Here is a 56,733-nt window from a genome sequence, read left to right as displayed (position 1 = left end):
CAGTGCAACCGTGTAGCCGTCGGGACGCGTCCGCGCGAGTTGGCCGGCCACGATGGTGCCGCCGGCGCCGGGCTTGTTTTCCACCACCACGGTCGTCTTCCAGCGTGCGCGCAGGAACTCGGCCATCCACCGGGCCCAGGTGTCGCCACCGCCGCCCGGCGCGAAGCCGACCAGGATCGTGACCGTCTTCAAGCTGGACGGAAAAGCCTCGGCAGCCCAGCTGCCGGTGTGCGGCAGCCCGGCGAGTCCGGCAGCGGAGAGCGCCATCATCTGGCGGCGAGACATCATCATCGGGATCCTCCGGTTCAAATGCGAAGCAGGCCAGCGGCCTGCACGGTTTCGGAGAGCCAGGTCGGCGAGACCGCGAGGTGGGCGGCATCGGGGGCGGTGGCGGCACGCGGGCCGATGGTGATCATCGCGTCAGCCTCGCATGGCCTTGAGCTGCTGCGCATAGCCGGCCGCTTCGACCTCGACATCGATCAACGCAGGCCCCTGGCCAGCCAGTGCGGCCTGCAATGCGGTGCGCAGCCCGTCCTCGTCGCGCACGCGCCAGCCGGCGCCGCCTGCCCCTTCCATGACTCGCGCGAAATCGTGTCGACCCCAGCGCACGCCGCGTGTGGGGAGTTGCCGGCTCTGCTGCTTCACGTCGATCAGCGACAGCGCGCCGTCGTTGAAGACAACGACCAGGATGCGCGCGCCCGCCTCGACCGCGGTGCACAGCTCGCCCATGCACATCATCAGCCCGCCGTCGCCCGTGAAGCAGACCACCGGGCGCGTCGGGTCCTCGATGGCCGCAGCGATGGCGGCCGGCACGCCGAAGGCCATGGAGGCCAGGCCATTGGAGATCAGGCAATCGCCCGGTTCCTCGCAGGGGAAAAAGGTAGTCGCCGAGAACATGTGGGCGCCAGCATCCACCGACATGCGCGGGCGCAAGCCGGCTTCGGCGCAGGCCTCGGCGGTGAGCTGGACGAGACGATCCGGCGCCACGCCCTGCGACACCGGCCCGTAGGCCAGGGCGCGCTGCACGTTGCTGCGCAGGCGCGCAATCTCGCCGGGCTCCCAGGTGCTTGCCGCGAGGCCATGACCGCCCAGCGCCTCGAGATTGGCCGCGAGGCTGCCGTAGACGCCAAGCGCCGGCTTCACGTAGTGCACGGAATAGCCGTGCACGCCGATGTCGAGCACCGGGATGTCGTAGGGCCAGGGCTGCAGGATCAGCTCCACCGGGTCCATCCCCACCAGCACGATCAGGTCGGCCTGGTGCACGCATTCCTGCTCCTGTGCGCCGCCGGTGAACACGCCCGTTACCAGTTCATGCCGATCGGACAGTACGCCCTTGGCCTTGTAGGTGGAGAGCACGGGGCAGCACAGCCCCTCGGCCAGCGCGCGCAACTGCGGGGCCGCGCGCCGCGCCTCGAGCCCGGCAACGATCACCGGGCGCCGGGCTTTCGCGATCATTGCCGCGGCCTGTTTCAGCAGCATCGCGTCGGCGACGGCCGGCGGGGTCCGCGCTGCCTCGGGCAACGTCCGGCCCAGAGGCTTGCGCGCGACCGCGCTGGTGAGCTCCAGGTGCACCGGACCGCAAGGCGCGGTGCAGGCAAGCGTCACCAGGCGGCGAATTTCCGCGCCCGCGTCGTCGCCGTCGAGCCGTCCGTGGCCCTTGACCACCGGCGCGAGCATGGCACGCTGGTCGAACACCTGGTGCGTGATGTAGCCGAGCTGCGCGGGCGTGAAGCCGTCGGTGATCACCATCACCGGCGCGCGGTCGAGGCTTGCGTAAGCCACGCCGTTGGCTGCGTTGGCTACACCGGGCCCCTTGGTCATGAGCGCCACGCCCAGGCGGCCCGTGCTCTCGGCCAGGGCGCCCGCCATCATCACGGCGGCGTTCTCGGTCTTGGTCAGCGTGAAGGCGATGCCGCGCCGCGCGGCCGCCTCGATCACGTCGAGCGACGAGCCGCCGCCGGGCACGCCGTAGATCCGTTGCACGCCGGCTTCTTCCATCGCCTGCGCGAGGGCCTCGGCCACTGTCATTGTCGTCGTCATGCTTGTCCTGGCGCTCTCTTCAGCGGCGGATGTAGGGGTTGGCCACCGGCGCGCCGGTGTAGAACCAGACGCTCTTGGTCTGCAGGTACTCGCGGATCGATTCCATGCCGTTCTCGCGGCCCAGGCCCGAGGCCTTCACGCCGCCGAACGGCGTGGTGTAGCTGGTCGAGCGATAGGTGTTGACCCACACCGTACCGGCCTGGAGCTGCTTCGAGAAATTCACGGCGCGGCGCAGGCTTTCGGTCCACACGCCGGCCGCCAGGCCGTAGTTGGTTCCATTGGCGATGCGGATCGCTTCCTCGTCGCTCGAAAAGCGGATCACCGAGAGCACGGGACCGAAGACTTCTTCCTGCGCGATCCGCATGTCGGGCCGCACGTCGGTGAAGATGGTCGGCTGCACGAAGAAGCCGCGCGCACCCGGCGGCTGGGCCGCCACCTCGCCGCCCATCACGCAACGCGCGCCCTCCTCCTTGGCGATGCGCAGGTAGTCCACCACCTTGCGGAACTGCGGCTCGGTGGTGACGGGGCCGATCTGGGTGTCGGCATCCATCGGGTCGCCGAAGCGTGCCTGGCCGGCCAGCGCGAGCAGCTTGTCGAGGAACTGGTCGTGGATGCGTTCGTGCAGCAACAGTCGCGACCCCGCGATGCAGGTCTGGCCCGTTGCCGCGAAGATGCCGGAGATCGCGCCCGAGACCGCATCGTCGATGCGCGCGTCGTCGAGCACGATGTTGGCCGATTTGCCGCCCAGCTCCAGCGTGGTGTGCTTGAAGTCGCGCGCGGCCGCGACGGCGACGTGGCGTCCGCCCGACTCGCCACCGGTGAACGCGATCTTGCGCACCAGCGGATGGGTGACCAGCGGCTCGCCGGCTTCTGCGCCGTAGCCGGTGACCACGTTGACCAGGCCCGGCGGCAACCCGGCCTCTTCGCAGACCCGCGCGAACTCGAGCGTCGAGGCCGAGGTGAATTCCGAGGGCTTGATCACCACCGCGTTGCCGGCTGCGAGCGCCGGCGCGACCTTCCACGCCATCAGCAGCAGCGGCGAGTTCCACGGCGTGATGCAGGCGGTCACGCCGATCGGCTCGTGGCGCGTGAAGTTGAGGACGTCGGCCTTGTCGATGGGCGGGACCGTCCCCTCTATCTTGTCGGCCAGTCCGCCGAAGTAGTGGAACCACTCGGTGAGATAGCGGCACTGGTTGAGCATCTCGGCCAGCAGCTTGCCGTTGTCCTTCACCTCGGTGCGCGCCAGGTGCTCGGCGCGTGCGGCCAGCAGGTCGCCGAGCCGGCGCAGGCGGTGGCCGCGCTGGGTGGCGTTGATGTGCGCCCATTCGCCTTCGTACATGGCGCGGTGCGCCGCGCGCGCCGCGGCATCGACGTCTTCGGCGTTGCCGCGCGGGATGCGGCACCAGGCCTCGCCGGTGTAGGGATTGACGGAGTCGAACCATGCGCCGCTCGCGGGGTCGCGCCAATGGCCGTCGATGTAGAGCTGGTATTGCTGCATCGCAGGTGCCCTCATTGCCCGGCCTGCAGCGGCAGGTCGACGATCAGGTTGCGATAGCGGTCCACCGTCACGCGCGCGCCCTCGGGCACGACCACGGTCGACTCGCGCTCCTCCACGATCGCGGGGCCCTGCAGGTCGGTGTCGATGCCGAGCCGGTAGCGGTCGTACACCGGCGTGTCGACGAAGCGCCGGCTCAGCACGCTGTAGACCGGCCGGCGGCCCTTCAGCGCGCTGCCCCGGTCGTCGAGCGTGGCCACGGCCGCGGGGGTGATGTCGGGGGTCTCGCTCATCACGACCACGCGCCACGAGACGATCTCCACCGGCGCACCGCGCTCGGTGCGGCCGTACAGCTGCTGGTACGCGGCTTCGAAGGCGCGTTCGAGCCGGCTGTCCATGCCTCGCGCCAGCCGGTGGTCGTCCAGCGGCACCAGCACCTCGAAGCCCTGTCCCACGTAGCGCATGGCGGCATTCACCTTGACCAGCACCTTCACGCTGCCCATGCCGGAGGCCTCGAACATCGCGCGGCCCTGGGCCTCGAGTTCGTCGACCAGGGCCCGCACGCGCCCGGCATCCAGCTGTGCCAGCGGCGTGATCTCCGCCCGCACGAACTGGAAGGACATGGGCGAGGCCAGGAAGCCGAAGGCCGAGGCCACGCCCGCGCCCAGCGGGCACACCACGCGCCGGATGCCGAGCTTGAGGGCGACGTGGCAGGCATGCACCGGCCCGGCGCCGCCGATCGGCACCATCGCGTAGTCGGCCGCCTTGCGCCCCTTCTCGAGCGCATGGATGCTGGCGGCCTGGGCCATGGTCTCGTTGACGGTCTCGTGAATGCCGAAGGCGGCTTCCACCTCGTCCAGGCCGAGGCGTTGGCCGATGTTCGCCGCCAGTGCCTGGCGCGCGGCCGGCTCGTCGAGCGCCATGTCGCCGCCGAGGAAGGCCTTGGCGTCGAGGTAGCCGAGCACCAGGTCGGCATCGGTCACCGTGCCGTCCTTGCCGCCCAGGCCGTAGCAGGCCGGACCGGGCACGGCGCTGGAGCTGTCGGGGCCGACCTGGATCAGGCCCATCTGGTTGATGCGCGCGATGCTGCCGCCGCCGGAGCCGACCTCGATCATGTCGACCGCCGGCACCTTCAGCGGAATGCCGCTGCCCTTCTTGAAGCGCGCCTGGCGCGCCACCTCGAAGTCGGTCGTGACGGCCGGCTCGCCGCCTTCGATCAGGCAGGCCTTGGCGGTGGTGCCGCCCATGTCGAAGCACAGCACGTTGTCGGCGCCTGCCAGGCGGCCGATCAACGCGGTGGCCTGCACGCCGCCCGCCGGCCCTGATTGCACGAGACGGATGGGGTACTGCATGGCGGTGCTGTAGTGCACGGTCCCGCCGTCGGACTGCATAAGGAAGAGTTCGCGCTCGATGCCCATGGCGCGCATGCCATCGATGAGGCCCGCGATGTACTTGCGGAACAGCGGCTGCACGTAGGCGTTGCACACCGCCGTTGCGCTGCGCTCGTATTCACCGAGTTCGGGCATCACCTCGCTGGAGATGCAGACCGTGGTGTGCGGCAGGTGCTTCTCGAGGATGGCCTTGGCGCGCTGCTCGTGCGCCGGAAAGCGGTACGAATGCAGGAAGCAGACCGCCACTGCTTCGTAGTCGCCTGCGGCGAGCTGCTGCGCGAGGGCTTCCATCTGGCGCTCGTCGAGCGGCGTGATCGCCTCGCCTTCCGGGCCGACGCGTTCGCGCACCTCGAAGCGCGCGGAACGTTCGATCAGCGAATCCACCGGCTGCAGGCCGATGTCGTAGATGTCGTAGCGCCATTCGCGACCGATCTGCAGCACGTCGCGAAAGCCGTCGGTGGTGACCAGCGCAGTGCGCACACCCTTGCGCTCGATGAGTGCGTTGGCCACCAGCGTGGTGCCGTGGATCACCGCATCGACATCGCGCGCGTGCACGCCGCTCTTCTGCAGCAGCAGGCCGATGCCGTTGAGCACGCCGCGCGAAGGATCGTCCGGCGTGGTCGGCACTTTCTCGTTGACCAGCATGCGGGCCTCGGTGTCGAACATCACGAGGTCGGTGAAGGTTCCGCCGATGTCCACGCCGATGCGATAGCGGCGTGCGTCTTGTCCCTTTGCGTTCACGAGTTCGGTTCCTTCGATGCCTTTGTTTCGTTCCTGGCAGCCGCAAGGCTCAGCCGGTCGGCCTGGAGGCCGTAGTCGCGCTCGGCCGCGGCCAGGCTCACGATGCCGTTGACCAGGTCCTTGCGGATTGCGTCGAGCCGTCGCTCGGCGGGCGGGTACATGCCGCCCCCGCCGGGTGTCTCGAAGGTCGCGACGTCACCCTTCTTCATGGCCACGACCGACTTGGCGGCGATGCGCTCGCCATTGAGCATGTCCACGCCCGCCGAACCCGGCAGGCCGCCGAGGAAGCCGCGGGGCGGATGCTTGACGCGCTCGTGCCGGATCACGAAGGTCAGCGGATCGTCCGAGGTGGAGCGGAAGGACAGGCGCTGGCCCGGCCCACCCCGGAAACGGCCTGCGCCGCCCGAGTCGGTGATGAGGCGCTTCTCGGTCACGATCAGCGGCGTCTGCGACTCGAACTGCTCGATGGGGCTGTTGGCCACGTTGGTCGGGAAGCTCAGGCAGGCCGGCCCGTCGGACGCGGCGCGCGCACCGTAGCCGCCGCTCATGAAGAACATCTTGACGAACTTGCGGCGTGCCTTGTCGTTGCCCTTGAAGTAGATGTTCCAGATGGGCGAGCCGCTGTCGGCGGCCACGCGCTCGGGGATCATCTGCGCCAGGGCACCGAAGATGGCGAAGGGCAGGTAGTGGCCCGAGAGATGCCGTCCCCACACCGGTGCCGGTCGCGTCGGGTTCACCAGGCAGCCCTCGGGCGCGAGGATACTCAGCGGCCTGAGCGACCCGTCGTTGTTGGGAGAGCCCGGATCGAAGGCGCACTTGATCGCGTAGGCGCTGTACGCAAAGGTGAAGTTCATCACCGAGTTGATCGGCTTGTCGATCTGGCCCGTGGTGCCAGCATAGTCCACCGTGAGGTCCGAGCCCTTCTTGCGCACGGTGCAGCGGATGGACAGCGGCAGGTCGTAGCCGTCGGCGGTCACCTCGTCGTGGAACTCGCCGTCGGGCGCAGCCTCCAGCATGGCACGCATGCTCTGCTCGGAGCGGTCGAGGATCTGGTCGGTGATCTGGCGCAGGTCGTCGATGCGCTCGTCGTCCAGCAGCTTGATCAGCCGCTTCTGCGCCTGCTCGAAGGCTGTGAATTGCGCGCGCAGGTCGCCAAGCGTCTCGGTGGATTCGCGCAGGTTCTCGGTGATGAAGGCCACCACGTCCGCGTTTTCCTCGCCCCGCCGCATGATCTTGAGGGCGGGAATGCACAGGCCTTCTTCATAGCAATCGCGGGCGAACGGATTGGGCGCGCCGCCGATGTCCACCGTGTGGAAGGTGGAGCCAACGAAGGCGATCAGGGTGCCGCCGCGGAAGATCGGCCGCACCATCGTGATGTCGTTGAGATGGCCGGTGCCCATCCAGGGGTCGTTGGAGATCAGCACATCGCCCGGCTCCAACGTCTCGCGCGGATGGCGCTCCAGGATGGCCTTGAGCGTGCGCGGCATGGTGCCTAGAAAGGAAGGAATCGAGCGCGAGGACTGCGCGAAGACGCGCCCGTCGGCGTCCATGAACGACATCGCAAGGTCCCAGTTCTCCCGCACGACCACCGAGAAGGAGGTGCGGACGAAGGTTTGCGCGATCTCGTCCATCAGGCCCGTCAGCCGCTGCCAGACGATGCCGAGCTGCACGGTGTTGATGTCTTGTCTCATCGGATTGGAAGGTGATGCCTTCGCTCGAGGCAAAGGACGAGTGGTACATGGAGGCAAGTATGTCGAGCGCTCGCGGCGCTGACCATTCGCCGTTCGATAACGGGCCGTTCAATGGCGCTGAATGGCGCTGAGCCCCTGCTCGGCCCGGCAGCGTTCAGGCAGGCTGAACGTTGCCCCCGGAGGATGTGAATTCAGCGCGTGGGCACACGTTCCTACCATGTGCCGCAGTGGTTCTGCATGGCGCGCGACAGGCATCAGGACCGGTCAGCCCAGCCCCCCGAGGAGTTTCATCCGTGTATCCGAACCTGTTGTTCAGGCGATGCGTCGCCGCCGCACTTTTCTGCATCGCCGGCGCGGCCGGCGCCGCCTACCCGGACAAGCCGATCCGGATCATCGTGCCCTACCCGCCCGGTGGCAGCGTCGAGATCGTTTCGCGCGTGATCAGCGACCGGCTGGCGCAGGCCCTGGGTCAGCCGGTGGTGGTCGAATCGAAGGGTGGTGCGGCCGGCAACATCGGCGCGTACTACGTGGCCACGCAGCCGGCCGACGGCTACACGCTGGTGATGGGCACGCAGAGCACGCACGGCACCAACAACCTGCTGTTCAAGGAAACGCGCCACGATCCGGTGAAGGACTTCGAGCCCATCACCATGGTGGCGGCCGCGCCGCTGCTGCTGGTGGTCAACCCCAAGGTGCCGGCCACCGACGGCCCATCGCTGCTGAAGTACATCGCCGACCAGAAGGACGGCGTGAGCTTCGGCTCCGCCAGCACGGGCGGCGGGGGTCACCTGGCCGGCGAGCGCTTCAAGAAGCTCACGGGGCTCAACCTGGTCCACATCCCCTACAAGGGAAGCGGGCCGCTGCGCACCGACCTGATCGCGGGCCACGTGCCCATGAGCTTCGACAACATGGCCTCCGCCCTGCCCGCGGTGCAGGCCGGGCAGCTGCGCGCACTGGCGGTGACCACCGCGACACGCAGCAGCGTGGCGCCCGAGATTCCCACCATGGCCGAGGCCGGCTTCCCGCCGTTGGTGCTGGACACCTGGTATGCGCTCTTCGCGCCGGCAGGGACGCCCAGGCCGATCGTCGACCGGCTCAACAAGGAGGTGGTGAAGATCCTGCACGAGCCTGCCGTGACGGAGCGGCTGCGCGGCCTGGGCATGGACGTCGTCACCACCACGCCCGAGGGGCTTCGCACGCGGGTCGTGGAGGACACCGCGCGCTACAAGCGCATCATCGACGACGCGAAGATCGAGGCGCAATGAAGGCGGGAACATCGGCAGCAACAGCGTCTGCGTCTGCGTCTGCGTCTGCGTCTGCGTCTGCGTCTGCAACACCGTCTGCGACTGCGGCGCTGCCCGCGCCCTCGATGGCCGGCCACCCCGGCGTCGGCATGGCCTTCAAGGCGCGCCTGGCACGCGGCGAGCTGCTGCTCGGCTGCAACGTGCGGCACTCGCGCACGCCGGAGATCGGCGCCATCCTCAGGGATTGCGGCTACAGCTGGCTCATGCTGGACAACGAGCACAGCCCGATGACGCCGCACCTCGGCTACGACATGGCGCTCGGCGCGCTGCGCGCCGGGCTGCTGCCCTTTGCGCGGGTGCGCCGCAACGACGAGGCCGAGATCGCCAGCTGGCTCACGAACGGCGCACTCGGCGTGGTGGTACCGCACGTCAACTCCACCGACGAGGCGCGCCGTGCGAGCCGCGCGGCCAAGTACCCGCCGCAGGGCACGCTTTCCGTGCCGGGATCGATTCCGCAGTTCGGCTACGGCATTCCGCTGGCCGAGGCGAGCAGGCGCTTCAATGAAGAGTCGGTGACCATGCTGATGATCGAGAGCGAAGCCGCCGTCGAGGCCGTCGAGGACATCGCGGCCGTGCCCGGTGCGGACGTGCTCTTCGTCGGCAGCAGCGACCTGGTTTTCGACATGGGCCTGCCCGGTGGGTACGACCATCCGCGCTACGTGGGCGCGCTCGAGCGCATCGCATCGGCGGCGCGCGCGCACGGCAAAGGCTTCGGCGTGGGCGGCGTCGGGCGCGATGCGCAATGGGAGGCCGTGCTCGCGCTCGGTGCCCAGGTGGTGTTGACCGAGAACGACCTGAGCATGCTCGTCAACCGAGCGCGCGAACGCTCGGCCTTCTTCGCGGCCCTGGCGCAGCGCCGCCCTCCTCCTCAGACCTGAGACATCCACGATGCAGACAACAGCACAGATACAGGACCGCGACCAGCTGCGCGACGCGCATCCCAAGCGGGTGCGCGAGGCGATCCGCGAGGGCCGCTGGGACGGCCCGACGGTGGGCATGGCGCGCGGCTACATCCAGACCAACGTGGCGATCGTGCCCGAGCGCCACGCCTTCGACTTCCTGCGCTTCTGCCTGCGCAACCCCAAGCCCTGTCCGCTGGTGGAGGTGCTCGAACCCGGGGACCCGGTGCCGCGGCAGTCGACGCCGGGGGGCGACCTGCGCACCGACGTGTCGCGCTACCGCGTGTTCCGCGACGGCAAGCTTGCCGAGGAAGTACGTGACCTGCGCGCGCTGTGGCGCAAGGACCACGTGGGTTTCCTGATGGGCTGCAGCGTGTCCTTCGACCAGGCGATGCTCGACGGCGGCATCGAACTGCGCCACCTGCAGAGCGGCACCGGCCGCATCGCGGTCTACGAAAGCGGCATTGCCTGCCAGCCGGCCGGCATGTTCCACGGCAACATGATCGTGAGCATGCGGCCGATTCCGAAGACGCTGCTGGTGCGTGCGATCGAGATCACCTCGCAGTACCCGATCGCCCACGGCTCGCCGGTGCATGTGGGCGATGGCGCGGAGATCGGGATTCCCGACATGGCGAAGATCCACAGCGGGAAGGTCAACGAGGTCGGACCGGATGAGGTGCCGGTGTGGTGGGGCTGCGGCGTCACGCCGCAGGCGATCGCGGTCGCGTCGGGCGTGCCGGAGATGATCACGCATGCCACAGGGCACCTGTTTGCGACGGACCTGCGCGTCAGCGCGCATCGCACCGGCCTGTAGCGGCCAGGGCTCGAAGGGCCGCGGGCCCCTTCGAGCGTGCTTCAGCCCTGCTGGTAGCGCTTGCCGAGCGCCAGCAGTTCGGGCGTGCCGATCACGGCATTGAGGCCGTCGAAGTCGAGCATCTCGGCCCGCATCGCGTTGGTGCTGCCGTTGGCGTGCAGCGAATCGAAGTAGCGCTTCATCTGGGCGCCGAGGAAGCGCACCACGCCGCCCGGGAAGATGACGATGCGGAAGCCCATCTCGCCCAGTTCGCCCGCCGACTGCAGCGGTGTCTTTCCGCCTTCGACCATGTTGGCCAGAAGCGCCGCACGGCCGTCGAACTGGCGGCAGGCGCGCTGCATGTCCGCCGGGCTGCGCAACGCCTCGATGAAGAGCACGTCGACGCCGCAGGCGAGGTAGGCCTCGGCGCGCACCAGGGCGGCGTCGAGGCCCTCGATGGCGACCGCGTCGGTGCGGGCGATGATCAAGGTGTCGTCTCGGGTCCTCGCATCGAGTGCTGCCTTGAGCTTGCCGCACATCTCGGCCTGCGGGATGACCGACTTGTCGTCCAGGTGGCCGCAGCGCTTCGGAAAGCCCTGGTCCTCCAGCTGGATGGCCGCGGCGCCGGCACGCTCGAACAGACGCACGGTGCGCTGGGTGTTGAGCGCGTTGCCGTAGCCGGTGTCGCCGTCCACGATGACCGGGGTGTCGACCCGGTCGGTGATGCGGCCGAGCACGTCGGCCGTTTCGGTGGCCGTGGTCAATCCGACGTCCGAGCGTCCATGCGAGGTGTAGGCCACGGCGGCGCCCGACAGGTAGAGGGCGTCGAAGCCGGACTGCGTCGCGACGAGCGCAGAGAACGGGTCATAGACGCCGGGTGCGAGAACCGGCCCGCCGGCGCGCAGCCGCGCCTTGAGCGAAGGCTTGTGCGTCATGCGGTCAACTCACGCGAACGCCAGTGGCCTTGGCCACCGCGGCCCAGCGCTTGAGTTCGGCAGCGATGAAGGCCTTGAACTGCGCGCTCGTGCTGCCCACGGACTCCAGCCCATCATGGGCCAGGCGCTGCTTCACCGCCTCGGAGCGGCCGGCCTTGATCGCGACCTGCTCGAGCATCTTTGCATCTTCGGCCTTCAGCTTGGCAGGTGCGAGCACGCCGTACCAGGTGCGGTAGTCGAAACCTGGAAGCACCTCGTCCATCGGCGCGGCCTCGGGATACGCGGCCAGGCGTTCCTTGGTGCTCACGCCGAGCGCCTTGAGCTTCTTGCTTTCCAGGAAGGGCCGCACCGTCGCGACATTAGACAGCATCAGCTGTACCTGGCCGCCCAGCAGGTCCTGCACGGCGGGCGCCGCGCCCTTGTAGGGCACGCTCACGATGTCGAGCTTGGCCTGGGCCTTCAGCATCTCGCCCGAGAGCTGGCTCGCGCTGCCCAGTCCCGCGCCTGCAACGCTGAGCTTGCCGGGGTTGCGGCGGGCGTAGGCGATGAGTTCCGCCGTGTTCTTGACCGGCAGATCGGGATGGCAGACCAGCAGCAGCGGCGAGGTGGCGATCAGGCTCAAGGGCGTGAAGTCCCGCAGCGGATCGAAGTTCTGCTTGATCCCGATGGCCGGGTTGATGGCGTGGCTGGTGTAGGCCAGCAGCAGCAGGTTGGGGTCTCCGACGGCCTGTGCGACGGTGGAGGCGGCGATGTTGCCGCCAGCGCCGGGCTTGTTCTCCACGATCACCGTCCGGTGCAGTTCCGCTTCCATGGCCTGTGCGAGCGCGCGCCCGACGATGTCGGTGCCGCCACCCGGTGTGGCGCCGACCTGTATGCGCATGGCCTGCGAAGGGCCTTGGGCCCAGCCGTCCAGGTGCAGTGCGCCGAGGCCCAAGGGCGCGGCGAGGCTCAGGAAATGTCGTCGTTTCATCGGTGTCTCCGGTGTCTCTCTGTAGGGTAGTGGCAAGTGCGCTCAGGCTGTCTCGGCAGCAGCACCTTGGGGTACCTCGGGTGGCACGAAAGGCTTGCGCTGCATATTCATGCGCTTGGCCTGCCGGATCTCGAACTCCTCGAAGGCCTGGGTGCGGTTGCTGCCGCGCAGGCCACCGCGCACCGAGCCGGCGCGGTCGTCGCCGTAATACGGCGCCCAGTCCGGCGGCAGTTGCTGGGCGCAGGGCACCGCAAGCCACAGCCGCAGCAGGTGGCGCCTTTGGTCGGGTTCCTCGTGATCGACGAAGCTTGTGCGCGAGTGAACCACGGTGTAGTTGTTGAGCAACTGCAGGTCGCCCTGCTCGAACCACATGGAAAAGAGCAGCGCGGGGTCTTCGAGCAGGGTGTCGATCAAGTCCAGTGCTTCGACCTGCCGGGTGCTCAGGCGCGGGACTTCGGGGAAGTCGCGCTGCGCGGCATTGACGTTCTTGCGGTTGATGCGGAAGGCGAACGGCGCGTCCGCACGGCCGAGCAGCGGGATGGCGTAGTACGGCGGCTGCGACGGGTCCTGCGCGCCCTGGTAGCTGTAGTGGAAGACGCCGCGAAGCGTCTCCACCAGGTCGGGCCGGCGGCGCGCGAACTCGGCCACCAGCGCCTTCGAGCTGACGATCTTGCTGGCGCCGCCCTCCTTGGCCGTGCGGCGGCACAGCAGCGCGACCACGTCGCAGGAGTCGCAATGGAAATCGAGCTGCGCGTTGGTGTTGTAGCCACGGCCGTTGGTCACCTTGTAGCTGCCGCCGGCATCGCGCACGTCGTTGAGGATGTCGCTCGCCTTGTTCTGGGTGCGCGCCACGCCCAGATGCAAGCCCAGGCCCCAGTAGGCGACGCGGCAATCTTCCTCGCTCCAGCGGTCCACGGGAAAGCCCTTGAGCTGGCACATGCCCCAGTGGCCCTGGGTGCAGGCCAATGCGGCCTGCAGCGCATCGACCGAGGCCTGCGGCAGCGGGAAGTCGTCCTGCGTCATTTCCACCAGCGGCTTGCCGGCGCGCCTGGCGTGAGCGAGCGCAGCGTCGAAGCCGGCGACGGCTTCCGGGCTCAGTCGTTGGATCCAGCTCGTGTCGGCAGCGGCCTCGTGGGCGCGCCAGCCTGTGTCGGGGGTGTTCATGTCAGCTCTCCGTGGCAAGTTGCAATCGGTCATCCGGTGCGGCAAGCACGCGGGCATGGCATGAAGTCTAGGGAACACCGACCGCAAGAAAAAGTGACTATATTTGTCGACTTGCATCAAAAATCCTGATGAAGATCGAAGCGTTCCATACCCTCGACGCGGTGGTCCGGGGCGGCAGTTTCGCTGCCGCAGCGCAAGCCATGCACCTCACGCCCAGCGCGGTCAGCATGCAGATGAAGCAGCTCGAGCAGTACCTGGGGCGGCCGCTTTTCGACCGCTCGGGGCAGCAGGTGCGCGTGACACCGGCCGCGCTGGAGCTGGTGGGCACCATGCGACCCGCGCTCGACGCGCTTCAGGGTTTGCGCCACCGCACGCCAACGGGCGTGGCGGGCCACCTCAAGATCGGCATGATCGAACTGCTGCAGCCGCTGTTGCTGCCGCCTGCGATCACCCACACCAGGCGCTTCTATCCCGGCCTGCACATTGCGCTTCGGCGCGGCACGAGCATGGAACTGACCGAGGCGGTGCGTGCCGGCCAGCTCGACACGGCCCTGGTTGCGCGCCCGGCGAGCGGGGCGCCCAGCGGACTTGAATGGACGCCGCTGATCCGCTGCGAGCTGGTCTTCATTGCCCCGCCGCAGAGCGAACCGGCCCACGCCCGGCCGTTGACGGCTGCGCGTGAACGCGCACGGCTGGTGGAACTGATGCGCTCGCTCGACTGGATTCGCTACAACCGCGCGACCACCACAGGGGCGATGGCCACGCGCTTCGTGCGCGGGTTGGTGCCGCAGAAGCGTAGCCTGATGGAGCTCGAAGGCGCGGCCGCGATCGTCGCGATGGTGCATGCGGGGCTGGGCTTCTCGGTGCTGCAGGTGCTCAACCGTGCGCTCTTCGAGCAGTACCCGGTGCGGGTAATGGCCTTGGGCAAGCAAGCCCCCTACTTCGACATCTGCGCCGTTCGGCGCTCCGGCGACGTGAACGACCGGCTGCACCAGGCCTGGACCGAGGCGCTGCGGGCGGCCCTGGTCGAGGCCAAGCTGGCGATCCAGCCGGTCGCGACGCCTACTGAAGCGTTTCCTTGAGCGCGGGCGGCAGCGGGAGAGAGAAAACGGAAATGCCCTCCTCGACCAGGTCGCGGGCCTCCTCGGGCGTGGCCTTGCCGCGGATGCCGCGCTCCTCGGCCTCGCCGTAGTGCATCTTGCGCGCCTCGGCGGCGAAGCGGTCGCCGACGTCTTCGGTCTTGGCCATCAATTCGCGCACCGCGCGCATCAGGCGCCCCTCGGGCGAGTCGTTCTGCGCGACAACCGGCACCGGGGCGGCGTCGGCGGGCGGCTTGGCGCTGCCGAGGTTCAGGCGGGGCGCAGTGAGCAGCTTGGTGATGGCCGTGTCGCCGCACATCGGGCAGGACACGAGGCCGCCGGCGAGCTGCGTCTCGAAGTCGTCATTGGATGCAAACCAGCCTTCGAAGCCGTGACCGTGCGCGCATCGGAGATTGAGGACCTTCATTGGGCGGATTATCCGCGGCCCGACGGCGCAGCATTGCTTTGCCAGTCGAGCACCCACGCGCCGGACAGGACGTTCTGCAGCCAGAGCGTGCAGGTCAGGGTCTTGGCATCCGAGACGGTGCCGTCGCGGCACCAGTCCAGCAATTGCGCCGGCGTGGCCGTGGTCGCCTCGACGAACTCCTCGTGATCGAGCTGCTGGCTGCCCCCCGTGAGACCGCGCGCAAAGTAGATGTGGATGATCTCGGTCGAATAGGCCACTGCCAGGTGCATGGCGCCGGCATGGGCCCACTCGCGGGCCGTATAGCCCGTTTCCTCCTGCAGCTCGCGCTGGCCGCAGAACAACGGGTCCTCGCCGGGGTCGAGCTTGCCGGCCGGAAACTCGGTCATCACCCGGTCGATCGGATAGCGGTACTGGCGCACCATTGCCACGCGACCATCGTCGAGCAACGGCACCACCACCACCGCGCCGGGATGGACGATGTACTCGCGGGTCGCGCTCTTGCCGTCGGGCAGGCGCACGGTGTCGCGCTTGGCATGCAGGAAGTTGCCCTTGAAGAGCTGCTCGCTGGCCATGCCCTCTTCCTTCAGATGCGCGTCGTCCATGTCATTTCCGGTGCTTGAGGAGGTAGCGCCACGTGAAGCCCGGGAAGGCGAGCACGATGAACAGCGCTGCCGTTACCGCGTAGAACTCCCAGCCCTGCGGCGCGATCTGGCCCGCGCGGCGCTCGAAAAGGAGGCCGATGCCGCCGGCCGCGAAATAGAGGATCACCAGCTCGCCCACTCGGAGGGCCAGCGATTTGGCGCGCCCCGCGAGCGGCACCACGCCGAGCAGGCGCTCGTTCAGGAAGGGCAGGTTGGCCGCAAGAAGCGCGACCAGCAGCACCACCCAGACGGACGCCCCCTGCGACACGGCCTCAGCCGGCCAGCGTGGCGACGATGGCCTTGGCGCAGAGCGCCATCAGGCCGCCGGGCAAGATGCCCAGGATCAGGATCAGCGCGCCATTCAGCGCCAGCACTGCGCGCACCTCGCGCGGCGCCGAGACCGTGCTTGCCGTCACCGGAGCGTCGAAGTACATGACCTTGACCACGCGGATGTAATAGAAGGCGCCGACCAGGGACATCACGACCGCGAACACCGCCAGCGCGATGTACAGGCCCTGGCCCGATGCGATCAGCGCCTGCAGCACCGCCAGCTTGGCATAGAACCCGACCAGCGGCGGGATGCCCGCCAGCGAGAACATGGCGATGGCCATCACGCCGGCGTAGAGCGGACTGCGCTGGTTGAGACCGGCCAGATCGGTGATCTCCTCGCTCTCGAAGCCCTCGCGCGCCAGCAGCAGGATGATGCCGAAGCTGGCCAGCGTGGTCAGCACGTAGGTCACGATGTAGAACATCGCGGCGCTGTAGGCGAACTGGGCGTTGTAGGTGCTGTTGTTGACCACGCCCGCGACCATGCCCAGCAGCATGAAGCCCATCTGCGAGATCGTCGAGTAGGCCAGCATGCGCTTGAGATTGGTCTGCGCAATGGCTGCCAGATTGCCCACCAGCAGCGAGGAAATAGCAAGCATCGCGAGCATCTGCTGCCAGTCGATGGCCAGCGGCAGCAGCCCCTCCACGAGCAGGCGGATGATGATGGCGAAGGCCGCGAGCTCGGGCGCGGCGCCGATCATCAGGGTGACAGCAGTGGGCGCGCCCTGGTAGACGTCAGGCACCCACATGTGGAACGGCGCCGCGCCGACCTTGAAGGCCAGGCCGGCCACGATGAACACCAGCCCGAAGACCAGCACCTGGTGGTTGACCTTGCGGCTGGCGATGGCCTTGAAAACCTCGGTGGTGTCGAGCGAGCCGGTGGCTCCGTACATCATCGACAGGCCGTAGAGCAGGAAGCCGCTGGCCATGGCGCCGAGGACGAAGTACTTCATCGCGGCCTCGCTGGCCACCGCGTTGTCGCGCCGCAGGGCGACCAGCGCATAACTCGACAGCGTGAGCAGCTCCAGGCCGAGATAGATCACCAGGAAGTTGCCGCCCGAGATCATCACGAAGATGCCCAGCAGCGAGAACATGCTCATGGTGAAGAGCTCGCCGCCACGCAACATGCCACGGTCGGCCGCATACGGCCGCCCATAGACGAGCGTGACCATCAATGCGAGCGAGGCAAAGCACTTGAGCCAGTTGCCCATGGGGTCGCTCACGACCATGCCGCCGAAGCCGTAGTGGGTCGCGGCGTCGGTGGCCTGCAGGCCGGTGAGGACGGCAACCACGGCCAGCGTGAGCAGTGTCAGCACGTAGGTGCGCGTGCGGTGGGTGTCGGTCGTGGACAGATCCACCAGCGCGATGATGCAGGTCATGACCAGCAGCACCAGCTCGGGGTAGATCGTCATCCAGCTGAGTTTGTCAATCATCTCGTTCTCTCAGGGCCTGGTTACTCAGCCCGGAATCTTGGACGTCTGCACGTGGCGCATCAGCTCGCTCACGGAGGCATTGGTCGCGTCGGTGAAGGGCTTGGGATACAGGCCCATCCACAGCACTGCGATCGCGAGCAGCGCCAGCATGAGGAACTCGCGGGCGTTGATGTCGCCCAGTTCCTTGACGTGATCGTTGCCCACTGGACCCAGGTAGACGCGCTTGTACATCCACAGCGTGTAGGCCGCGCCGAAGATCAGCGCCGTGGCCGCGCCCAGGCCCAGCCAGAAGTTGGCCTTGACCGCGCCGATGATCACCATCCATTCGCCGACGAAGCCTGCGGTCGCGGGCAGGCCGCAATTGGCCATCGCGAACAGCAAGGCGAAGGCCGCGAACTTGGGCATGGTGTTGACGACGCCGCCGTAGTCGGCGATCTGACGCGAATGCACGCGGTCGTACAGCACGCCGATGCACAGGAACATGGCGCCCGAGACAAAGCCGTGCGCGATCATCTGGACGATGCCGCCCGAGATCCCGATCTCGTTGAAGATGAAGAAACCCAGCGTGACGAAGCCCATGTGGGCCACCGACGAATAGGCCACCAGTTTCTTCATGTCTTCCTGGACCAGCGCCACGAGACCGACGTAGATCACCGCGACCAGCGACAGCGCGATCATGAGCCAGGCCCATTCGTGGGCGGCGTCGGGCGCGATCGGCATCGAAAAGCGCAGGAAGCCGTAGGCCCCTAGCTTCAGCATGATCGCCGCCAGCACCGCCGAGCCGCCGGTGGGCGCCTCGACGTGGACGTCGGGCAGCCAGGTGTGGACCGGCCACATCGGCACCTTGACCGCAAACGCCGCGAAGAAGGCGAAGAACAGGAAGGTCTGCTCCCTGGCCGTCAGCGGCAGCTTGTGCCAGCTCAGGATGTCGAAGCTCCCGCCAGAACGGTTGTAGAGATAGATCAGCGCGACCAGCATCAGGAGCGAGCCGAGCAGCGTGTAGATGAAGAACTTGAATGCAGCGTAGATCTTCTTCGGGCCGCCCCAGATACCAATGATCAGGTACATCGGGATCAGCGTCGCCTCGAAGAACGAGTAGAACAGCACGCCGTCGAGCGCCGAGAAGGTACCGATCATGAGCCCCGAAAGAATCAGGAAGGCGCCCATGTACTGGTTGACGCGCTCGGTGATCACTTCCCAGGCCGAGATCACCACGATGACGGTGATGAAGGCCGTCAGCAACACCAGCCACAGCGACAGGCCGTCAAGGCCGACGTGGTAGTTGACGTTGAAGCGCTCGATCCAGCTGCCCTTCTCGACGAACTGCATCGCGGCGGTGCCGTTCTGGAAACGCGTGTAGAGCGGAACGGTGGCCAGGAAGCTGACGATCGAACCGACCAGCGCGATCCAGCGCACGATGCTCGCGTGCTGCTCACGACCAATGGCGAGCAGTACGGCGCCAAAGACGATAGGCACCCAGATGGCAAGGCTCAACAGACCCATTTTTGTTTTTCTCCAGCGGCGCGCTTATCTGTTGAACCAGACGAAATACGTCATGAGGATGAAGATGCCCAGGAGCATCGCGAATGCGTAGTGATAGATGTAGCCCGACTGCATCCAGCGGATGACGCCGGCGATGCGGCCTATCGCCTTCCAGGAGCCGTCGACGATGGCCCCATCGATGATCCCCTGGTCGCCGCCCTTCCAGAGGCCGGTGCCCAGGGCGCGCGTGCCGCGCGCGATGAGGTTCTCGTTGATCCAGTCCATGTAGTACTTGTTTTCCAGCAGCCGGTAGACCGGGCCGAAGGCGCGCTTGATCGCCTCGGGCAGCGCCGGATTGACCAGGTACATGTACCAGGCCAGCACCACGCCGGCCAACGCCAGCCAGAACGGTGCGGCGGTCAGACCGTGCAGGCCCATGGCCATGGGGCCATGGAAGGCCTCGGCCAGTTCCTTCATCGCGTGATGCTTGTTGGCGTCGACGAAGATCGCGTCCTTGAAGAACTCGCCGTAGAGCATCGGATCGATCGTCATGTAGCCGATCACCACCGATGGGATGGCCAGCAGCACCAGCGGCAGCCAGACCACCCAGGGCGACTCGTGCGGCTTGGCGTGATCGTCATGGTGGCCATGATCGGGCTCGGCATCGGGCTCATGGTGATGCGCATCCGGATTCTGGTCGTAGCGCTCCTTGCCGTGGAAGACGAGGAAGTACATGCGGAACGAATAGAAGGCCGTCACGAACACGCCTGCGAGCACGGCCCAATACGCGAAGCTGGCGCCCCACAGATGGCTCTCGTGCACCGCTTCGATGATGCTGTCCTTCGAGTAGAAGCCCGCGAAGAATGGCATGCCGATCAGCGCCAGCGAACCGAGCAGCGAGGTGATCCAGGTGATAGGCATGTACTTGCGCACGCCGCCCATCCAGCGGATGTCCTGGTTGTGGTGCATGCCGATGATCACCGAACCGGCGCCGAGGAACAGCAACGCCTTGAAGAAGGCGTGCGTCATCAGGTGGAACACCGCGACCGAGTACGCCGAGGCGCCCAGGGCGACCGTCATGTAGCCCAACTGGGAGAGCGTGGAATAGGCCACCACGCGCTTGATGTCGTTCTGGATGATGCCGAGAAAGCCCATGAAGATCGCCGTGATCGCGCCGATCACCAGCACGAAGGAGAGGGCCGTATCGCTCAGCTCGAACAGCGGCGACATGCGCGCCACCATGAAGATGCCGGCGGTGACCATGGTCGCCGCGTGGATCAGCGCAGAGATGGGAGTGGGGCCTTCCATCGAGTCCGGCAGCCACACGTGCAGCGGGAACTGGGCGCTCTTGCCCATCGCGCCGATGAACAGGCAGATGCAGATCACGGTGATCAGCATCCAGTCGGTTCCGGGGAAGCCCAGTGTGGCCAGTTCATTCGCCTTGGCGAAGGCCTCGCCGTAGTTCAGCGTGCCGGCGTATGCGGCAATCAGGCCGATGCCGAGGATGAAGCCGAAGTCACCCACGCGGTTGACCAGGAAGGCCTTGAGGTTGGCGAAGATGGCGCTCGGCTTGTTGTACCAGAAGCCGATCAGCAAGTAAGACACCAGGCCCACGGCTTCCCAGCCGAAGAACAACTGGAGCATGTTGTTGCTCATCACCAGCATCAGCATGGAGAAGGTGAAGAGCGATATGTAGGCAAAGAAGCGGTTGTAGCCCTCGTCCTCCTCCATGTAGCCGATGGTGTAGATGTGCACCATGAGCGAGACGAAGGTGACGACGCACATCATCATGGCCGTCAGGCCGTCGACCAGGAAGCCGACTTCCATCCTGAGGCCGCCGACCACCATCCATTCGTAGATCGTGGCGTTGAAACGGGCGCCGTCGGCGACCACGCTCTTGAGCGTCATGGCCGAGATGACGAAGGCCACGAAGACGCCGAGGATGGTCAGAGAGTGCGAAGCACGGCGGCCGAAGCGGTTGCCACCGAACTTGGTGCCGAACAGCCCGGCCAGCAATGAGCCGACGAGCGGCGCCAGGGGAACCGCGAGCAGCGCGGAGGCAGAGAGTGTTGCGCTCATGTGATTGCCCTTTAACCCTTGAGCGCGTTGAGTTCGTCGACGTTGATGTTCGACTTGTTGCGGAACAGCAGCACCAGCAGCGCCAGCCCGATTGCGGATTCCGCTGCGGCCACCGTCAGGATGAAGAACACGAAGATCTGGCCGTGCATGTCGCCCAGGAAGTACGAGAAGGCGACGAAGTTCATGTTGACGGCGAGCAGCATCAGCTCGATGCACATCAAGAGAACGATCAGGTTCTTCCGGTTCAGGAAGATGCCGATCACCGACAACGCGAAGAGCATCGCACCGAGCGAGAGGAAGTGTCCGAGCGTAAGGGTCATGCCTTGGTCTCCCCGGCTGCAGGCGCTTTTTCGGCCACGGGTTGCGCGGCCTGCGTCACCGGCATCTGCACGATGCGCACGCGGTCGCGCGCCTTCACGCGCACCTGGTCGGCGGGGTTCACGTACTTGCTGTCCTTGCGCGTGCGCAGCGTGAGTGCAATGGCTGCGACGATGGCCACGAGCAGGATGACGGCCGCGATCTCCAGCGGGAAGAGGTATTCGGAGTAGAGCAGCTTGCCGAGCTCCAAAGTGTTGGAGGAGTCCGGGCCGGTGGCCATCGGACGGCGCGGCTCGGCAAGGCGGAAGCCGCCCATCAGCACTGCCGCCATCTCCAGCGCGATGAGCGCCCCCACTCCCGCGGCGAGCGGGAAATGCTTCCAGAAGCCCTGCCGCAATGCGTCGACGTTGATGTCGAGCATCATCACCACGAACAGGAACAGCACCATCACCGCGCCCACGTAGACCAGCACCAGCGAGATGGCGAGAAATTCGGCACGCAGCAGCAGCCAGATGGCAGAGGCCTGGAAGAAGGCGAGCACCAGGTAGAGCGCCGCATACACAGGATTGCGTGAGGTGATGACGCGGAAGGCCGCGAACAGCAGCACCGCGGCGAACAGGTAGAACAGACCGGTCTTGACGTCCATGGATCGGTTTCGTTATTTGTTGTCGGGCCGAGTCCGCTCAGCGGTACTTGGCGTCGGCCGCCTTGTTGGCGGCAATTTCTTTTTCGTAGCGGTCGCCCACGGCCAGCAGCATGTCCTTGGTGAAGTACAGGTCGCCCCGTTTCTCGCCGTGGTATTCCAGGATGTGTGTCTCGACGATGGAGTCGACCGGGCAACTCTCCTCGCAGAAGCCGCAAAAGATGCACTTGGTCAGGTCGATGTCGTAGCGCGTGGTGCGGCGTGAGCCGTCATCGCGCACGTCCGACTCGATGGTGATGGCGAGCGCCGGGCACACGGCCTCGCAGAGCTTGCAGGCGATGCAGCGCTCCTCGCCGTTCTCGTAGCGGCGCAGCGCGTGAAGGCCGCGAAATCGCGGGCTGAGCGGCGTCTTCTCTTCCGGGAACTGCACCGTGATTTTGCGTGCGAAGGCGTACTTGCCCGTGACGGCCAGGCCCTTGAACAGTTCGACCAGCATGAAGCTGGACAGGAAGTCCTTGAGCGAGAAGGCCGACGCCTTCGTGTTCGATGATGAGCGCGCAAGCGCGCGTGCAGTGCTCGCAGCCATGGCGATTCCAGTTATTTCCAGATATTGAACGGGGTCTGCATCCAGGCGCCGACCACCACCAGCCACACCAGCGTGACCGGGATGAAGATCTTCCAGCCCAGACGCATGATCTGGTCATAGCGGAAGCGCGGGAAGGTCGAGCGGACCCACAGGAACATGGTGACCACGACGAAGGTCTTGAGGCCGAGCCAGATCCAGCCGGGGATGAAGCCCAGGAAATCGAAAGGAGGCAGCCACCCGCCGAGGAACAGCACGGCGCACAGAATGGAGACCAGCCACATGTTGGCGTACTCGGCCAGGAAGAACATGGCGAAGCTCATGCCCGAGTACTCGATCATGTGTCCGGCGACGATTTCCGATTCGCCTTCCACCACGTCGAAGGGATGGCGGTTGGTCTCGGCCAGGCCCGAGATGAAGTAGACGACGAAGATCGGCAGCAGCGACAGCCAGTTCCATGACAGGAAACCGATGCCCATCGAGGCGAAGTGGCCCTTGCCCTGCCCCATCACGATGTCGGTCATGTTGAGACTGGCGGACACCATCAGCACGACCACGAAGCAGAAGCCCATTGCGATCTCGTAGCTCACCATCTGCGCCGAGGCGCGCAGCGCGCCCAGGAAGGCGTACTTGGAATTCGACGCCCAGCCAGCAATGATCACGCCGTAGACCTCGAGAGAGGTAATGGCCATGACGAAGAGCAGGCCGGCGTTGATGTTGGCCAGCGCGACCTCGGGGCCGAAAGGGATCACGGCCCAGGCGGCGAGCGCCGGCATGATGGTCATGATCGGCCCCAACAGGAACAGCCCCTTGTTGGCGACCGTGGGAAGGATGATTTCCTTGGTCAGCAGCTTGAGCGCATCGGCGATGGGTTGCAGCAGGCCCAGCGGACCGATGCGGTTCGGGCCCACGCGGATCTGGGTGAAACCGATGGCCTTTCGTTCCCACAACGTGAGATAGGCCACGGCGCCCATCAACGGCAACACGACGACGACGATCTTGATCAGCGTCCAGATCACCGGCCAGGCGACGGCGGTCCACCATGGGGCCGCGACCAGGCCGAGGCCGAAGCCATGAAGGCTGTCGATCATGCGAGCACCTCCTGCGCATCGTCGACGTGCGGGGCGCGTGCATCGGCGGTGAGCTGGAGCGAGGGCGCACGGCGCACGATCGAATCGAGCTGGTAGATCGAGGCGACGACCGGTGCCGCGGCCGGCGTGGTCCGTTCGCCGTCAAGGCGCGCCGCGGTGGCGTTGCTCAGCCTGTCGGCCGTCAGCAAGCCGGAGCCCAGGCCGATGTCGGCCTGTACCTCGGCCACCGACTCGAAAGAGAAGCCCGGCAGGCCCAGCAGGTTGGCGAGCACGCGCAGCACTTTCCAGGCAGGGCGTGTCTCGCCCAGCGGCTTCACCACGGCATGGAAGCCCTGCACGCGACCTTCGGCATTGACGAAGCTGCCGGGCGTTTCGCTGAAGGGCGCGATCGGGAGCAGGACGTCGCTGAATTCGAGATTGGCCTTGAAGGGGCTCAAGGTCACGACCATCTGGGCATGCGTCAGCGCATCGCGAGCACTGACGCCGGCCGCCGAGTCGAACACCGGCTCGGTGTTGAGCAGCAGCACGGCCTTGAGCGCACCCGACAGCATCGCGCCCGCGTTCAGCCCGGCGTCCATTGGCAACGCGCCGACGAGCTGGGCGCCGACCGTGTTGGCGGCCTCGGTCAGATAGCCGACGCTCGCGCCCGTCTGGGCGCCGATCCAGTTGGCGAGTGCCAGCAGTGCGCTGGCGTCGGCGTGGTGGGCAGCGGCATTGCCGAGCAGGATGGCCTTGCGCTCGCCTCCGAGCAGCGAGGCAGCGATCGCCTTGGCCTGGTCGCCGGGTTCGGAAGAGCGGTCGATCGGGGCGGCCGCGCCAGTTGTCGCAGCGATCGCGCCAGCAATCTCGGCGAGCCAGTCGATCCAGTCGTGCGCCGGCACGCGCACGGCATTTGCAACCGACATGGCCCAGGCTTCATCGTCAGACAGTAGCTCTGGCGACGTGAGCGCGCTGAGCACCCCACCCTTGCGCAAGGCCTGGCGAATGCGCTGCGCGAAAAGCGGATGATCCTTGCGCAGGTTGCTGCCGACCACCAGAACGCGCTGCAATTGCGATAGCGAGGCGATCGAGGTGCCCAGCCATCGCACGCCCTCGAAGGCGCGGAACTCGGCATGGCGCAGGCGGTGATCGATATTGGCGCTGCCCAGGCCCTGCATGAGCAGCTTGGCCAGGTGCAGCTCTTCCAGCGTGCTGTGCGGGCTCGCCAGCGTACCGATGCTGTGCGCGCCATGGTCTGCCTTGATCTGCTTTAGGCCGTTGGCCACGTATTCGAGCGCAGTCTGCCAGTCGACGGGCTGCCATTGGCCACCCTGTTTCAGCATGGGCTGCGTGAGGCGCTCGGACCCGTTCAGTGCCTCGTACGAGAAGCGGTCGCGATCCGCGATCCAGCACTCGTTGACGTCTTCGTTCTCGAGCGGCACCACGCGCATCACGCGGTTGTTCTTGACCTGCACGATCAGGTTGGCACCCGTCGAATCGTGCGGGCTTACGGACTTGCGGCGCGACAGCTCCCAGGTGCGCGCGCTGTAGCGGAAGGGCTTGCTGGTGAGCGCACCGACCGGGCACAGGTCGATCATGTTGCCCGACAGCTCGGAATCGACCGAATCTCCGAGGAAGGTCTCGATCTCGGAATGCTCGCCGCGCTGGGTCATGCCGAGCTCCATCACGCCGGCCACTTCCTGGCCGAAGCGTACGCAGCGGGTGCAGTGGATGCAACGGCTCATCTCTTCCATGCTGATGAGCGGACCCACGTCCTTGTGGAAGACGACGCGCTTCTCTTCCTCGTAGCGCGAGGAAGAACCGCCGTAGCCCACGGCCAGGTCCTGCAGCTGGCACTCTCCGCCCTGGTCGCAGATCGGGCAGTCGAGCGGGTGATTGATCAGCAGGAACTCCATGACCGACTGCTGGGCCTTGATGGCCTTGTCGCTCTTGGTGCGCACGATCATGCCCTGCGTCACCGGCGTTGCGCAGGCAGGCATCGGCTTGGGCGCCTTTTCGACGTCGACCAGGCACATGCGGCAATTGGCCGCGATGCTGAGCTTCTTGTGATAGCAGAAGTGCGGGATGTAGGTGCCTGCCTTGTCAGCCGCATGCATCACCATGCTGCCTTCGGTCACTTCGACCTTCTTGCCGTCGAGTTCGATTTCAACCATGTCTTGTTTTCTCGCTCAGGCCTTGATCGGTGCCGTGGGCACATAGCCGGGAATCAAGGCTTCGAACTCGTGCCGGAAATGCTTGATCATGGCGCGCACCGGCATCGCGGCGGCGTCGCCCAACGCACAGATGGTGCGCCCCTGGATGTTGTCGGCAACCGAGTTCAGCAGGTCCATGTCGCTGGGCTTGCCAAACCCGTTGTGGATACGGTCCACCACGCGCCAGAGCCAGCCCGTGCCCTCGCGGCAAGGCGTGCACTGGCCGCAGGACTCATGCATGTAGAAGTAGGAAAGTCGCTTGAGCGACTCGACCATGGAGCGGCTGTCGTCCATGACGATCACCGCGCCCGAGCCCAGCATGGAGCCGGCCTTGGCAATGGAGTCGTAGTCCATCGTGCACTCCATCATGATGGAGGCCGGCAGCACCGGCGCCGAAGAACCACCCGGGATCACCGCCTTGAGTTGGCGGCCCTTGCGCACGCCGCCCGCGAGCTCGAGCAGCTTCGCGAAAGGCGTGCCCATCGGCACTTCGTAGTTGCCGGGCAGCTCGACGTCACCGCTGACGGAGTAGATCTTGGTGCCGCCGTTATTGGGCTTGCCGCACTCCAGATAGGCAGGGCCGCCGTTCACGATGATCCATGGCACCGCCGCGAAGGTCTCGGTGTTGTTGATGGTGGTCGGCTTGCCGTAGAGACCGAAGCTGGCCGGGAACGGCGGCTTGAAGCGCGGCTGGCCCTTCTTGCCTTCGAGCGATTCCAGCAGCGCCGTCTCTTCGCCGCAGATGTAGGCGCCGAAGCCGTGCGACGCGTGCAGCTGGAAGCTGAAGCTGCTGCCCAGGATGTTGTCGCCCAGGAACCCGGCCGCCCTCGCCTCTTCCAGCGCCTCTTCGAAGCGCTCGTAGGTCTGGAAGATCTCGCCATGGATGTAGTTGTAGCCCACGCTGATGCCCATCGCGTACGCCGCGATGGCCATGCCCTCGATCACGATGTGCGGGTTGAACTGCAGGATGTCGCGGTCCTTGCAGGTGCCGGGCTCGCCCTCGTCCGAGTTGCAGACCAGGTACTTCTGCCCGGGAAACTGCCGAGGCATGAAGCTCCACTTAAGGCCGGTCGGAAAGCCCGCGCCGCCGCGGCCGCGCAGGCCCGAGGCCTTGACTTCGGCGATCACCTGCTCCGGCGTGAGGCCCTCGCCGAGGATCTTGCGAAGCGCCTTGTAGCCGCCACGCGCTTCGTAGTCTGCCAGCCGCCAGTTGGTGCCGTCGAGACCGGCATAGATCTGGGGCTCGATGTGGCGATCATGGAAGCAGGTCTGGACGCCGGTGGCCTGGAACTGCGAAAGCACTTGCTCGGGCGTCATCATTGCGCGCCCTCCGTCTTTGCGCCGCGAAGGCCGTCGACCAATTGATCGAGCTTTTCGTTGCTCATGAAACTGCACATGGTGCGGTCGTTGACCAGCATCACGGGGGAATCGGCGCAGGCGCCGAGGCACTCGCTCTGCTGGAGGGTGAACATGCCGTCGGCGGTGGTCTCGCCCATCTTGATGCCCAGCTTCTTCTCGAGGTGCGCCAACGCGACCGCTCCGTCGCGCAGCTGGCACGGCAGGTTGGTGCAGACGTTGAGCTTGAACTTGCCCACCGGCTGCTGGTTGTACATGTTGTAGAAGGTCGTGACCTCACGCACGGCAATCGGTGCCATGCCGAGGTAAGCGGCGATTTCGCGCTCGCGCTGCATGCTGACGTAGCCGTCTTCCTTCTGCACGATCGTGAGCAAGGCCATGACGGCCGACTGCTTGCCGGAAGCCGGGTACTTGGCGACCTCGCGTGCGAAAAGCGCCAGCGTGGCGTCGGACAGAGGCGCCTGAGTGCTGTGGGTGGTGTCGGAAGTCATTGGTTCGCTCACCTGTCGATTTCGCCGAAGACAATGTCCATGGTGCCGATCACCGCGACCGCATCGGCGATCATGTGGCCGCGCGACATCTCGTCAAGCGCTGCCAGGTGCGGAAAACCTGGCGCACGGATCTTCAGGCGGTAGGGCTTGTTGGCCCCATCGCTCACGAGATAGATGCCGAACTCGCCCTTGGGGTGCTCGACGGCCGCATAGGCCTCGCCCTCTGGCACATGGAAGCCTTCGGTGAAGAGCTTGAAATGGTGGATCAGCTCCTCCATGTTCGCCTTCATCGATTCACGCGCGGGGGCTGCCACCTTGTGGTTGTCGGTGATCACCGGGCCGGGGTTGGTGCGCAGCCACGCCGAGCACTGCTGGATGATCCGATTGGCCTGGCGCATTTCCTCGACCCGTACGAGGTAGCGGTCATAGCAGTCCCCGGTCTTGCCGACCGGCACGTCGAATTCCATCTTGTCGTAGACGTCGTAGGGCTGCTTCTTGCGCAAGTCCCACTCGACGCCCGAGCCCCGCAGCATTGGGCCGGTGAAGCCCAGGTTGAGGGCGCGCTCGGGGGTGACGACGCCGATGCCGACGGTGCGCTGCTTCCAGATGCGGTTGTCGGTGAGCAGCGTTTCGTACTCGTCGACCATTTTCGGAAAGCGTTTGCAGAAGTCGTCGACGAAGTCGAGCATCGAACCCTGGCGGTTTTCGTTGAGCTTCTCGATCGCCTTCGCGTTCTTGATCTTGCTGATCTTGTACTGCGGCATCGCGTCCGGCAGGTCGCGGTAGACGCCACCCGGCCGGAAGTAGGCCGCGTGCATGCGGGCACCGGACACTGCCTCGTACAGATCGAACAGGTCCTCGCGCTCGCGGAAGCAGTAGATGAGCATGTTCATCGCACCGCAGTCCAGGCCGTGCGCACCCAGCCACAACAAATGGTTCAGCAAGCGCGTGATCTCGGCGAACATCACGCGGATGTACTGCGCGCGCACAGGCACCTCGAGGCCCAGCATCCGCTCGATGGCGAGGCAGTAGGCGTGCTCGTTGCACATCATCGAGACGTAATCCAGCCGGTCCATGTAGGGCAGCGACTGAATATAGGTACGGGTCTCTGCGAGTTTCTCCGTCGCGCGATGCAGCAGGCCGATGTGCGGATCGGCGCGCTGGATCACCTCGCCGTCGAGCTCGAGCACCAGGCGCAACACGCCGTGCGCCGCAGGATGCTGGGGTCCGAAGTTGAGCGTGTAGTTCTTGATGTCGGCCATATCGGTTTCAGTGCAATCCGCCGTAGTTGTCTTCGCGAATCACGCGCGGAGTGATCTCGCGCGGCTCGATCGAGACCGGCTGGTAGATCACGCGCTTCTGCTCCGCGTCGTAGCGCATCTCGACGTGGCCCGAGACAGGGAAGTCCTTGCGGAAAGGATGGCCGATGAAGCCGTAATCGGTCAGGAGGCGGCGCAGGTCATCGTGACCCTCGAACACGATTCCGTAGAGGTCGAAGGCTTCGCGCTCGAACCACGTCGCGGCACTCCAGATACCGGTCAGCGAATCGACCACCGGCAGGTCCTCGTTGGGCACGAAGACCTTGAGGCGCACGCGCTGGTTGAGGCTCACGGAAAGCAGATGCGAAACCACGCAGAAACGCTCACCTTCCCACTCGCCTTCCCGGTAGTCGGAATAGTCCAGGCCGCAAAGGTCGATCAGCTGCTCGAACTTGCAGCCGGGCGCATCGCGCAGCAACTGCGCGACCTCCAGGTAGCCGGCGGCAGGCACCACCACCGTCACTTCGCCGAGCGCGACGGTCACGCTCCTGGCCTTGTTGCCGAGCGTCTCGGTGATCTGGGCGTGCAGCGCCTCGGGAGAAATCGCAAAGTCGGTCATCGTCTCTCTCGTCTCTCGCCTTTCAGGCACGCGCGATCGTGTTGGTGCGGCGAATCTTCTGCTGGAGCTGGATGATTCCGTAGAGCAGCGCCTCTGCAGTGGGCGGACAGCCCGGCACATAGACATCGACCGGCACGATGCGGTCGCACCCACGCACGACCGAGTAGCTGTAGTGGTAGTAGCCGCCGCCGTTGGCGCACGAGCCCATCGATAGCACCCAACGCGGCTCGGGCATCTGGTCGTAGACCTTCCGCAGGGCAGGCGCCATCTTGTTGCAAAGCGTGCCGGCCACGATCATCAGATCGGACTGACGCGGGCTCGGACGAAACAGCATGCCGAAGCGGTCGATGTCGTAGCGGGCGGCGCCGGCATGCATCATTTCCACCGCGCAGCAGGCGAGGCCGAAGGTCATCGGCCAGAGTGATCCCGTCTTGGCCCAGTTCACGACCGAGTCATAGGTCGTGGTAACGAAGCCTTCTTTCATGACGCCTTCAATGGCCATGGTGGTTCCTTGTCATTCCCAATCGAGCGCACCCTTTTTCCATTCGTAGACGAAGCCCACGACGAGGATGGCGAGAAAAATCATCATGGCCCAGAAGCCGACCGGACCGATCTGCTTGAGCGCGATCGCCCACGGGAAGAGGAAGGCGATTTCGAGATCGAAAAGGATGAAGAGAATCGCCACGAGGTAGTAGCGCACATCGAACTTCATGCGCGCGTCTTCGAAGGCCTCGAAGCCGCATTCGTAGGGCGAATTCTTTTGGGCGTCCGGCCGGTTGGGGCCGAGGATGTAACCGAGAACCTGAGGCGCTACGCCTACACCGACTCCGACCAGAATGAACAACAGGACGGGGAGGTAGGAATCGAGATTCATCGGGGTCTTTACCGCTTAACGCCGACAGGAAGATCAAGCTCCCTGTCGGCGAGATTTGGTGCCGTCGGCGAGACTCGAACTCGCACAGCTTTCGCCACTACCCCCTCAAGATAGCGTGTCTACCAATTTCACCACGACGGCGGTGTTTGCATGTCCGGATGGCATGAGGAACCTGTGAGGTTTTGGCTTTCCGGGCAGCTTTAGAGTTTACCCTGAAACGGAGCCGTTTTCTTTTGACGGTTCATTGAAAACGGCAGGCAACCTCCAGCCGTGATTCGCGGAGTCCGAAGGGTGCAGGCTCACTTGGTCGGGATCTGTGCAGCGCCCGAAGCCGGTGCTGCCGGCGCCGGTGCACCGGCGGGCGGCGCCGCAGGCGCAGTGCCCGACGGAATCTGCGAGGCCGGAGCCGAAGCCGCCGGCGCAGGTGCCGGTGCAGGCGTGCCGATCGCGGCCCGCTCGAGCAAGCTGCCCCCGCCGGTGGGGCGCGCGTGGCTGAAGTAGGCCAGCAGCAGGGTGCACGCGAAGAAGACCGCAGCCAGCACACCGGTGGTGCGCGAAAGGAAGTTCGCGCTTCCGCTTGCACCGAACAGGCTCCCTGCGCTGCCGCTGCCGAAGGCAGCACCCATGTCGGCGCCCTTGCCGTGCTGGATCAGGATCAGCCCGATCATCGCGAGCGCTGCGAGCATCTGCACGCCCACGAGGATGTTGAGGACCACGTTCATTCGTTCTAACTCCTAAATTCGTTCTCGGTAGCGCGGCTTTCAGCGCGCCGCAGCAATGATCTGCAAAAAATCCGGGGCCTTGAGCGACGCGCCGCCGATCAGTCCGCCGTCGATGTCGGGCTGGGCGAGCAACTCGGCCGCATTGGCGGCATTCATGCTGCCGCCGTACAGGATGCGGATACCCGCGGCATGTTCATTTGCCGCATGGTGCAGTTGCGCACGCAGCAGCGCATGCACCGACTGCGCCTGCTCGGGCGTTGCGGTCTTGCCGGTGCCGATGGCCCACACCGGCTCGTAGGCCACCACGATCTCGCTGATGCAATGGCCATTGACATGGATAACCGCCGCAAGCTGGCGTTTGACAACTTCTTCGGTGTGCCCTGCCTCGCGCTCCGCGAGCGTCTCGCCGACGCACACGATCGGCGTGATGCCGTTGGCGAGCGCGGCGGCGGCCTTGGCGGCCACCCCTTCATCCGTCTCGCCGTGGTATTGGCGGCGTTCCGAGTGGCCCACGATCGCGTAACGCGCGCCGAAGTCCTTCAGCATCGTGGCGGATTGCTCGCCGGTGAATGCGCCTTGCTGTTGGGCCGACAGGTCCTGCGCCCCCAGGGCGATCGGCGAGCCGGCCAGCAGCGCCGAGAGCTGCGCGAGGTAAGGTGCCGGCACGCACACCGCGACCTCGCAGCCCGGCGTGCCCACGCCCTGCAGCAGTGCCTTCACCAACACTTCGTTGGCAGCCAGGCTGCCGTTCATCTTCCAGTTGCCGGCGATGAGTTTCTTCTTCGGCGTCATATCTTTGTCGTCGTTCACCAGGTCAGCACGATCTTGCCGATGTGCTGGTTGGATTCCATCAGTACATGAGCTTGGGCGGCACCGCTCGGGTCGCCTTGCGCTGCGAACACGCTGTGAATCACGGGCTTGACGGCGCCGCTCTCGAGCAACGGCCAAACCTTCTCGCGCAAGGATCTGGCGATCGCGGCCTTGAACGCAACCGGCCGCGGCCGCAGCGTCGAACCGGTGACGGTCAGCCGCCGACGCAGCACGAGGCCCGCGTTGAACTCGCTCTTGGTGCCGCCCTGCACCGCGATGATCACCAGCCGGCCGTCCTCGGCCAGGCATTCGATCTCGCGCGGCACGTAGGCACCGGCCACCATGTCGAGAATGACGTCGACACCCTTGCCGCCAGTCAAGCGCTTGGCCTCTTCGGCGAAGTCTGCCGTCTTGTAGTTGATCGCATGGTCTGCGCCGAGCTTACGGCAGGCTTCACATTTCTCGTCGCTGCCCGCAGTTGCGATCACGGTGGCGCCAAAGGCCTTGCCGAGCTGGATCGCGGTCACGCCGATGCCGCTCGTGCCACCCTGGATCAGCAAGGTCTCGCCCTTTTGCAGCCGTCCGCGGTCGAACACGTTGCTCCACACCGTGAAGAAGGTCTCCGGCAGCGAGGCCGCCTCGGCATCGCTCCAGCCCTTGGGCACCGGCAGGCATTGGGCGACAGGCGCTACGCAGAGCTCGGCGTAGCCCCCGCCGGCGACCAGCGCACACACGCGATCGCCGATCGCGAAGCCGGCCTCCTTCATGGCCGCGGCATCGCCCGAGACGATCTCGCCGGCCAACTCGAGGCCTGGCAGGTCCGAGGCGCCCGGCGGCACCGGATAGTTACCAGTGCGCTGGAGCACGTCGGGGCGATTCACACCACTGGCGGCCACCCGGATCAGCAACTCGCCCGCACCGGCAGCCGGCGCAGGCCGCTCGGCCATGCGCAGCACCTCGGGTGCGCCGAAGGAAGTGATTTCAATGGCTTTCATGCATTTCTCGGCTGTAACGCCCGCCCTCGAGGGTGGACGCAGGGTTGAACGACGGCAACGATGTCACCGCCCTCTCCTGTCATACCTGGCGGTCTCCGCCAGTCGGCTCTTGCGGACGCGAGTCCTGCTCGACCGCCACCGCCTGCTCGCCTGCGGGCTCGCCGCTGTCGACACGCGGTGCGCGCTCACCCCGAGGCGGACGATCGCCACGCTCGCGCCGCTCGCCGCGCTCCTCGCGTGGCGGACGCTCGCTGAACTCCATGCCGGCAGGGCGCTCGGCCAGCGCCTTCATCGACAGCTTGACGCGCCCCTTGTCGTCCGTCTCCAGCACCTTGACCTTCACGATCTGGCCTTCGCTGAGGTAGTCGGTCACCTTCTCGACGCGCTCGTGGGCGATCTGGCTGATGTGCAGCAGGCCGTCCTTGCCCGGGAGCAGGTTGATCAGCGCGCCGAAGTCCAGGATCTTGGTGACCGGACCTTCGTAGATCTTGCCGATCTCGACCTCCGCCGTGATCTGCTCGATGCGCTTCTTGGCCTCCTCGGCCTTGGCCGGATCAGTGGAGGCAATGGTGATCGTGCCGTCCTCGTCGATGTTGATCTGGGTGCCGGTCTCCTCGGTCAGCGCGCGGATCACCGAGCCGCCCTTGCCGATCACGTCGCGGATCTTCTCGGGGTTGATCTTCATCGTGAACAGGCGCGGCGCGAAGCTGGACACCTCGGCCTTGGCTTCGCCCATGGCTTCCTGCATCTTGCCGAGGATGTGCATGCGCGCTTCCTTGGCCTGGGCCAGGGCGACCTGCATGATTTCCTTGGTAATGCCCTGGATCTTGATGTCCATCTGCAACGCGGTGATGCCGTTGGTCGTGCCGGCCACCTTGAAGTCCATGTCGCCCAGGTGATCCTCGTCGCCCAGGATATCGGTCAGCACCGCGAAGCGGTTGTCTTCCTTGATCAGGCCCATCGCGATGCCGGCCACATGCGCCTTCATCGGCACGCCGGCGTCCATCATCGAGAGACACCCGCCGCAGACCGAAGCCATCGAAGAGGAGCCGTTCGACTCGGTGATCTCGGACACCACGCGAATGGTGTAGGGGAATTCTTCCTTGGTCGGCAGGCAGGCCACGAGCGCGCGCTTGGCGAGCCGGCCGTGGCCGACTTCGCGGCGCTTCGTCGAGCCCATGCGGCCCACTTCGCCAGTGGCAAAGGGAGGCATGTTGTAGTGGAACAGGAAGCGGTCTTCGTATTCGCCGGCGAGCGCGTCGATGCGCTGCGCGTCGCGTTCCGTACCCAGAGTCGTCACCACGAGCGCCTGCGTTTCGCCGCGCGTGAACAGCGCCGATCCGTGGGTGCGCGGCAGCACGCCGTTGCGGATCTCGATGGGACGCACGGTGCGGGTGTCGCGGCCGTCGATGCGCGGCTCGCCTGCCAGGATCTGGCTGCGCACGATCTTCGATTCGATGGCGAACAGCAGGTCGCTGACCTTGCCCGCGTCGAAAGCCTCGCCGCTTTCCTTCAGCGACGCCATCACGCTCGCGTTGGCTTCGCGCAGGGCCTGCGTGCGGGCTTGCTTGCTGCGGATCTGGTAGGCAGCGCGCAGCTTTTCCTCGGCCAGGCCATTGATCCTGGCGACGAAGGCTTCGTCCTCGGCGGGCGGCTGCCAGTCCCAGACGGGCTTGCCGGCTTCACGCACGAGTTCGTGGATCGCGTTGATTGCAACGCCAGCCTGCTCGTGGCCGAACACGACGCCCCCAAGCATGATTTCCTCGCTCAGCTGCAGCGCTTCGGACTCGACCATCAGCACGGCTGCTTCGGTGCCGGCGACGACCAGGTCCATCTGCGATTCCTTGCGGGCGGTCTGCCCCGGGTTCAGCACGTACTGGCCGTTGACGTAACCCACGCGCGCAGCACCGATCGGACCGTTGAAGGGAATGCCGGAGATGGAGAGCGCGGCGCTCACGCCGAGCATCGCAGCGATGTCGGCATCGACCTCCGGGTTGAGCGACAGGGTGTGGATCACCACATGCACCTCGTTCAGGAATCCCTCGGGGAACAGCGGACGAATCGGGCGGTCGATGAGGCGCGAGGTCAGGGTTTCCAGTTCGCTGGGCTTGGCTTCCCGCTTGAAGAAACTGCCGGGGATCTTGCCGGCGGCGTAGGTCTTCTCGATGTAGTCGACGGTCAGCGGGAAGAAGTCCTGTCCGGGCTTGGCCGACTTGGAGGCGACTACGGTCGCCAGGATGACCGTGCCGTCGATGTCGACGACCACGGCGCCGCCGGCCTGGCGGGCGATTTCGCCGGTTTCCATGACGACGGTCTTGTCGCCCCACTGGAAGGTCTTGGTGACTTTGTTGAAGAGGCTCATGTCTAGCTCCTGTTTCTTGTGGGCGGTTCGGCCTGCTGCAATCGCAGGTTCCGCAGGGATGGGGCGCTTTTCAGAACACGATGCCATTCCAGGGAAGCTCGGGGAAAAGCTCCATTGGAATGACACAGCTTCGCTCTGTACGGCACTCCTGATTCGATTCGCGAAGTAAAAAACGCCTGAGCTAGCGGACTAACCCAGGCGTTCCTTCATGCGAATCAGCTTACTTGCGCAGACCCAGCTTGGCGATCAGCGCGGTGTAACGGTCGGCGTCCTTGGACTTCAGATAGTCCAGCAGCTTGCGGCGGCGGCTCACCATGCGAAGCAGGCCGCGGCGACCGTGGTGGTCCTTGGCGTGCGTCTTGAAGTGCGGGGTGAGTTCGTTGATGCGGGCGGTCAGCAGTGCGACTTGCACTTCGGGGCTGCCGGTGTCGTTGGCGGCGCGGGCGTTGTCCTTGACAACTTCGGCCTTGATGGAGGCTGCGATCATTTGATGAGTTTCCTGTTCCGGGATGTTTGACTTGCGGCGAGCGGTGGAACTGCACGCGCCGTGCGCCTTGCGGCATGCAAAGCCTTGGGATTATATATCGGCCGCGCCGATCAAGCGCGGGGTTGCTCCGCAAGCCAGTCCCGCAGTCGCTCCACGCCGCGCACCAGGCGCTGCGGGTCCTGCGAAGCGAAGCACCAGCGCAGCCAGCCCTGCGCCTGCGGCGCGAAGGCGTTGCCGGGCGCGAGGCCGAGCCCCGCCTCGGCCACCAGCCGCTTGGCCAGCATCAGCGAATCGTCGAAGCCCTCGAGACGGAAGAAGGCGTACATGCCGCCGCGCGCCGGCGCGACCTGCACGCCGGGAAGGCTGGCCAGCAGCGGCACCAGCGTATCGCGGCAGGTCTTCAGGTGCGCGACCACGCGCGGCGTGATCTCCGCGCTGTGCACGAGCGCCGCGACGCCCGCGCGCTGGGTGAACACGCTGGTGCACGAGGTGTTGAACTCGATCAGCTTGCCCATGCCCTCCACCATCGCCGGCGGCAGCACCAGCCAGCCCAGCCGCCAGCCGGTCATCAGGAAGCTCTTGGAGAAGCTGTGGACCACCACCAGCCGGTCGTCCGGCGCAGCCACGTCGAGGAAGCTGGGCGCGCATCCATTCGACGTCGGCTCGTAGTAGAGGCGCTCATAGACCTCGTCTGCCAGGATCCAGGTGCCTGTCTTCCTGCAATGGTCCAGGATCGCCTGCTGCTCGTCACGCGTGAGGGTCCAGCCGGTCGGGTTATTGGGGGCATTGAGAACCAACAGCTTGGTCGCGGGAGTCACAGCCGCGCGGAGCGCGTCGAGCTCCAGCGTCCACTGCCCATTCCTCGGCACCAGCGGCACGCTGCGCAGGCGCGCACCGAGTATCGCGGGCTGCGCGGTCAGGTTGGGCCACACAGGCGTGACCGCCACGACCTCGTCGCCGGCATCGACCAGGGCCTGCACCGCCAGCATCAAGGCGCTCACGCCGCCCGACGTGATGGCAATGCGCCCCGCATCGATTGTGGGATGCAGCGCGCTCATGTACCGCGCGACTGCCTCGCGCAGCTCGGGCAGGCCGAGGTTGTGGGCATAGAAGGTTTCGCCTTGTTGCAGCGACTCGATGGCCGCACGGCGGATCGGTTCAGGCGTCACCTCGTCGCCTTCGCCGAACCAGAACGCCAGCACGTCGGCACGCCCCATGCCGGCGTTGGCGACCTCGCGGATCTTGGAGGCTTCGAGGTTGTGGATGGCTTCCCGCATCTTGATTCTTTCCTTGCTGTTCAGGGGCGCTGCATCTTGCAGCTGGTGGGCATTTCGGCGCGTTCGGCAGGAATGGTGCGCACCACGCGGAAGCCGTAGCCGGATCCCTCGACGTCGAACTTCACCCCGGGACTGCCCTGCCGGTCCATCACGCCCACCACCAGGGCCTGCTGGAACTGGTGGTCGGCGGCACGCATGCGGCCGCTCTGCCCGGCCAGGCTGACCTCGGCCTTCTCGAGCGCGCGCGCGACCGCTACCGTATCGACACTGCCCGCGCGCTCGAGGGCCTGTGCCAGCGCCTCGACGAGCAGTTGCATCCGCATGTGCACGTAGTCGTCAGCCGGTCTGGGGAATCGCTCGCGGAACGCACGGTAGAAGCTCTCGGATTCGCGCGTCTGCACGTTGGGCAGCCAGTCGGCGACCGCGACCACCCGCCCGATGCCGGCGTCGCCGATGGCCGCGGGCGCGCCGAGCGCGTTGCCATAGAAGGTGTAGAAGCTGCCATTGAAGCCCGCCTCGCGTGCCGCCTTCACCAGCAGCGTGAGGTCGTTGCCCCAGTTGCCCGTGACCACGGCCTGCGCCCCACTCGCGAGGATCTTGCTCGCATAGGGCGCGAAGTCCTTCACGCGGCCCATCGGATGCAGTTCCTCGCCCACGATCTGCACGTCCGGCCGAAGCTGGGCCAGCTGGCGCTTCGATTCCCGCAGAACCGACTGGCCGAAGCTGTAGTCCTGCCCGATCAGGTACACGCGCTTGAGCGCGGCATCGTTCTTCATCACGTCCATCAGCGCGGTGACGCGCATGTCGGCGTGGGCATCGAAGCGAAAGTGCCAGAAGCTGCAGCGCTCGTTGGTGAGCACCGGGTCGACCGCCGAGTAGTTGAGGAAGAGCACGCGGCGGGAGGCATCGCGCTCGTTGTTCTTCTCGATCGCATCCAGCAATGCCGCCGCCGTCGCGGACGAGTTGCCCTGCAGCACGATGCGCGCGCCGTCGTCGATGGCTGCGCGCAACGCCGACAGTGCCTCCTCGTTCTGGCCCTTGCTGTCGTAGCGGTCCAGCTGCAGAAAGCGCGCGCCGCCCGGCAGCTTGATGCCGCCGCGCGTGTTCACGCGCTCCACGGCCCAGAGCAGGTTGCGGAACACCGCCTCCCCGGTATTGGCGAATGGCCCGCTCAAGCTTTCGATCAGCGCCAGCCGGATCGGCCCGGCAGGCTGCGCGTACGTCGCCGACGCCGTGGCAGCGCATAGCGCCGCAGCCGCAAATTTCAAGGCCGCGCGGCGGCAAATAAAGCTGGAAGAACTCATCTTGAAAGGCGCCTCGCCGCGCCTAAGTGAGGTGGCAAGCGGCACTCTGTTGAAAGGCCGCGCAGTGTAAGGGACACACATTCCCCGTCCCCATTGTGTTCATCCAGGAGTACCCCATCATGTTTTTCGCCCCCGTTCTTCGCACCCCCCGCTTCGTGCCGCATGCGTACGACCGCTTCGTCTCCGACACCTTCGTCGCCACACGCCGCTCGCTCAATGTCGAGCAGGACGACAAGAGCTGGACCGTGACCCTCGACGTCCCCGGCTTCGCCCGCGAGGACCTCACGATCGGCATCGAAGGCGCGGTCGTCCGCATCGAGAGCAAGGCAGAGGCCAACCGCAAGTTCAAGGCCGCCTACGAGCTGCCGCAGGACATCGACGCCGCCGCCAGCGAGGCCAAGCTCGAGAACGGCGTCCTGACTCTGAAGCTCGGCAAGCAGGTCCCCGTCAGCAATGTGACCCAGCTCGCGATCCACTAAGCGCCAGAAGGTGTTTCGGCAAGGCTGAAACACGACAATGTACGTAGGCCGGTAACTCTTTGTTGCCGGCCTTTTTTATTCCTGGCTACAAAATATGTGCCAAGAACGTCACATTTGCGACGTCTTTCAATGCTTTAGTTCCTGACTCGCGCCTGAGCTCGGCTGCGAACGCGGCAAAGAAAAATCACAAGCCTTGATGAAGCACCCATGAAAACGCACCTGAAACTTGCCAGCAACGATGCGCGCTCCGACACCCTGCTGGTGTTCCTGCCCGGGGCTTTCCTGAAGCCCGAGGAATTCGAACGCGAAGGCTTCATCAGTGCGGTCCGGGAACGCGACCTGGCGGCCGACGCCCTGCTGGTCGATGCCGATGTCTCCTACTACTACGACCAGACCTTCATCGAGCGCCTGCACCATGACATCCTCCAGCCGCAGCGTGCCTTGGGGTACAAGTCGCTCTGGCTGATCGGCATCTCGATCGGCGGCTTCGGCGCCCTGATCCACGAATTGGCCAAGCCCGGTGCCGTCGACGGCATCGTGACACTCGCGCCCTACCTGGGCCGGCGGCCGCTCGGCGCCGAGATCCACAAGGCAGGCGGCCTGCGTGCCTGGAAGGCGCCCGAGGGGCCGCCGCCAGACGAGGAAGTCGATCGCAAGCTCTGGCCCTGGTTGCAGCAATACGCCGCTGCGCAGCCGGCCAAGGAATTGCCACCGCTGTACCTCGGCTTCGGGCTGGCCGACCGCTTCGCCGCCAACCACCGCCTCCTGGCCGACGCCCTGCCGGCGGGCCGCGTGTTCACCACGGAGGGCGGCCACGACTGGCCGCAATGGTCGCAGCTCTGGCGCAAGATGCTCGACGTGCTGCCGCTGCCGTCGCACAGCGCCCGGCGGCCTGCGCCTAGCCGAACTGCGGCTCCGGCTCACCCAGCGAGGCCAGTGGCCATCGCGGCCTGACATCGAAGGCGTAGCGATCCGTCGCGGCCTGCAGGCCAGCCTGAAGGCGCATCGCGGCGGCCATTGCGATCATGGCGCCGTTGTCGGTGCAAAGATGCAGCTCCGGGTAGTGCACCCGCACGCCCCGCTTGGCGCAGGCGGCGTCAAGTTGCGCGCGCAGTTCGCGATTGGCACCCACGCCGCCCGCGACCACCAGGCGCTGCATTCCGCTCTGCTCGAGCGCGCGGAGCGATTTCTTCAGCAGCACCTCGACGATGGCCGCCTGGGTCGAAGCCGCAAGGTCGGCCTTGCGTGGTTCCAGCGCGTCCCCTAGCTTGCGCACCTGCGTCAACACTGCCGTCTTCAGCCCGGCAAAGGAAAAGTCGAGATCGCCGCTGTGCATCAGCGGCCGTGGCAGCTTGAAAGCGGCGGGATCGCCCTGCTCCGCCAGCTTGGCGAGCCAGGGCCCGCCGGGATAGGGCAGCCCCATCAGCTTGGCACTCTTGTCGAAGGCCTCGCCGGCCGCGTCGTCGATGGTCTCGCCGAGCAGCTGGTAGCGCCCCACGCCGTCCACCTGCATCAACTGCGTGTGGCCGCCGGACACCAGCAGCGCGACAAAAGGAAATTCGGGCGGGTCGGTACTCAGGAAGGGCGAAAGGAGATGGCCCTCGAGGTGATGCACGCCCAATACAGGCTTGCCCAGGGCGGCAGCCAGGGCACATGCCACGCCCGCGCCGACCAGGAGCGCGCCTGCGAGGCCGGGCCCGCGCGTATAGGCGACGACGTCGATATCGGGCAACCCGCGCCCGGCCTCCGAGAGCACCTGCTGCGCCAGTGGGAGCACACGACGGATATGGTCGCGGCTCGCCAGTTCCGGCACCACGCCGCCGTAGGCCTGGTGCATCGCGATCTGGCTGTGCAGCGCGTGGGCAACCAGGCGCGGCAGTCCGCTGACGCCGGACTCGACCAGCGCCACGCCGGTCTCGTCGCAGGACGATTCGATTCCCAGTACTAGCATGCGGCGAGTTTAGGGGCCCGGCGCGGTCGGGGCACGATTGTTGCTGCATGTCCCTCGGAAGGGCCACGTGCCCGCCCCCCCACCACGATGAAGTCCGGCCTGAGTTTCCTGATTGCCGCGCTGCGATGCGAGATCGACGAGCTCGATCAACTCGCGCGCACCAGCGCACTTGTCGCAACGATCGGCCGCTTGGTCCATACGCTGCAGCGCGAGCGCGGCATCTCGAACGTGCTGCTGGCCTCTAACGGCCGGCGCTTCGCGGCACAACGCGAGATGCAGATCGCCGCCTGCCTTAACGCCGAGCAGGCGGTGCGCGGCGCCTTCGACCAGCTCGATATCGAGGCGGTTCGCATCGGCAACGGCGCGCGCCTGTTCAGCCGCATCGCCTGGGTTCTGCCCGGCATGGACGCGCTGCCTGAACTGCGCCGCCGCATCGGCGCGATGGAACTCTCGGCGGCCGACGCCACGGCCGCTTTCGTCAAGCTGGTTGCCGGTCTGCTGGCAGTGGTCTTCGAGGCCGCGGATGGCGCCACCGACCCCGAGATCTCGCGCCTGCTGGTGGCGATGTTCCACTTCATGCAGGGCAAGGAGTTCGCCGGGCAGGAACGCGCCTGCGGGGCGGCGGCCTTCGCCTCCGGCTGCAATGACGGCGCGCGCCAGCAGCAATGGCTTCACCTCATCGAGTCGCAGGAGCGCTGCTTCCAGGTCTTCGTGGAGTTCTCGGGCGAGGCGCTGGGCGAACTCTGGCGCGCCAGCCAGTCCGCCCCGCAATTGGCCGAGCAGGAGCGACTGCGGCGTGTCGCATGCGCGGCGCCCGCGGGCGTGAGCCTGGATGCGGACTTGAGCCAGGTCTGGTTCGACTGCTGCTCCCTTCGCATGGACGCCATGCAGGCCATCGACGAGCGCCTGGCCACCGACCTGCGCCTTCTTTGCGAGCAGAAGACCGCGCGCGCCCGGGCCGAGTTGCAGGCCCGCGAGGCGCTCTTCGCCCAACTGACGGTCGAGCCCGGCGCGGCCGCCGCAGCCTTCCTCGACGATATGCCGCCCAGCGACGTGCGCAGCATCCCGCCGCGCACCTTGGCCGCGACCGCTCCCATCGGCCGCCACCTGGAACGCTCGGTGCTCGAGATGGTGCAGGAGCAATCCCATCGCCTGCAGGCCATGGGCGACGAGCTCGCGACCGTGCGCGCTGCCCTCAATGAACGCAAGCTGGTGGAGCGCGCCAAGGGCCTCCTGATGGCGCACCGCCGGCTCACCGAGGAAGAGGCCCACAAGATGCTGCGGCGAACCGCGATGAGCCAGGGGCGGCGGCTGGTCGAGGTGGCCGAATCGGTGCTCTCGATGGCCGAGTACCTGCAGGGCGATCCCGTGCGCTGAGCACCGCGGCCTGAAAAGGTGCGCGGCACAACACGCGTGCCCGGCACGCGACAGCAGACAAGTTCAGCCCTACGCCTCTCTACATCAGCTTCTGAAGCTATGAAATCAATAGCAACATGGGGTCGTGGCAGGCATGGCATGCACTTTGCGTAGAGAACTGGCGTAGGCCTTCAAGGCCTCAGGCAGGCGGCATCCAACGGCGGGTGCGGCCGACCGAACCGGACAAGGGCGTCCCCACCTCGCAAGGGCTCGTTTTCGAGCGGCCCGTGCGTGGCGCGGACGCCTTTTGCTTTTGCCTTTCCCGTCTTTGATCTTCGGAGTGCGCCCATGAACGAACTGCTGGAACCGAAACTGAGCCGCCGCCGCGTGCTGCAGACCGCCGCCCTTGGCGTCACCGGGCTCGACCCCGCCCTGCGCGCCGCCGTCTGGGCCGCAGGTTCCGACAAGCCGGAAAAGGAGGAGGTCAAGATCGGCTTCATCCCCCTGACCGATTGCGCCAGCGTGGTAATGGCCTCGGTGCTGGGCATGGACAGGAAGTACGGCGTGAAGATCGTGCCCAGCAAGGAAGCGAGCTGGGCCGGCGTACGCGACAAGCTGGTCAATGGCGAGCTCGACATGGCCCATGTGCTCTACGGCCTCGTGTATGGCGTTCACGTCGGTGTCGGCGGACCGAAGAAGGACATGGCCGTGCTGATGGGACTGAACCGCAACGGCCAGTCGATCACGCTGTCCAAGGCACTCGCCGACAAGGGCGCGGTCGATGCCGCATCGCTCGCCAGGCTGATGGCCAAGGACAAACGCGAATACACCTTCGCCGGCACCTTCCCGACGAGCACGCACACCATGTGGCTCAACTACTGGTTGGCCTCGGCGGGCATCAGCCCGGTCAAGGATGCGAAGGTCATCGTGGTGCCGCCGCCGCAGATGGTCGCCAACATGCGGGTAGGCAACATGGACGGGTTCTGTGTGGGCGAGCCGTGGGGACAGCGCGCGATCATCGACAAGATCGGCGTGACCGCGATCACCACCCAGGACATCTGGAGGGACCACCCCGAGAAGGTGCTGGGCACGCGTGGCGAGTTCGTCAAGGCCAACCCCAACACCTGCCGCGCCGTGATGATGGCGGTGATGGAGGCAGGCAAGTGGATCGATGCCAACCTCCAGAACAAGACCCGGATGGCCGACGTGGTGGCCGAGAAGTCCTACATCAACACCAGCGCCGACGCCATCAACCAGCGCATCCTCGGCCGCTACGAGAACGGGCTTGGCAAGACCTGGGACGATCCCAACCACATGAAGTTCTTCGACGACGGCGCCGTGAACTTCCCGTACCTGTCCGACGGCATGTGGTTCCTCACGCAGCACAAGCGCTGGGGCCTCCTGAAGGAGCACCCCGACTACCTTGCGGTCGCCCGGCAAATCAACCAGATCGACATGTACAAGGATGTCGCCGCCGCGATGAAGGTCAGCGTGCCCAAGGACCCGATGCGCAGCAGCAAGCTGCTGGACGGCGTGGTCTGGGACGGCAAGGACCCGAAGAACTACGCCGATTCGTTCAAAGTCCATGCCTGAGGAGCGCACGATGGTCAGCGCCGTCTTCCATTCCCCCCTCGACACCCGCGGACCGGCAGCGCCCGTTTCGCGCAGTCCGGTCCAGCCCGCCGCGATCACGGCGCCTGCCGCCCAGGACGCGCCGCCCGCAGCGCGTCTGCCACTCGACCTGGGCTGGATCTGGCTGCGCGTGCTGCCGCCGATCCTCGGCTTCGCGCTCCTGATCCTGGTCTGGGAACTTGTGGCGCTGAAAAGCACCACCGGCTTCCCCGCGCCGGGCGCCGTCTGGCAACAGGCGCTCACGGTGTTCAGCGATCCGTTCTACAGCAAGGGCCCCAACGACCAGGGCGTGGGCTGGAACGTGCTGTCGTCGCTCCAGCGCGTGGCGATGGGCTTCGGACTGGCAGCCGTGGTGGGCATCCCCGCCGGCTTTGCAATCGGACGCTTCAGCTTCCTCGCACGCATGTTCAATCCGCTGATCAGCCTGCTGCGGCCCGTCTCGCCGCTCGCCTGGCTGCCCATCGGCCTGCTGGTCTTCAAGGGCGCCAACCCGGCTGCGATCTGGACCATCTTCATCTGCTCGATCTGGCCCATGATCATCAACACCGCCGTGGGCGTGCAGCGCGTGCCCAGCGACTACATGAACGTGGCGCGGGTGCTCGATCTTTCCGAGTGGAAGATCCTCACCCGGATCCTGTTCCCCGCGGTGCTGCCCTACATGCTGACCGGCGTGCGCCTTGCGGTCGGCACCGCCTGGCTGGTGATCGTCGCGGCCGAGATGCTCACCGGCGGCGTCGGCATCGGCTTCTGGGTCTGGGACGAGTGGAACAACCTCAACGTCGCCAACATCATCATCGCGATCTTCGTGATCGGCATCGTCGGGCTGGTGCTCGAGTTCGCGCTGATCCGGATCGCCACCGCGTTCACGTTCGAAGAGGTGAAGGCATGAGTCACACGGCCGCTCCGAAGCCTCATGGCACCGCAGCCCGCAGGCCGGAGGTTTTCCAATGAACGATTCGAAGTACATCGAGATCCATGGCGTCGAGCAGCGCTTCAAGACGCCCAAGGGCAGCTTCCTCGCGCTGCGGGACATCAACCTCCACGTCGCCAAGGGCGAGTTCATCACCCTCATCGGGCACTCCGGCTGCGGCAAGTCGACGCTGCTGAACCTGATCGCCGGACTCACCACGCCCACGCAGGGCGCGCTGCTGTGCGCCAACCGGGAGATCAAGGGGCCGGGCCCGGAGCGCGGGGTGGTGTTCCAGAACCATTCGCTGCTGCCGTGGCTCAGCTGCTACGAGAACGTGTATCTCGCAGTAGAGCGCGTGTTCTCGGCCACCGGGAACAAGGCGCAGCTCAAGGCCCGCACGGAGGCCGCGCTCGCGCTGGTGGGCCTCAGCGCGGCCGCGCAGAAGCGCCCCGGCGAGATCTCGGGGGGCATGAAGCAGCGTGTGGGGATCGCCCGCGCGCTGTCGATGGAGCCCAAGGTCCTGCTGATGGACGAGCCCTTCGGCGCCCTCGACGCACTGACGCGCGCCAAGCTGCAGGACGAGCTGCTGGCGATCGTGGCGAAGACGCACAGCACGGTGGTCATGGTCACGCACGACGTGGACGAGGCGGTGCTACTGTCCGACCGGATCGTGATGCTCACCAACGGCCCGGCCGCCACCATCGGCGAGATCCTCTCCGTCGATCTGCCGCGCCCGCGCAACCGCGTGGAACTGGCAGAGGACCCGGTCTACGTCCACGCCCGCAAGGCCGTGATCGACTTTCTCTACACGCGCCAGGCGCACGTGGAAAAGGCCGCGGCCTGATCAGCCATGAAATCCGCGGCCAACGAAGCCGTGCCTGTTCGGGAAACACCGCGGAACCGGCTTTGCCGGGCCGCTGGTGTTGCCCCCGGTAGGGGGTGGGCGGCTACACGAAGTGAGCCAACCTGGGGGCGAGCAACATCCCCACCGCGGAACCGGCTTTGCCGGGCCGCTGGTGTTGCCCCCGGCAGGGGGTGGGCGGCTACACGAAGTGAGCCAACCTGGGGGCGAGCAACATCCCCACCGCGGAACCGGCTTTGCCGGGCCGCTGGTGTTGCCCCCGGTAGGGGGTGGGCGGCTACACGAAGTGAGCCAACCTGGGGGCGAGCCCATGTCGTCAGGACATGATGACCTGCAGGCTGTGTTCGTATGAAGCGGTGAGGCGGTCGAAGGTATCGACCAGCACTTCGCTGGCGCGCACCAGCTCGATACGGCCCTCCGCGCGCTCCGCCTGGCGCACGCCGCGCACCAGCTTCAGCCATTCGTCGCGCGCGCCGCTGAGCGCCGTGCGGATGTCGGGCGAGCTCAGCGGTGCGCGCTCCAGCTCCAGCAGCGAGGCCTCGAAGGCATCCATGGTCGACGGCAGGTGCGCGCTCCACGCACCGCCGGGCAGCATCGCGGCGAGCAACGCATCCTTGGCCAGCCGCTGCACGCGCATGCGTTGCCGGCCGCAGAGATTGACGATGTGCAGCGCCCTGCGACCACCCGAGGATTCGAGCGCGTCGGTGAGTGCCTCGGCGGCGCCCAGCAAAGCCTCGGCGCTCGCATCGATCGTTGCCAGCGCGGCCGGCGACAGCCGCGCCGACAGCGCGCCGTCCAGTGCCTCCCACGCTGAACGCACGCCCACCAGGGCCTGCACGCTCGTTGCATCCAGCGGGAGCCCGGCCAGGTGATCGAGGTTGTCTTTGACCCGCTCGATCGACTCAGCGCGCAGGACGCGGCTGCGCCGCACCTCCACCCCTGCCAGCATCTGCGCCGCGAGCCGCACCAGGCGCTGCGACAGCATGCGCAACTGGCCGGCCCGATTGATGGCTTCGGCCCACTGTGCCGCCTCCACCACCGAGCGCGACAGTTCGCCGACGCGAAGATTGGCATGCATCGCCGCGCCCCGCAGCAGGCCATAGGCGGCATCCTCGCCGATGCCGCGGGCCGACATCAACAGGCCCTTTGCGCGGTCCACCCACTTGCGCTCGTCCAGGTGGGCCAGCGAGCGAGCCAAGGTGTCGCGCAGCGCGCCCTCGCGCTCCCAGCGGGCCTGCGCCCGCGCCAGCAGCCCGCGCAGGCCCGCTGCATCCAGCGTGTCGGCGCAGGCCCAGGCGTGCACGCCGAGGCCCACCAGTTCCTCGTGCATCCGCGGTTCGAGCGGCTCGCTGACCAGGACGACCGGCTGCGGCGGCGCGCCGGCCCAGGCCTGCAGCACGGCCTGCAGGCGTGGGATCGATGCAGGCCTGTGAACCAGCACCTGCTGCGGTGCGAGCATCGCGGCCTCCTGCACCATCGTGTCGCAGCTCGCCCAGCCGATGGCTGCCGCATCTGCGTCCGCCAGGACCTGGCCCAACACGTCGCGCGGTGCGTCGGGATCGGCGTCGGGAAGAACAAGCAGCAGTCGGATCATGAAAGGCGAATTGCGAACGAGGCAGGCGGTCGCAGCATAGGCGAAGCCGAAGCGCGGCGGCAGGCACGTGTCTTGCGTGATGGAAGGCGCGGTGTAACGAAGCACCGCTTTGGTGAAGTCGCCGGTCTCCATGCCGGCCCGGGTCCCCGCAGGGACTCGCTCACCCCCAGTCCATTCCGCCAGTTTCTGGCGGGACGCTCTCTTTTCATCGCCCATCCACGCGGCCACGCCAAGGCTGCGCGGATGCTTTTCGCATCGCCACAGCCATGACCAGCTTCAAGTCCTTCCTGCGCTCCGGGCACGCACCCACCCTCTTCGCGGCCTTCTTCTACTTCATGTTCTCGTGCTGCATCTGGGTGCTCAACGGCGCGATGGCCCCGTTCATCAGCGAGAGCTTCCAGCTGAACGCCGCGCAGAAAGGGCTGATGCTGTCGATCCCGATCATCGCCGGCGCGCTGATGCGCTTTCCGCTCGGCATCCTGTCCCAGTACATCGGCCGCAAGAATGCAACGCTGGTGGAGATGGGGCTGATCGCCGTGGCAATGCTGTTCGGCTTCTTCATGGTGCACAGCTTCAACGACCTGCTGGCGATGGGCGTGCTGCTGGGCATTGCCGGCGCCAGCTTCGGCGTGGCGCTGTCGCTGGGCTCGGGCTCGTTTCCGCCACAGAACAAGGGCCTGGCCATGGGCCTGGTGGGCGCCGGCAACGTGGGCACTGCGCTGTCGGTGCTGGTCGCGCCGCCGCTGGCGCAATGGCTCGGCTGGCAGGCCGTCTACGGCGTGGCGGCGGTGGCCATCCTGATCCCGATGGCCGTGATGGTGCTGTTCGCGCAGGAGCCGCCGGACGTCGACAGCCACGCGAACCTGCGCGCACACGTGGCCTGCCTGTTCGAGAAAGATGGCTGGGCCTTCAGCCTGATCTACGGCATCACCTTCGGCGGCTTCATCGGCCTCACCACCTTCCTTCCCTCCTACTACCACGACCAGTTCGGCGTGAGCAAGGTGCAGGCCGGCCAGCTGACGATGCTCGCGGCCTTCATGGGCGCGGCGGTGCGCGTGATGGGCGGCTGGCTCTCCGACCGCTGGGGCGGCGTCAACACGCTGACGCTGGTGCTCGTGGTGTCGGCGGTCACGCTGGCGCTGATCGGCCTCTCCTCGAGCTCGCTCGCCCTCACCACGCTGCTGCTCATCGTCTGCTTCGCCGCGCTGGGCGCTGGCAACGGCGCGTTGTTCCAACTGGTGCCGCTGCGCTGGCCCACCACCACGGCGGTGGCCGGCTCGATGATCGGCGAGATCGGCGCCCTCGGCGGCGGGCTGGTGCCCAACGCCATGGGTCTGTCGAAACAGTACCTGGGCACCTACATGTGGGGCTTCATGCTGTTCGCGGTGCTCGCCGCGGTGATGCTCGGCGTGATGCGGGTCATGCAGATCCGCTGGACGCGGACCTGGGCAGAAAAAGGCGGCCGCGCGCGCTCCAACCCGAACACCGCGAGCCACGAACTCGACCGGCCGGTTCGCCCGATGCGCCGCAGCGCCGGACGGTGAAGGCCATGCGCTACAGCACTCTCCTCCTCCGCTCAGCGCGGCAGGAACAACAGCCAGTAGACGAGCAGCGCGTTGAACAGCAGCGACGCGGCCAGCGCGAGCTTCCACAGCAAGGCGGGATCGCGGCGCACGAGCGGCGTGGGGGCCGGTGCGCCGACCGGACGGGCGGCGCCGCGCTCCAGGGCCAGCAGCATTTCCTCGGCGGTCTCGAAGCGCTGATGCGCGTCGCGGGCCACCGCCTTGCGCACCAGGTGGTCGAGCCAGACCGGCACGTCGGGCCGGATGCGCGACAGGGCGGCCGGGTCGCGCCGGTATCGCGCGGCCTGGTAGGGCTCGATTTCGCCATAAGGCAGGCGCCCACAGAGCCATTGGTAGAGCACCACGCCGAGCGCGAACAGGTCGCTGCCGGCGTCGGGCGCGGCGCCTTCCCATTGCTCCGGATTCATGAAGCTGGGCGTGCCCGCATGCAACTCGCGCTGGGCCGCGCCCTCCCGGCCCGAGAGCGCCACGCCCAGGTCGAGGATGCGCCAGCAGCCGTCGTCGCCCAGGTGCAGGTTGCCGGGCTTGATGTCCCGGTGCACCACGCCGTGGCGGTGCAGCCGGCCCAGGGCCTTGCAGACCTGGACCGCCGCCGCGACCACTTCGCCGACCGCCGGCCGCGTGCCGGCCTGCAGCATCTGCTCGATGGTGCGGCCGCCGTGCCAGTCGAACACCGTATAGAGCGCGCTGGCGTCGCCGGCGCGCTCGTGCACGCGCACGAAGCCGTGCCCGCCACGTGCGTACATCGGGCCCCCTTCGGCTTCGGCTGCGGTGCGAGCGCCCTCGTGCGACCGGGCGGCGCCCACGCGCAGACCGAGCCAGGCCTCGTGCGCCAGCATGGCGCGTTCCTCCGGGTCGCTGCCGCGCGATGGATGCAGGGTCTTGATGGCTACCAGGGCGCGGCTTTGCAGATGACGCGCCTGGTAGAGCCGATGGACACCGTTGTCGGCGACCAACGCCGTGATCGCATAGCCGTCGAGCACATCGCCCACCTTCAGCGCCGCGGGCGGCGCGAGCCGGCGTGCATCGCCCAACTCGTCGTGCAGCTGGCGCGCATCCAGGCCCAGCACGCGGATGACCAGTGCGGTCGCGTTGTCGCGGGTGCCGGCCGCGATGGCGGCATCGACCAGCGCATCGCTGGCCTGCTGCGCGCCGAGGACCAGCGCGAGCTCGGCGACGCGCGCCGGCTTGAGCACGCCGTGCACGCCATCGGTGCTGAGCACGAAGCAGTCACCCACGCGCAGCTCGCCCTGCAGGTAGTCGACGCGCACGTGGTCGTCCAGGCCCACGGCGCGCGTCAGGCGGCTGCGCAGGTCGGGATGGTCCAGCGCATGGTCGACGGTCAGCGGCGTGGCGGCGCCCTCGCCCTTGCGCACGCGCCAGGCGCGCGTGTCGCCCACGTGGGCCAGCGTGTAGCTCTGGCCGTGCAGGGCCAGCGCCGTCAGCGTGGTCATGGCGCTGTCGTGGCGGCGGCGCCGGTTGTGGTCGGCCAGCCAGGCGTTCTGGGCGGCGATCAGGCGGTCCATGGCCGCGGTCGGCTCCCAGGTGTCGGGGGTGGCGAAGTAGTCGCCCAGCAGTCCGATCACGGTGGTCTGCGCCGCCTCCAGCCCGTGCCCGCCGGAAGAGACGCCGTCGGCAATGGCTGCGATCAACCCGCGCGACTCCTCGCCGCGCGGCGCATGCACCGCGCCGGCGAAGTCCTCGTTCTGCGGGCGCGGCCCGCGATGGCTGCTGTAGCCGATTTCCACCTCGAAGCTCATGGCGCGCGATTGTCTACGCAGTGCGCCATGCACACCCACTTTGCTTGAGTCCAGAAAGGTCCACCCATGAAGAAGATGAAACTCGTGATGGTCGGCAACGGCATGGCCGGCGTGCGTACCGTCGAGGAGCTGCTCAAGATCGAGCCCGAGCTCTACGACATCACCGTCTTCGGCGCCGAGCCGCATCCCAACTACAACCGCATCCTCCTGTCGCCGGTGCTCGCTGGCGAACAGACGGTCGACGAGATCATCCTCAACAGCTGGGAGTGGTACGCCGAGAACAACATCACCCTGCATGCCGGCAAGAAGGTGACCGAGGTCGACCGCGTCAAGCGCATCGTTCGTGCCGAGGACGGCACCGAGGCCGAGTACGACCGCCTGCTGTTGTGCACCGGCTCCAACCCCTTCATGCTGCCGGTGCCCGGCAAGGACCTGAAGGGCGTGATCGCCTACCGCGACATCGCAGACACCGACTACATGATCGAGACCGCCAGGACGCACAGGAACGCGGTCGTCATCGGCGGTGGCCTGCTGGGCCTGGAAGCCGCCAACGGCCTGATGCTGCGCGGCATGAACGTGACGGTGGTGCACGTGATGCCGTGGCTGATGGAGCGCCAGCTCGACGACGTGGCAGGCAAGCTCCTGCAGAAGTCGCTGGAGGACCGCGGGCTGAAGTTCCTGATCGGCGCGCAGACGCAGGAACTGATGGGTGGCGAGGATGGCCGCGTCAAGGCGATCCGCTTCAAGGACGGGACCGAAGTGGCAGCCGACCTGGTGGTGATGGCCGTGGGCATCCGGCCCAACGTCGAGCTCGCGCAGAAGATGCGCCTGCACTGCGATCGGGGCATCGTGGTCAACGACACGATGCAGACGGTGACCGATGCGCGCATCTACTCGGTCGGCGAATGCGCGGCACATCGCGGCATCGCCTACGGGCTGGTCGCGCCGCTGTTCGAGCAGGCGAAGGTGGCGGCCAACCACCTGGCGCACTTCGGCATCGGGCGCTACTCGGGCTCGCTCACGTCCACCAAGCTCAAGGTGACCGGCATCGATCTCTTCTCCGCCGGCAACTTCATGGGCGGCGAAGGCTGCGAGGAGATCGTGATGAGCGATCCCTTCGGCGGCGTCTACAAGAAGCTCGTGATCAAGGAAGACAAGCTGGTCGGCGCCTGCCTGTACGGCGACACGGTGGATGGCAGCTGGTACTTCAAGCTGCTGCGCGACGGCCGCAGCGTGAACGACATCCGCGACAAGCTGATGTTCGGCGAGTCGAACATCGGCGACACCGGGCACGAGGGCCATAGCAAGGCGGCCAGCATGCCGGACGATGCCGAGGTCTGCGGCTGCAACGGCGTCAACAAGGGCACCATCTGCAAGGCGATCAAGGACAAGGGCCTGTTCACGCTGGAAGAAGTCAAGAAGCACACCAAGGCCAGCGCCTCCTGCGGATCGTGCACCGGCCTGGTGGAGCAGATCCTGATGTTCACCGCAGGCGGCGACTACTCGGCCGCGCCGAAGAAGAAGGCCCTCTGCGGCTGCACCGACACCAGCCACCAGGACGTGCGCGAGGCGATCCTCAAGGAGCACTGGCTGACCCACGCGGAGGTGTACCGCGGCCTGGGCTGGCGCACGCCGAACGGCTGCTCCAGCTGCCGGCCCGCGATCAACTACTACCTGATCTCGACCTGGCCCAAGGAGGCGAAGGACGACCCGCAGAGCCGCTTCATCAACGAGCGCAGCCACGCCAACATCCAGAAGGACGGCACCTATTCGGTGATCCCGCGCATGTGGGGCGGCCACACCACGCCGGACGAGCTGCGGCGCATCGCGGACGCGGCCGACAAGTACCAGATCCCGACGGTCAAGGTCACCGGCGGCCAGCGCATCGACCTGCTGGGCGTGAAGAAGGAGGACCTGGCCAATGTCTGGAAGGACATCGGCATGCCCTCGGGCTTCGCGTACGCCAAGTCGCTGCGGACGGTGAAGACCTGCGTGGGCAGCGAATGGTGCCGCTTCGGCACGCAAGACTCGACCCAGATGGGCAAGGACCTGGAGCGCGCGCTGTGGGCCATGTACGCGCCGCACAAGGTCAAGCTCGCGGTCTCGGGTTGCCCGCGCAACTGCGCCGAGGCCGGCATCAAGGACGTGGGGGTGATCGGCGTCGACTCGGGCTGGGAGATCTACGTGGGGGGCAACGGCGGCATCAAGACCGAGGTGGCGCAGTTCCTGGTCAAGCTCAAGACCTCGGAGGAGGTGATGGCGTATGCGGGCGCCTTCCTGCAGCTCTACCGCGAGGAGGGCTGGTATCTCGAGCGTACGGTGCACTACATCGGGCGCGTGGGGCTGGACTATGTGAAGAAGCGCATCGTCGAGGACGCCGATGGCCGCCAGGCCTTGTGGGAGCGGCTGCAGTTCGCGCTCGACGGCGAGCCCGATCCATGGTTCGAGTCGAGCCAGGCTTCGGTCGACGTGCGGCAATTCACGCCGGTCGCTGTCGTCGACATCGCCACCCAAGCTGCCCATGCCGCCCAAGCTGTTTGAAAGGACCACAACCATGAGTGAATGGAAGGCCATCTGCCGCGTCGACGACATTCCCGTGCTGGGCGCGCGGCGCGTGGCGCGGCCCGTGGGCGTCGATGTCGCGGTGTTTCGCAATGCCGACAACCAGGTGTTCGCACTGCTCGACCGCTGCCCGCACAAGGGCGGGCCGCTGTCGCAGGGGATCGTGTTCGGCACCAGCGTGGCCTGCCCGCTGCACAACTGGGCGATCGGGCTTGACGACGGGTGCGCGAAGGCGCCGGACGAAGGCTGCACGCCACGCTTCGCGTGCAAGGTCGAAGGCGAGCAGGTCATGCTGGACGCACGCGAACTGGCAACGCTCGCGCTCGACCTCGCCCCGCCTCGCGCGGGCCCGGGCACCGCGACGGCCGGCAAGCTCGGCGACGAAAGCTTCGACGTGCAGGCGCCCCACGGCGTGCAGGCGTAGAAGGACGGCCATGAAAGAAACCCGCTCCGCCTGCCCCTACTGTGGCGTGGGCTGCGGTGTGATCATCGAATCCGAAGGCGACCAGATCACCGGCGTGCGCGGCGATCCGGATCATCCTGCCAACTTCGGCCGGCTCTGCACCAAGGGCTCCACCCTGCATCTCACCGCCACCGCGGCGGTCACGATGCAGACGCGCCTACTGCAGCCCATGCACCGTGCCCAGCGAGGTGCAACGCCGCAAAGCATCGACTGGGACACCGCGCTCGACGCTGCCGCCGACAAGTTCGCCCAGGTCATCCGCGAGCACGGCCCGGACGCCGTCGGCTTCTACGTCTCCGGCCAGTTGCTGACCGAGGACTACTACGTCTTCAACAAGCTGGCCAAGGGCCTGGTCGGCACCAACAACATCGACACCAACTCGCGCCTGTGCATGAGCAGCGCGGTGGCGGCCTACAAGAAGACGCTGGGCGCCGATGCCCCGCCCGCTTGCTACGACGACTTCCAGCACGCGCAATGCCTCTTCATTGCCGGCAGCAACACGGCATGGGCGCACCCCATCCTGTTCCGCCGCATCGAGGATGCGAAGGCAGCCAACCCGGCGATGAGGATCGTCGTGGCCGACCCACGCCGAACCGACACCTGCGAGATTGCCGACCTGCACCTCGCGCTGCAGCCCGGCACCGACGTGATGCTCTTCCATGGCATGCTGCACCTGATGCTGTGGGAAGGCTGGACCGATGCGGCCTATATCGCAGCCCATACCAGCGGCTTCGACGAACTCAAGCGCACGGTGCGCGATTGCACGCCCGAGCGCGTGGCGCAGGTTTGCGGCATCGCCAAGGAAGACCTGCTCGAGGCCGCGCGCCTCTTCGCCACCTCCGCCACGACACTGAGCCTCTACTGCCAAGGCCTCAACCAGTCCAGTTCGGGCACCGCGAAGAATGCGGCGCTGATCAACCTGCATCTTGCGACCGGCCAGATCGGCAAGCCCGGCGCAGGGCCCTTCTCGCTGACGGGCCAGCCGAATGCGATGGGCGGGCGCGAAGTGGGCGGACTGGCCAACCTGCTGTCGGCGCATCGCGATCTCGCGAATCCCGTGCACCGTGCCGAGGTGGCCGCGCTATGGGGTGTGCCCTCGGTGCCGGAAAAACCCGGCAAGACCGCCGTGGAAATGTTCCAGGCCGCGGCGGACGGCGAGATCCGCGCACTCTGGGTCGCATGCACCAACCCCGCCCAGTCCCTGCCCGACCAGGCCACGGTGCGGCGCGCACTCGAGCGCTGCGAGTTCGTCGTGGTGCAGGAGGCCTTCTCGACCACCGCGACCTGCGACTACGCCGACCTGCTGCTGCCTGCCACCACCTGGGGCGAGAAGGACGGCACCGTCACCAACAGCGAGCGCCGAATCTCGCGCGTGCGCAATGCCGTGGCGCGGCCCGGCGAGACGCGCGATGACTGGGTGATCGCCCGCGACTTCGCGCGACGGCTCGAAGCGCGGCTCGGGCGCATGGACACGCTGTTTCCGTACGCCGACGCAGAATCGGTATGGAACGAACATCGCGAAAGCACCCGCGGTCGCGACCTCGACATCACCGGCATGAGCTACGTCATGCTCGATGCCGCGCCGCAGCAGTGGCCGCTGCGCAAAGGCGAACCCACCGGTCGCGTGCGGCTCTACGAGGACGGCGTCTTCCCGACGCCCGATGGCCGCGCCCGCTTTGCCGACGTCCCCTACAAGCCGGTGGCCGAGCCGCGCGATGCGCGCCACCCCTTCTCCCTTACCACCGGCCGGCTGCGCGACCAATGGCATGGCATGAGCCGCACCGGCACCCTGGGCCGGCTGTTCGGCCACGTGCCCGAGCCCTCGGTCCAGATGCATCCACAGGACATGGTGCGCCGGCAGCTGCGCGAAGGCGAGCTGGTGCACGTCACCTCGCGGCGCGGGTCGATCGTGCTGCCCGTGGCCGGCAGCACGGACCTGGGCCTGAGCCAAGCCTTCATCGCCATGCACTGGGGCGGCGAGTACCTGAGCGGCCGGTCGAGCACGGGCGAACGGCTGGCCGGTGTCAACGTGCTCACCACACCTGCCTTCTGCCCCGATTCGAAGCAGCCAGAGCTCAAGCATGCGGCCGTCAAGATCCTCAAGGCCGAGCTGCCCTGGTCCCTGCTGGCGATGGGCTGGCTGCCGGACGACGCGGCCCTGCGCGTGCGAGAGGCTTTGCGCGCGCTGATGCCTTTCTTTGCCTTCGCGAGCTGCGTGCCCTTCGGCACCGGCGGCGCCCTGCAAGGCGGCGGACCGGAACGCACCGGCGTGCTGTTGCGCGCCGCCGCGTACGAAGCGCCGCCCGACCATCTGCTCGCCCGCATCGAAGGGCTGCTCGCGCTCGACGGCGCCGACAGCCTGCGCTATGCCGACAGGAAGCATGGCCAGCGGCGGGCGGCTCGCCTGGTGCGCGATGGAGAAAACGCGCGTCTCGAAGCTTTCCTGCTGGCCGGCGACACGCGCGCCGAAGCCTGGATCAAGGCGGTCCTGCAGGATCGGCTGCCCGCCCAGGCCTACGGACGCCAGTTGCTGAAGCCGGGCGCGGCGGCCCCGGCCGGCGTCGCCGCGCGTGGCAAGACCGTTTGCAGTTGCTTCGGCATCACGAAGACTGCCATCGAAGAACGGCTGGCGGACACATCGGGTTCGGACGGCGAGCGTCTCGACGCGCTGCAGGGCGCGCTGAAGTGCGGCACCAACTGCGGCTCCTGCCTGCCCGAGCTCAAGCGCATGGTGCGGGCGAGCCCTGCACTGGCGAGCGCCTCATGAGGCTGTCGATGCGCGGTGCAGCCCTCGTCCCTGCTGCACGCCGGGGCATAAGCGACCGCGCCGTGCGGCATAAGGCTTGCGGGACAATTCGCGAACCCATGGGAATCAGCCACTACATCAAGGAAATCGGCCGCGGCGCTCGCGGTGCAAAGCCACTCGACCGCGAGCAGGCCTGCGACCTCTTCGGCCAGGTGCTCGATGGCAGCGTGACCGACCTGGAGATCGGCGCCTTCTGCCTCGCCATGCGCATCAAGGGCGAGACGCCCGAGGAGATGGCGGGCTTTCTCGATGCGACGCACGCCCGGTTGGCGCGCTTTCCGGCTACCGGGCGGCCGGTGGTGGTATTGCCCAGCTACAACGGCGCACGCCGGTTGCCTGTGCTCACGCCCCTGCTCGCCTTGCTGCTGGCGCGCGAAGGGCTGCCCGTGCTGGTGCACGGCGCCGCGACCGAGTCTGCGCGGGTCCTGGCCTCCAGCGTGCTCGCCGCCCTCGACCTGCAGCCGCTCGCGCGCGTGCGGCCCATCGCCGACGGCGAAGTGG

50 protein-coding genes and 1 tRNA gene (2 of these 51 only partly in view) are annotated in these 56,733 nt (G+C 66.7%); 15 read left to right on the top strand and 36 right to left on the bottom strand.

Annotation, left to right across the window (positions count from 1 at the left end; all coding sequences use genetic code 11):
- The 5 genes from G3W89_RS12230 to G3W89_RS12210 all read right to left on the bottom strand — a co-directional run.
- Positions 1-291, bottom strand: partial view of a Bug family tripartite tricarboxylate transporter substrate binding protein gene (locus G3W89_RS12230; protein ID WP_162574332.1) — the start only. The gene continues 687 nt to the left of window position 1, outside the view; 291 of the gene's 978 nt are visible here — the first part of the coding sequence; it begins with the start codon at positions 289-291; its stop codon lies off the left edge, out of view.
- Positions 292-420: 129 nt separating this feature from the next.
- Positions 421-2,040, bottom strand: coding sequence for a thiamine pyrophosphate-binding protein (locus G3W89_RS12225; RefSeq protein ID WP_162574331.1), 1,620 nt, complete (start codon positions 2,038-2,040; stop codon positions 421-423).
- Between the two features lie 19 nt (positions 2,041-2,059).
- Positions 2,060-3,538: an aldehyde dehydrogenase gene (locus G3W89_RS12220; RefSeq protein WP_162577445.1), complete on the bottom strand. Its 1,479-nt coding sequence runs from the start codon at positions 3,536-3,538 to the stop codon at positions 2,060-2,062.
- 11 nt (positions 3,539-3,549) lie between these two features.
- Positions 3,550-5,667: a hydantoinase/oxoprolinase family protein gene (locus G3W89_RS12215; RefSeq protein WP_197893548.1), complete on the bottom strand. Its 2,118-nt coding sequence runs from the start codon at positions 5,665-5,667 to the stop codon at positions 3,550-3,552.
- Positions 5,664-7,358: a hydantoinase B/oxoprolinase family protein gene (locus G3W89_RS12210; RefSeq protein ID WP_162574330.1), complete on the bottom strand. Its 1,695-nt coding sequence runs from the start codon at positions 7,356-7,358 to the stop codon at positions 5,664-5,666. The genes G3W89_RS12215 and G3W89_RS12210 overlap by 4 nt, the downstream gene beginning before the upstream one ends.
- Before the next feature lie 293 nt (positions 7,359-7,651).
- Here G3W89_RS12210 and G3W89_RS12205 point away from each other — a divergent pair, with 293 nt between their 5' ends.
- The 3 genes from G3W89_RS12205 (at position 7,652) to G3W89_RS12195 (ending at position 10,375) form a co-directional block, all read left to right on the top strand.
- Positions 7,652-8,623 (top strand): Bug family tripartite tricarboxylate transporter substrate binding protein, encoded by a 972-nt coding sequence (locus G3W89_RS12205; RefSeq protein WP_162574329.1) that lies wholly within the window; start codon positions 7,652-7,654, stop codon positions 8,621-8,623.
- A 104-nt stretch (positions 8,624-8,727) separates the two neighbouring features.
- Positions 8,728-9,540, top strand: a complete 813-nt coding sequence (locus G3W89_RS12200; protein WP_162574328.1) for an HpcH/HpaI aldolase family protein — start codon at positions 8,728-8,730, stop codon at positions 9,538-9,540.
- Positions 9,541-9,550: 10 nt separating this feature from the next.
- The gene (locus G3W89_RS12195; protein WP_162574327.1) at positions 9,551-10,375 is read left to right on the top strand and encodes a putative hydro-lyase; all 825 of its coding nucleotides are present in this window, start codon (positions 9,551-9,553) and stop codon (positions 10,373-10,375) included.
- A 41-nt stretch (positions 10,376-10,416) separates the two neighbouring features.
- On the opposite strand, the gene G3W89_RS12190 is transcribed toward G3W89_RS12195, so the two are convergent.
- The 3 genes from G3W89_RS12190 to G3W89_RS12180 are packed head-to-tail and all read right to left on the bottom strand — an operon-like array spanning position 10,417 to position 13,423.
- The gene (locus G3W89_RS12190) at positions 10,417-11,289 is read right to left on the bottom strand and encodes an isocitrate lyase/PEP mutase family protein (RefSeq protein ID WP_162574326.1); all 873 of its coding nucleotides are present in this window, start codon (positions 11,287-11,289) and stop codon (positions 10,417-10,419) included.
- 4 nt (positions 11,290-11,293) lie between these two features.
- On the bottom strand, positions 11,294-12,259 hold the full coding sequence (locus G3W89_RS12185) for a Bug family tripartite tricarboxylate transporter substrate binding protein (RefSeq protein WP_162574325.1): 966 nt from the start codon (positions 12,257-12,259) through the stop codon (positions 11,294-11,296).
- A gap of 42 nt (positions 12,260-12,301) precedes the next feature.
- Positions 12,302-13,423: a TauD/TfdA family dioxygenase gene (locus G3W89_RS12180; RefSeq protein ID WP_162574324.1), complete on the bottom strand. Its 1,122-nt coding sequence runs from the start codon at positions 13,421-13,423 to the stop codon at positions 12,302-12,304.
- A 128-nt stretch (positions 13,424-13,551) separates the two neighbouring features.
- Between G3W89_RS12180 and G3W89_RS12175 the strand changes: the two genes are divergently transcribed.
- Positions 13,552-14,505: a LysR family transcriptional regulator gene (locus G3W89_RS12175; RefSeq protein WP_162574323.1), complete on the top strand. Its 954-nt coding sequence runs from the start codon at positions 13,552-13,554 to the stop codon at positions 14,503-14,505.
- On the opposite strand, the gene G3W89_RS12170 is transcribed toward G3W89_RS12175, so the two are convergent.
- The 25 genes from G3W89_RS12170 to G3W89_RS12050 all read right to left on the bottom strand — a co-directional run bounded on the left by G3W89_RS12170 (position 14,486) and on the right by G3W89_RS12050 (position 38,274).
- Positions 14,486-14,929 carry a DUF1178 family protein gene (locus G3W89_RS12170; RefSeq protein ID WP_162574322.1) on the bottom strand — a complete coding sequence of 148 codons (444 nt, stop codon included), beginning with the start codon at positions 14,927-14,929 and terminating at the stop codon, positions 14,486-14,488. The two genes, G3W89_RS12175 and G3W89_RS12170, sit on opposite strands and share 20 nt — an antisense overlap.
- Positions 14,930-14,937: 8 nt before the next feature.
- A complete protein-coding gene (locus tag G3W89_RS12165) occupies positions 14,938-15,531 on the bottom strand; it encodes an NUDIX domain-containing protein (RefSeq protein ID WP_162574321.1) in 594 nt (197 codons plus the stop codon).
- 1 nt (position 15,532) lies between these two features.
- Entirely contained in the window at positions 15,533-15,838 is a 306-nt protein-coding gene (locus tag G3W89_RS12160) for a DUF2818 family protein (RefSeq protein ID WP_162574320.1), read from the bottom strand.
- A gap of 4 nt (positions 15,839-15,842) precedes the next feature.
- Positions 15,843-17,330: an NADH-quinone oxidoreductase subunit NuoN gene (gene nuoN / locus G3W89_RS12155; protein WP_162574319.1), complete on the bottom strand. Its 1,488-nt coding sequence runs from the start codon at positions 17,328-17,330 to the stop codon at positions 15,843-15,845.
- A 24-nt stretch (positions 17,331-17,354) separates the two neighbouring features.
- Positions 17,355-18,833: an NADH-quinone oxidoreductase subunit M gene (locus G3W89_RS12150; protein WP_162574318.1), complete on the bottom strand. Its 1,479-nt coding sequence runs from the start codon at positions 18,831-18,833 to the stop codon at positions 17,355-17,357.
- 24 nt (positions 18,834-18,857) lie between these two features.
- The gene (gene nuoL / locus G3W89_RS12145) at positions 18,858-20,891 is read right to left on the bottom strand and encodes an NADH-quinone oxidoreductase subunit L (RefSeq protein ID WP_162574317.1); all 2,034 of its coding nucleotides are present in this window, start codon (positions 20,889-20,891) and stop codon (positions 18,858-18,860) included.
- Positions 20,892-20,902: 11 nt separating this feature from the next.
- The gene (gene nuoK, locus G3W89_RS12140; protein WP_028248920.1) at positions 20,903-21,211 is read right to left on the bottom strand and encodes an NADH-quinone oxidoreductase subunit NuoK; all 309 of its coding nucleotides are present in this window, start codon (positions 21,209-21,211) and stop codon (positions 20,903-20,905) included.
- Positions 21,208-21,855 carry an NADH-quinone oxidoreductase subunit J gene (locus G3W89_RS12135; protein WP_162574316.1) on the bottom strand — a complete coding sequence of 216 codons (648 nt, stop codon included), beginning with the start codon at positions 21,853-21,855 and terminating at the stop codon, positions 21,208-21,210. The genes nuoK and G3W89_RS12135 overlap by 4 nt, the downstream gene beginning before the upstream one ends.
- Before the next feature lie 37 nt (positions 21,856-21,892).
- A complete protein-coding gene (gene nuoI, locus G3W89_RS12130; protein ID WP_162574315.1) occupies positions 21,893-22,438 on the bottom strand; it encodes an NADH-quinone oxidoreductase subunit NuoI in 546 nt (181 codons plus the stop codon).
- 11 nt (positions 22,439-22,449) lie between these two features.
- Positions 22,450-23,526: an NADH-quinone oxidoreductase subunit NuoH gene (nuoH, locus tag G3W89_RS12125; RefSeq protein ID WP_162574314.1), complete on the bottom strand. Its 1,077-nt coding sequence runs from the start codon at positions 23,524-23,526 to the stop codon at positions 22,450-22,452.
- Complete coding sequence (gene nuoG, locus G3W89_RS12120) at positions 23,523-25,679, bottom strand: NADH-quinone oxidoreductase subunit NuoG (protein ID WP_162574313.1); 2,157 nt, start codon at positions 25,677-25,679, stop codon at positions 23,523-23,525. Before nuoG ends, nuoH begins: the two co-directional genes overlap by 4 nt.
- Positions 25,680-25,694: 15 nt before the next feature.
- Positions 25,695-27,038, bottom strand: coding sequence for an NADH-quinone oxidoreductase subunit NuoF (gene nuoF / locus G3W89_RS12115; protein WP_162574312.1), 1,344 nt, complete (start codon positions 27,036-27,038; stop codon positions 25,695-25,697).
- Positions 27,035-27,565 carry an NADH-quinone oxidoreductase subunit NuoE gene (gene nuoE / locus G3W89_RS12110; protein ID WP_162574311.1) on the bottom strand — a complete coding sequence of 177 codons (531 nt, stop codon included), beginning with the start codon at positions 27,563-27,565 and terminating at the stop codon, positions 27,035-27,037. Before nuoE ends, nuoF begins: the two co-directional genes overlap by 4 nt.
- 8 nt (positions 27,566-27,573) lie before the next feature.
- Complete coding sequence (locus tag G3W89_RS12105; RefSeq protein ID WP_162574310.1) at positions 27,574-28,827, bottom strand: NADH-quinone oxidoreductase subunit D; 1,254 nt, start codon at positions 28,825-28,827, stop codon at positions 27,574-27,576.
- A gap of 7 nt (positions 28,828-28,834) precedes the next feature.
- A complete protein-coding gene (locus G3W89_RS12100; RefSeq protein ID WP_162574309.1) occupies positions 28,835-29,443 on the bottom strand; it encodes an NADH-quinone oxidoreductase subunit C in 609 nt (202 codons plus the stop codon).
- Positions 29,444-29,465: 22 nt separating this feature from the next.
- Positions 29,466-29,945 (bottom strand): NuoB/complex I 20 kDa subunit family protein, encoded by a 480-nt coding sequence (locus G3W89_RS12095; protein ID WP_021008163.1) that lies wholly within the window; start codon positions 29,943-29,945, stop codon positions 29,466-29,468.
- 12 nt (positions 29,946-29,957) lie between these two features.
- A complete protein-coding gene (locus G3W89_RS12090) occupies positions 29,958-30,317 on the bottom strand; it encodes an NADH-quinone oxidoreductase subunit A (RefSeq protein WP_068678761.1) in 360 nt (119 codons plus the stop codon).
- A 56-nt stretch (positions 30,318-30,373) separates the two neighbouring features.
- A tRNA-Leu gene (locus G3W89_RS12085) sits at positions 30,374-30,458 on the bottom strand.
- A 158-nt stretch (positions 30,459-30,616) separates the two neighbouring features.
- Positions 30,617-31,039 carry a preprotein translocase subunit SecG gene (secG, locus tag G3W89_RS12080; RefSeq protein ID WP_162574308.1) on the bottom strand — a complete coding sequence of 141 codons (423 nt, stop codon included), beginning with the start codon at positions 31,037-31,039 and terminating at the stop codon, positions 30,617-30,619.
- A 39-nt stretch (positions 31,040-31,078) separates the two neighbouring features.
- Complete coding sequence (gene tpiA, locus G3W89_RS12075; protein ID WP_162577443.1) at positions 31,079-31,831, bottom strand: triose-phosphate isomerase; 753 nt, start codon at positions 31,829-31,831, stop codon at positions 31,079-31,081.
- 14 nt (positions 31,832-31,845) lie between these two features.
- The gene (locus G3W89_RS12070) at positions 31,846-32,844 is read right to left on the bottom strand and encodes an NAD(P)H-quinone oxidoreductase (protein ID WP_162574307.1); all 999 of its coding nucleotides are present in this window, start codon (positions 32,842-32,844) and stop codon (positions 31,846-31,848) included.
- Positions 32,845-32,923: 79 nt separating this feature from the next.
- The gene (gene pnp / locus G3W89_RS12065) at positions 32,924-35,206 is read right to left on the bottom strand and encodes a polyribonucleotide nucleotidyltransferase (protein ID WP_162574306.1); all 2,283 of its coding nucleotides are present in this window, start codon (positions 35,204-35,206) and stop codon (positions 32,924-32,926) included.
- 220 nt (positions 35,207-35,426) lie between these two features.
- Positions 35,427-35,693: a 30S ribosomal protein S15 gene (gene rpsO, locus G3W89_RS12060; RefSeq protein WP_007837783.1), complete on the bottom strand. Its 267-nt coding sequence runs from the start codon at positions 35,691-35,693 to the stop codon at positions 35,427-35,429.
- Positions 35,694-35,803: 110 nt separating this feature from the next.
- Positions 35,804-36,976: a pyridoxal phosphate-dependent aminotransferase gene (locus tag G3W89_RS12055; protein ID WP_269475002.1), complete on the bottom strand. Its 1,173-nt coding sequence runs from the start codon at positions 36,974-36,976 to the stop codon at positions 35,804-35,806.
- Between the two features lie 14 nt (positions 36,977-36,990).
- Complete coding sequence (locus G3W89_RS12050; RefSeq protein WP_162574304.1) at positions 36,991-38,274, bottom strand: branched-chain amino acid ABC transporter substrate-binding protein; 1,284 nt, start codon at positions 38,272-38,274, stop codon at positions 36,991-36,993.
- Positions 38,275-38,393: 119 nt separating this feature from the next.
- On the opposite strand from G3W89_RS12050, the gene G3W89_RS12045 reads away from it, so the two are divergent.
- Together G3W89_RS12045 and G3W89_RS12040 are read left to right on the top strand one after the other, a co-directional pair.
- Positions 38,394-38,753 carry an Hsp20/alpha crystallin family protein gene (locus G3W89_RS12045; protein WP_162574303.1) on the top strand — a complete coding sequence of 120 codons (360 nt, stop codon included), beginning with the start codon at positions 38,394-38,396 and terminating at the stop codon, positions 38,751-38,753.
- Between the two features lie 207 nt (positions 38,754-38,960).
- The gene (locus G3W89_RS12040; RefSeq protein ID WP_162574302.1) at positions 38,961-39,707 is read left to right on the top strand and encodes an alpha/beta hydrolase; all 747 of its coding nucleotides are present in this window, start codon (positions 38,961-38,963) and stop codon (positions 39,705-39,707) included.
- Here the strand turns inward: G3W89_RS12040 and tsaD are convergent.
- Positions 39,652-40,704: a tRNA (adenosine(37)-N6)-threonylcarbamoyltransferase complex transferase subunit TsaD gene (gene tsaD, locus G3W89_RS12035; RefSeq protein ID WP_162574301.1), complete on the bottom strand. Its 1,053-nt coding sequence runs from the start codon at positions 40,702-40,704 to the stop codon at positions 39,652-39,654. The two genes, G3W89_RS12040 and tsaD, sit on opposite strands and share 56 nt — an antisense overlap.
- 87 nt (positions 40,705-40,791) lie before the next feature.
- Between tsaD and G3W89_RS12030 the strand changes: the two genes are divergently transcribed.
- The 4 genes from G3W89_RS12030 (at position 40,792) to G3W89_RS12015 (ending at position 45,446) form a co-directional block, all read left to right on the top strand.
- Positions 40,792-42,081 (top strand): nitrate regulatory protein, encoded by a 1,290-nt coding sequence (locus tag G3W89_RS12030; protein ID WP_162574300.1) that lies wholly within the window; start codon positions 40,792-40,794, stop codon positions 42,079-42,081.
- Between the two features lie 327 nt (positions 42,082-42,408).
- On the top strand, positions 42,409-43,653 hold the full coding sequence (locus G3W89_RS12025; protein ID WP_162574299.1) for a CmpA/NrtA family ABC transporter substrate-binding protein: 1,245 nt from the start codon (positions 42,409-42,411) through the stop codon (positions 43,651-43,653).
- Between the two features lie 10 nt (positions 43,654-43,663).
- On the top strand, positions 43,664-44,581 hold the full coding sequence (ntrB, locus tag G3W89_RS12020) for a nitrate ABC transporter permease (protein ID WP_162574298.1): 918 nt from the start codon (positions 43,664-43,666) through the stop codon (positions 44,579-44,581).
- Between the two features lie 58 nt (positions 44,582-44,639).
- Positions 44,640-45,446 (top strand): ABC transporter ATP-binding protein, encoded by an 807-nt coding sequence (locus tag G3W89_RS12015; protein ID WP_162574297.1) that lies wholly within the window; start codon positions 44,640-44,642, stop codon positions 45,444-45,446.
- 334 nt (positions 45,447-45,780) lie between these two features.
- Here G3W89_RS12015 and G3W89_RS12010 read toward each other — a convergent pair whose 3' ends face one another.
- Positions 45,781-47,190, bottom strand: a complete 1,410-nt coding sequence (locus G3W89_RS12010; RefSeq protein ID WP_232076486.1) for a type IV pili methyl-accepting chemotaxis transducer N-terminal domain-containing protein — start codon at positions 47,188-47,190, stop codon at positions 45,781-45,783.
- Between the two features lie 134 nt (positions 47,191-47,324).
- Here G3W89_RS12010 and G3W89_RS12005 point away from each other — a divergent pair, with 134 nt between their 5' ends.
- Positions 47,325-48,602, top strand: a complete 1,278-nt coding sequence (locus G3W89_RS12005) for an MFS transporter (RefSeq protein ID WP_162574296.1) — start codon at positions 47,325-47,327, stop codon at positions 48,600-48,602.
- A gap of 32 nt (positions 48,603-48,634) precedes the next feature.
- Here G3W89_RS12005 and G3W89_RS12000 read toward each other — a convergent pair whose 3' ends face one another.
- Positions 48,635-50,401 carry a bifunctional protein-serine/threonine kinase/phosphatase gene (locus G3W89_RS12000; RefSeq protein WP_162574295.1) on the bottom strand — a complete coding sequence of 589 codons (1,767 nt, stop codon included), beginning with the start codon at positions 50,399-50,401 and terminating at the stop codon, positions 48,635-48,637.
- Between the two features lie 66 nt (positions 50,402-50,467).
- Here G3W89_RS12000 and nirB point away from each other — a divergent pair, with 66 nt between their 5' ends.
- From nirB to ybiB, 4 genes are all read left to right on the top strand, one after another.
- Positions 50,468-52,942 (top strand): nitrite reductase large subunit NirB, encoded by a 2,475-nt coding sequence (gene nirB, locus G3W89_RS11995; protein ID WP_162574294.1) that lies wholly within the window; start codon positions 50,468-50,470, stop codon positions 52,940-52,942.
- Positions 52,943-52,955: 13 nt separating this feature from the next.
- Positions 52,956-53,387: a nitrite reductase small subunit NirD gene (gene nirD / locus G3W89_RS11990; protein ID WP_162574293.1), complete on the top strand. Its 432-nt coding sequence runs from the start codon at positions 52,956-52,958 to the stop codon at positions 53,385-53,387.
- Positions 53,388-53,397: 10 nt separating this feature from the next.
- Complete coding sequence (locus G3W89_RS11985; protein WP_162574292.1) at positions 53,398-56,193, top strand: nitrate reductase; 2,796 nt, start codon at positions 53,398-53,400, stop codon at positions 56,191-56,193.
- 98 nt (positions 56,194-56,291) lie between these two features.
- Positions 56,292-56,733, top strand: the 5' end (the start) of a protein-coding gene (gene ybiB / locus G3W89_RS11980) for a DNA-binding protein YbiB (RefSeq protein WP_162574291.1). The gene runs 473 nt beyond the window's last position; the window shows 442 of its 915 coding nt (coding positions 1-442); its start codon is at positions 56,292-56,294; its stop codon lies beyond the right edge, outside the window.

It is taken from the genome of Variovorax sp. PBL-H6 (assembly GCF_901827155.1).
Lineage (GTDB): Bacteria > Pseudomonadota > Gammaproteobacteria > Burkholderiales > Burkholderiaceae_C > Variovorax.
This window is presented reverse-complemented; position numbering and strand designations above follow the sequence as displayed.

Coding starts and splice junctions, on each gene's coding strand:
- G3W89_RS12225 (WP_162574331.1), bottom strand. CDS start 2,040: ATGACGACGACAATGACAGTGGCCGAGGCCCTCGCGCAGGCGATGGAA.
- G3W89_RS12220 (WP_162577445.1), bottom strand. CDS start 3,538: ATGCAGCAATACCAGCTCTACATCGACGGCCATTGGCGCGACCCCGCG.
- G3W89_RS12210 (WP_162574330.1), bottom strand. CDS start 7,358: ATGAGACAAGACATCAACACCGTGCAGCTCGGCATCGTCTGGCAGCGG.
- G3W89_RS12200 (WP_162574328.1), top strand. CDS start 8,728: ATGGCCGGCCACCCCGGCGTCGGCATGGCCTTCAAGGCGCGCCTGGCA.
- G3W89_RS12195 (WP_162574327.1), top strand. CDS start 9,551: ATGCAGACAACAGCACAGATACAGGACCGCGACCAGCTGCGCGACGCG.
- G3W89_RS12190 (WP_162574326.1), bottom strand. CDS start 11,289: ATGACGCACAAGCCTTCGCTCAAGGCGCGGCTGCGCGCCGGCGGGCCG.
- G3W89_RS12185 (WP_162574325.1), bottom strand. CDS start 12,259: ATGAAACGACGACATTTCCTGAGCCTCGCCGCGCCCTTGGGCCTCGGC.
- G3W89_RS12180 (WP_162574324.1), bottom strand. CDS start 13,423: ATGAACACCCCCGACACAGGCTGGCGCGCCCACGAGGCCGCTGCCGAC.
- G3W89_RS12175 (WP_162574323.1), top strand. CDS start 13,552: ATGAAGATCGAAGCGTTCCATACCCTCGACGCGGTGGTCCGGGGCGGC.
- G3W89_RS12170 (WP_162574322.1), bottom strand. CDS start 14,929: ATGAAGGTCCTCAATCTCCGATGCGCGCACGGTCACGGCTTCGAAGGC.
- G3W89_RS12165 (WP_162574321.1), bottom strand. CDS start 15,531: ATGGACGACGCGCATCTGAAGGAAGAGGGCATGGCCAGCGAGCAGCTC.
- nuoN (WP_162574319.1), bottom strand. CDS start 17,330: ATGATTGACAAACTCAGCTGGATGACGATCTACCCCGAGCTGGTGCTG.
- G3W89_RS12150 (WP_162574318.1), bottom strand. CDS start 18,833: ATGGGTCTGTTGAGCCTTGCCATCTGGGTGCCTATCGTCTTTGGCGCC.
- nuoL (WP_162574317.1), bottom strand. CDS start 20,891: ATGAGCGCAACACTCTCTGCCTCCGCGCTGCTCGCGGTTCCCCTGGCG.
- nuoK (WP_028248920.1), bottom strand. CDS start 21,211: ATGACCCTTACGCTCGGACACTTCCTCTCGCTCGGTGCGATGCTCTTC.
- G3W89_RS12135 (WP_162574316.1), bottom strand. CDS start 21,855: ATGGACGTCAAGACCGGTCTGTTCTACCTGTTCGCCGCGGTGCTGCTG.
- nuoI (WP_162574315.1), bottom strand. CDS start 22,438: ATGGCTGCGAGCACTGCACGCGCGCTTGCGCGCTCATCATCGAACACG.
- nuoH (WP_162574314.1), bottom strand. CDS start 23,526: ATGATCGACAGCCTTCATGGCTTCGGCCTCGGCCTGGTCGCGGCCCCA.
- nuoG (WP_162574313.1), bottom strand. CDS start 25,679: ATGGTTGAAATCGAACTCGACGGCAAGAAGGTCGAAGTGACCGAAGGC.
- nuoF (WP_162574312.1), bottom strand. CDS start 27,038: ATGATGACGCCCGAGCAAGTGCTTTCGCAGTTCCAGGCCACCGGCGTC.
- nuoE (WP_162574311.1), bottom strand. CDS start 27,565: ATGACTTCCGACACCACCCACAGCACTCAGGCGCCTCTGTCCGACGCC.
- G3W89_RS12105 (WP_162574310.1), bottom strand. CDS start 28,827: ATGGCCGACATCAAGAACTACACGCTCAACTTCGGACCCCAGCATCCT.
- G3W89_RS12100 (WP_162574309.1), bottom strand. CDS start 29,443: ATGACCGACTTTGCGATTTCTCCCGAGGCGCTGCACGCCCAGATCACC.
- G3W89_RS12095 (WP_021008163.1), bottom strand. CDS start 29,945: ATGGCCATTGAAGGCGTCATGAAAGAAGGCTTCGTTACCACGACCTAT.
- G3W89_RS12090 (WP_068678761.1), bottom strand. CDS start 30,317: ATGAATCTCGATTCCTACCTCCCCGTCCTGTTGTTCATTCTGGTCGGA.
- secG (WP_162574308.1), bottom strand. CDS start 31,039: ATGAACGTGGTCCTCAACATCCTCGTGGGCGTGCAGATGCTCGCAGCG.
- tpiA (WP_162577443.1), bottom strand. CDS start 31,831: ATGACGCCGAAGAAGAAACTCATCGCCGGCAACTGGAAGATGAACGGC.
- G3W89_RS12070 (WP_162574307.1), bottom strand. CDS start 32,844: ATGAAAGCCATTGAAATCACTTCCTTCGGCGCACCCGAGGTGCTGCGC.
- pnp (WP_162574306.1), bottom strand. CDS start 35,206: ATGAGCCTCTTCAACAAAGTCACCAAGACCTTCCAGTGGGGCGACAAG.
- rpsO (WP_007837783.1), bottom strand. CDS start 35,693: ATGATCGCAGCCTCCATCAAGGCCGAAGTTGTCAAGGACAACGCCCGC.
- G3W89_RS12050 (WP_162574304.1), bottom strand. CDS start 38,274: ATGAGTTCTTCCAGCTTTATTTGCCGCCGCGCGGCCTTGAAATTTGCG.
- G3W89_RS12045 (WP_162574303.1), top strand. CDS start 38,394: ATGTTTTTCGCCCCCGTTCTTCGCACCCCCCGCTTCGTGCCGCATGCG.
- G3W89_RS12040 (WP_162574302.1), top strand. CDS start 38,961: ATGAAAACGCACCTGAAACTTGCCAGCAACGATGCGCGCTCCGACACC.
- tsaD (WP_162574301.1), bottom strand. CDS start 40,704: ATGCTAGTACTGGGAATCGAATCGTCCTGCGACGAGACCGGCGTGGCG.
- G3W89_RS12030 (WP_162574300.1), top strand. CDS start 40,792: ATGAAGTCCGGCCTGAGTTTCCTGATTGCCGCGCTGCGATGCGAGATC.
- G3W89_RS12025 (WP_162574299.1), top strand. CDS start 42,409: ATGAACGAACTGCTGGAACCGAAACTGAGCCGCCGCCGCGTGCTGCAG.
- ntrB (WP_162574298.1), top strand. CDS start 43,664: ATGGTCAGCGCCGTCTTCCATTCCCCCCTCGACACCCGCGGACCGGCA.
- G3W89_RS12015 (WP_162574297.1), top strand. CDS start 44,640: ATGAACGATTCGAAGTACATCGAGATCCATGGCGTCGAGCAGCGCTTC.
- G3W89_RS12010 (WP_232076486.1), bottom strand. CDS start 47,190: ATGGAGACCGGCGACTTCACCAAAGCGGTGCTTCGTTACACCGCGCCT.
- G3W89_RS12005 (WP_162574296.1), top strand. CDS start 47,325: ATGACCAGCTTCAAGTCCTTCCTGCGCTCCGGGCACGCACCCACCCTC.
- G3W89_RS12000 (WP_162574295.1), bottom strand. CDS start 50,401: ATGAGCTTCGAGGTGGAAATCGGCTACAGCAGCCATCGCGGGCCGCGC.
- nirB (WP_162574294.1), top strand. CDS start 50,468: ATGAAGAAGATGAAACTCGTGATGGTCGGCAACGGCATGGCCGGCGTG.
- nirD (WP_162574293.1), top strand. CDS start 52,956: ATGAGTGAATGGAAGGCCATCTGCCGCGTCGACGACATTCCCGTGCTG.
- G3W89_RS11985 (WP_162574292.1), top strand. CDS start 53,398: ATGAAAGAAACCCGCTCCGCCTGCCCCTACTGTGGCGTGGGCTGCGGT.